This window comes from Leisingera aquaemixtae (assembly GCF_019801145.1).
GTDB lineage: Bacteria > Pseudomonadota > Alphaproteobacteria > Rhodobacterales > Rhodobacteraceae > Leisingera > Leisingera aquaemixtae_A.
Genome location: NZ_JAHVJQ010000010.1, coordinates 1 through 55302 on the forward strand (window position 1 = coordinate 1; position 55302 = coordinate 55302).

Annotated in this window: 50 protein-coding genes (1 of these 50 only partly in view); 23 read left to right on the forward strand and 27 right to left on the reverse strand. The window is 66.6% G+C overall.

The window, feature by feature from the left end; genetic code table 11:
• Positions 1 to 242 precede the first annotated feature (242 nt).
• Positions 243 to 689 carry a universal stress protein gene (locus KUW17_RS18985; protein ID WP_222481880.1) on the forward strand — a complete coding sequence of 149 codons (447 nt, stop codon included), beginning with the start codon at positions 243 to 245 and terminating at the stop codon, positions 687 to 689.
• A gap of 94 nt (positions 690 to 783) precedes the next feature.
• On the opposite strand, the gene KUW17_RS18990 is transcribed toward KUW17_RS18985, so the two are convergent.
• The gene (locus KUW17_RS18990; protein WP_222481881.1) at positions 784 to 1023 is read right to left on the reverse strand and encodes a hypothetical protein; all 240 of its coding nucleotides are present in this window, start codon (positions 1021 to 1023) and stop codon (positions 784 to 786) included.
• A gap of 922 nt (positions 1024 to 1945) precedes the next feature.
• Here KUW17_RS18990 and KUW17_RS18995 point away from each other — a divergent pair.
• The 7 genes from KUW17_RS18995 to KUW17_RS19025 all read left to right on the forward strand — a co-directional run bounded on the left by KUW17_RS18995 (position 1946) and on the right by KUW17_RS19025 (position 8734).
• Positions 1946 to 2878: a DnaJ C-terminal domain-containing protein gene (locus KUW17_RS18995; RefSeq protein WP_222481882.1), complete on the forward strand. Its 933-nt coding sequence runs from the start codon at positions 1946 to 1948 to the stop codon at positions 2876 to 2878.
• A 4-nt stretch (positions 2879 to 2882) separates the two neighbouring features.
• Complete coding sequence (locus KUW17_RS19000) at positions 2883 to 3182, forward strand: chaperone modulator CbpM (RefSeq protein ID WP_222481883.1); 300 nt, start codon at positions 2883 to 2885, stop codon at positions 3180 to 3182.
• Positions 3183 to 3215: 33 nt separating this feature from the next.
• Complete coding sequence (locus KUW17_RS19005) at positions 3216 to 3908, forward strand: DUF5765 domain-containing protein (RefSeq protein ID WP_261397286.1); 693 nt, start codon at positions 3216 to 3218, stop codon at positions 3906 to 3908.
• Positions 3909 to 3989: 81 nt separating this feature from the next.
• A complete protein-coding gene (locus KUW17_RS19010) occupies positions 3990 to 4973 on the forward strand; it encodes a zinc-dependent alcohol dehydrogenase family protein (protein WP_222481885.1) in 984 nt (327 codons plus the stop codon).
• Between the two features lie 15 nt (positions 4974 to 4988).
• A complete protein-coding gene (locus KUW17_RS19015; protein WP_222481886.1) occupies positions 4989 to 7424 on the forward strand; it encodes a Lon protease family protein in 2436 nt (811 codons plus the stop codon).
• Complete coding sequence (locus KUW17_RS19020) at positions 7414 to 8142, forward strand: hypothetical protein (RefSeq protein ID WP_222481887.1); 729 nt, start codon at positions 7414 to 7416, stop codon at positions 8140 to 8142. Before KUW17_RS19015 ends, KUW17_RS19020 begins: the two co-directional genes overlap by 11 nt.
• Before the next feature lie 145 nt (positions 8143 to 8287).
• The gene (locus tag KUW17_RS19025) at positions 8288 to 8734 is read left to right on the forward strand and encodes a hypothetical protein (protein WP_222481888.1); all 447 of its coding nucleotides are present in this window, start codon (positions 8288 to 8290) and stop codon (positions 8732 to 8734) included.
• A 61-nt stretch (positions 8735 to 8795) separates the two neighbouring features.
• On the opposite strand, the gene KUW17_RS19030 is transcribed toward KUW17_RS19025, so the two are convergent.
• Complete coding sequence (locus KUW17_RS19030; protein WP_222481889.1) at positions 8796 to 9638, reverse strand: universal stress protein; 843 nt, start codon at positions 9636 to 9638, stop codon at positions 8796 to 8798.
• Between the two features lie 255 nt (positions 9639 to 9893).
• Here KUW17_RS19030 and KUW17_RS19035 point away from each other — a divergent pair, with 255 nt between their 5' ends.
• Complete coding sequence (locus KUW17_RS19035) at positions 9894 to 10310, forward strand: CBS domain-containing protein (protein WP_222481890.1); 417 nt, start codon at positions 9894 to 9896, stop codon at positions 10308 to 10310.
• Positions 10311 to 10323: 13 nt separating this feature from the next.
• On the opposite strand, the gene KUW17_RS19040 is transcribed toward KUW17_RS19035, so the two are convergent.
• From KUW17_RS19040 to KUW17_RS19050, 3 genes are all read right to left on the reverse strand, one after another.
• Complete coding sequence (locus KUW17_RS19040) at positions 10324 to 11076, reverse strand: Crp/Fnr family transcriptional regulator (RefSeq protein WP_222481891.1); 753 nt, start codon at positions 11074 to 11076, stop codon at positions 10324 to 10326.
• Between the two features lie 176 nt (positions 11077 to 11252).
• Positions 11253 to 11876: a hypothetical protein gene (locus KUW17_RS19045; RefSeq protein ID WP_222481892.1), complete on the reverse strand. Its 624-nt coding sequence runs from the start codon at positions 11874 to 11876 to the stop codon at positions 11253 to 11255.
• Between the two features lie 91 nt (positions 11877 to 11967).
• Positions 11968 to 12816, reverse strand: coding sequence for a LysR family transcriptional regulator (locus KUW17_RS19050; RefSeq protein WP_261397287.1), 849 nt, complete (start codon positions 12814 to 12816; stop codon positions 11968 to 11970).
• Between the two features lie 246 nt (positions 12817 to 13062).
• Between KUW17_RS19050 and KUW17_RS19055 the strand changes: the two genes are divergently transcribed.
• Genes KUW17_RS19055 through KUW17_RS19070 form a run of 4 tightly spaced genes read left to right on the forward strand, consistent with a single transcriptional unit; the run spans position 13063 to position 19365 of the window.
• Positions 13063 to 15492, forward strand: coding sequence for an FAD-dependent oxidoreductase (locus KUW17_RS19055; RefSeq protein ID WP_222481894.1), 2430 nt, complete (start codon positions 13063 to 13065; stop codon positions 15490 to 15492).
• A gap of 24 nt (positions 15493 to 15516) precedes the next feature.
• Entirely contained in the window at positions 15517 to 17043 is a 1527-nt protein-coding gene (locus KUW17_RS19060) for a trimethylamine methyltransferase family protein (RefSeq protein ID WP_222481895.1), read from the forward strand.
• 55 nt (positions 17044 to 17098) lie between these two features.
• Positions 17099 to 18121, forward strand: a complete 1023-nt coding sequence (locus tag KUW17_RS19065; protein WP_222481896.1) for an Ldh family oxidoreductase — start codon at positions 17099 to 17101, stop codon at positions 18119 to 18121.
• Positions 18118 to 19365, forward strand: a complete 1248-nt coding sequence (locus KUW17_RS19070) for an NAD(P)/FAD-dependent oxidoreductase (protein ID WP_222481897.1) — start codon at positions 18118 to 18120, stop codon at positions 19363 to 19365. Before KUW17_RS19065 ends, KUW17_RS19070 begins: the two co-directional genes overlap by 4 nt.
• 79 nt (positions 19366 to 19444) lie before the next feature.
• Here KUW17_RS19070 and KUW17_RS19075 read toward each other — a convergent pair whose 3' ends face one another.
• From KUW17_RS19075 to KUW17_RS19090, 4 genes are all read right to left on the reverse strand, one after another.
• Complete coding sequence (locus tag KUW17_RS19075) at positions 19445 to 20962, reverse strand: ABC transporter permease (protein WP_222481898.1); 1518 nt, start codon at positions 20960 to 20962, stop codon at positions 19445 to 19447.
• Positions 20963 to 20973: 11 nt separating this feature from the next.
• Positions 20974 to 22023 (reverse strand): glycine betaine/L-proline ABC transporter ATP-binding protein, encoded by a 1050-nt coding sequence (locus tag KUW17_RS19080; protein ID WP_222481899.1) that lies wholly within the window; start codon positions 22021 to 22023, stop codon positions 20974 to 20976.
• Positions 22024 to 22097: 74 nt separating this feature from the next.
• Positions 22098 to 23066, reverse strand: coding sequence for a glycine betaine ABC transporter substrate-binding protein (locus KUW17_RS19085; RefSeq protein WP_222481900.1), 969 nt, complete (start codon positions 23064 to 23066; stop codon positions 22098 to 22100).
• Between the two features lie 37 nt (positions 23067 to 23103).
• Positions 23104 to 25419 carry a DUF1989 domain-containing protein gene (locus KUW17_RS19090; protein ID WP_222481901.1) on the reverse strand — a complete coding sequence of 772 codons (2316 nt, stop codon included), beginning with the start codon at positions 25417 to 25419 and terminating at the stop codon, positions 23104 to 23106.
• Positions 25420 to 25529: 110 nt separating this feature from the next.
• Here KUW17_RS19090 and KUW17_RS19095 point away from each other — a divergent pair, with 110 nt between their 5' ends.
• Positions 25530 to 26558, forward strand: coding sequence for a substrate-binding domain-containing protein (locus KUW17_RS19095; RefSeq protein WP_222481902.1), 1029 nt, complete (start codon positions 25530 to 25532; stop codon positions 26556 to 26558).
• 60 nt (positions 26559 to 26618) lie between these two features.
• On the opposite strand, the gene KUW17_RS19100 is transcribed toward KUW17_RS19095, so the two are convergent.
• Genes KUW17_RS19100 through KUW17_RS19110 form a run of 3 tightly spaced genes read right to left on the reverse strand, consistent with a single transcriptional unit; the run spans position 26619 to position 30368 of the window.
• Positions 26619 to 28151, reverse strand: coding sequence for a sensor histidine kinase (locus tag KUW17_RS19100; protein WP_222481903.1), 1533 nt, complete (start codon positions 28149 to 28151; stop codon positions 26619 to 26621).
• The gene (locus KUW17_RS19105) at positions 28136 to 28828 is read right to left on the reverse strand and encodes a response regulator transcription factor (protein ID WP_222481904.1); all 693 of its coding nucleotides are present in this window, start codon (positions 28826 to 28828) and stop codon (positions 28136 to 28138) included. Before KUW17_RS19105 ends, KUW17_RS19100 begins: the two co-directional genes overlap by 16 nt.
• A gap of 13 nt (positions 28829 to 28841) precedes the next feature.
• Positions 28842 to 30368 carry a DUF4173 domain-containing protein gene (locus KUW17_RS19110; RefSeq protein ID WP_222481905.1) on the reverse strand — a complete coding sequence of 509 codons (1527 nt, stop codon included), beginning with the start codon at positions 30366 to 30368 and terminating at the stop codon, positions 28842 to 28844.
• Between the two features lie 284 nt (positions 30369 to 30652).
• Here KUW17_RS19110 and KUW17_RS19115 point away from each other — a divergent pair, with 284 nt between their 5' ends.
• The gene (locus KUW17_RS19115; RefSeq protein WP_261397288.1) at positions 30653 to 32044 is read left to right on the forward strand and encodes a PLP-dependent aminotransferase family protein; all 1392 of its coding nucleotides are present in this window, start codon (positions 30653 to 30655) and stop codon (positions 32042 to 32044) included.
• Here the strand turns inward: KUW17_RS19115 and KUW17_RS19120 are convergent.
• On the reverse strand, positions 32041 to 32382 hold the full coding sequence (locus tag KUW17_RS19120) for a hypothetical protein (RefSeq protein WP_222481906.1): 342 nt from the start codon (positions 32380 to 32382) through the stop codon (positions 32041 to 32043). The genes KUW17_RS19115 and KUW17_RS19120 overlap by 4 nt on opposite strands.
• A gap of 153 nt (positions 32383 to 32535) precedes the next feature.
• Between KUW17_RS19120 and KUW17_RS19125 the strand changes: the two genes are divergently transcribed.
• Entirely contained in the window at positions 32536 to 33231 is a 696-nt protein-coding gene (locus KUW17_RS19125; protein ID WP_222481907.1) for a hypothetical protein, read from the forward strand.
• Here KUW17_RS19125 and KUW17_RS19130 read toward each other — a convergent pair.
• Positions 33169 to 33837, reverse strand: coding sequence for a hypothetical protein (locus KUW17_RS19130; protein ID WP_222481908.1), 669 nt, complete (start codon positions 33835 to 33837; stop codon positions 33169 to 33171). The genes KUW17_RS19125 and KUW17_RS19130 overlap by 63 nt on opposite strands.
• 326 nt (positions 33838 to 34163) lie before the next feature.
• On the opposite strand from KUW17_RS19130, the gene KUW17_RS19135 reads away from it, so the two are divergent.
• The 5 genes from KUW17_RS19135 to KUW17_RS19155 all read left to right on the forward strand — a co-directional run bounded on the left by KUW17_RS19135 (position 34164) and on the right by KUW17_RS19155 (position 38707).
• On the forward strand, positions 34164 to 35024 hold the full coding sequence (locus KUW17_RS19135) for a cytochrome c oxidase subunit II (protein WP_261397289.1): 861 nt from the start codon (positions 34164 to 34166) through the stop codon (positions 35022 to 35024).
• 111 nt (positions 35025 to 35135) lie between these two features.
• Positions 35136 to 36908 carry a cbb3-type cytochrome c oxidase subunit I gene (locus tag KUW17_RS19140; RefSeq protein ID WP_222481909.1) on the forward strand — a complete coding sequence of 591 codons (1773 nt, stop codon included), beginning with the start codon at positions 35136 to 35138 and terminating at the stop codon, positions 36906 to 36908.
• A complete protein-coding gene (locus KUW17_RS23480) occupies positions 36905 to 37603 on the forward strand; it encodes a heme-copper oxidase subunit III (protein ID WP_222481910.1) in 699 nt (232 codons plus the stop codon). Before KUW17_RS19140 ends, KUW17_RS23480 begins: the two co-directional genes overlap by 4 nt.
• A 12-nt stretch (positions 37604 to 37615) precedes the next feature.
• The gene (locus tag KUW17_RS19150) at positions 37616 to 38332 is read left to right on the forward strand and encodes a heme-copper oxidase subunit III family protein (protein ID WP_222481911.1); all 717 of its coding nucleotides are present in this window, start codon (positions 37616 to 37618) and stop codon (positions 38330 to 38332) included.
• Between the two features lie 9 nt (positions 38333 to 38341).
• The gene (locus KUW17_RS19155; RefSeq protein ID WP_222481912.1) at positions 38342 to 38707 is read left to right on the forward strand and encodes a cytochrome C oxidase subunit IV family protein; all 366 of its coding nucleotides are present in this window, start codon (positions 38342 to 38344) and stop codon (positions 38705 to 38707) included.
• A gap of 33 nt (positions 38708 to 38740) precedes the next feature.
• Here KUW17_RS19155 and KUW17_RS19160 read toward each other — a convergent pair whose 3' ends face one another.
• Both KUW17_RS19160 and KUW17_RS19165 read right to left on the reverse strand, forming a co-directional pair.
• A complete protein-coding gene (locus tag KUW17_RS19160) occupies positions 38741 to 39445 on the reverse strand; it encodes a CpXC domain-containing protein (RefSeq protein ID WP_222481913.1) in 705 nt (234 codons plus the stop codon).
• Between the two features lie 22 nt (positions 39446 to 39467).
• Complete coding sequence (locus KUW17_RS19165) at positions 39468 to 44966, reverse strand: hypothetical protein (protein WP_222481914.1); 5499 nt, start codon at positions 44964 to 44966, stop codon at positions 39468 to 39470.
• Between the two features lie 350 nt (positions 44967 to 45316).
• Here KUW17_RS19165 and KUW17_RS19170 point away from each other — a divergent pair, with 350 nt between their 5' ends.
• A complete protein-coding gene (locus tag KUW17_RS19170) occupies positions 45317 to 45667 on the forward strand; it encodes an META domain-containing protein (protein ID WP_222481915.1) in 351 nt (116 codons plus the stop codon).
• A 33-nt stretch (positions 45668 to 45700) separates the two neighbouring features.
• Here KUW17_RS19170 and KUW17_RS19175 read toward each other — a convergent pair whose 3' ends face one another.
• The 6 genes from KUW17_RS19175 to KUW17_RS19200 all read right to left on the reverse strand — a co-directional run bounded on the left by KUW17_RS19175 (position 45701) and on the right by KUW17_RS19200 (position 49572).
• Complete coding sequence (locus KUW17_RS19175; RefSeq protein WP_222481916.1) at positions 45701 to 46462, reverse strand: carbohydrate kinase family protein; 762 nt, start codon at positions 46460 to 46462, stop codon at positions 45701 to 45703.
• 113 nt (positions 46463 to 46575) lie between these two features.
• Positions 46576 to 47394: a TonB family protein gene (locus KUW17_RS19180; protein ID WP_222481917.1), complete on the reverse strand. Its 819-nt coding sequence runs from the start codon at positions 47392 to 47394 to the stop codon at positions 46576 to 46578.
• Positions 47391 to 47774 carry an ExbD/TolR family protein gene (locus tag KUW17_RS19185; RefSeq protein WP_222481918.1) on the reverse strand — a complete coding sequence of 128 codons (384 nt, stop codon included), beginning with the start codon at positions 47772 to 47774 and terminating at the stop codon, positions 47391 to 47393. The genes KUW17_RS19180 and KUW17_RS19185 overlap by 4 nt, the downstream gene beginning before the upstream one ends.
• A gap of 10 nt (positions 47775 to 47784) precedes the next feature.
• Entirely contained in the window at positions 47785 to 48162 is a 378-nt protein-coding gene (locus KUW17_RS19190) for an ExbD/TolR family protein (RefSeq protein WP_222481919.1), read from the reverse strand.
• Between the two features lie 4 nt (positions 48163 to 48166).
• Positions 48167 to 49084, reverse strand: a complete 918-nt coding sequence (locus KUW17_RS19195; protein WP_222481920.1) for a MotA/TolQ/ExbB proton channel family protein — start codon at positions 49082 to 49084, stop codon at positions 48167 to 48169.
• Between the two features lie 194 nt (positions 49085 to 49278).
• Complete coding sequence (locus KUW17_RS19200) at positions 49279 to 49572, reverse strand: DUF2218 domain-containing protein (protein WP_222481921.1); 294 nt, start codon at positions 49570 to 49572, stop codon at positions 49279 to 49281.
• Positions 49573 to 49838: 266 nt separating this feature from the next.
• Between KUW17_RS19200 and KUW17_RS19205 the strand changes: the two genes are divergently transcribed.
• Positions 49839 to 51677, forward strand: coding sequence for an ABC transporter ATP-binding protein (locus tag KUW17_RS19205; protein ID WP_222481922.1), 1839 nt, complete (start codon positions 49839 to 49841; stop codon positions 51675 to 51677).
• A gap of 3 nt (positions 51678 to 51680) precedes the next feature.
• Here the strand turns inward: KUW17_RS19205 and KUW17_RS19210 are convergent, their stop codons facing one another.
• The 5 genes from KUW17_RS19210 to KUW17_RS19230 all read right to left on the reverse strand — a co-directional run.
• Entirely contained in the window at positions 51681 to 51971 is a 291-nt protein-coding gene (locus KUW17_RS19210; protein ID WP_222481923.1) for a CcdB family protein, read from the reverse strand.
• Complete coding sequence (locus KUW17_RS19215) at positions 51959 to 52213, reverse strand: type II toxin-antitoxin system CcdA family antitoxin (RefSeq protein ID WP_222481924.1); 255 nt, start codon at positions 52211 to 52213, stop codon at positions 51959 to 51961. The genes KUW17_RS19210 and KUW17_RS19215 overlap by 13 nt, the downstream gene beginning before the upstream one ends.
• Positions 52214 to 52324: 111 nt before the next feature.
• On the reverse strand, positions 52325 to 53164 hold the full coding sequence (locus KUW17_RS19220) for a sugar phosphate isomerase/epimerase family protein (RefSeq protein WP_222481925.1): 840 nt from the start codon (positions 53162 to 53164) through the stop codon (positions 52325 to 52327).
• Positions 53161 to 54483: a DUF6005 family protein gene (locus KUW17_RS19225; protein WP_222481926.1), complete on the reverse strand. Its 1323-nt coding sequence runs from the start codon at positions 54481 to 54483 to the stop codon at positions 53161 to 53163. The genes KUW17_RS19220 and KUW17_RS19225 overlap by 4 nt, the downstream gene beginning before the upstream one ends.
• Positions 54480 to 55302, reverse strand: the 3' portion of a protein-coding gene (locus tag KUW17_RS19230) for an AMP-binding protein (protein WP_222481927.1). Its footprint extends 410 nt past the window's final position; only the last 823 of its 1233 coding nucleotides appear in the window; its start codon lies beyond the right edge, outside the window; it ends in the stop codon at positions 54480 to 54482. Before KUW17_RS19230 ends, KUW17_RS19225 begins: the two co-directional genes overlap by 4 nt.

The following is a 55302-nucleotide window of genomic DNA, read 5'->3' on the forward strand; positions in this document are numbered from 1 at the left end:
GGTGTTCGGCCCGTCGCTGGACGAGGATCAGTATGTTGCCATGGCGCTGCCAAGCGGCCAGCCGATGATGGTCCCGCGGGCCCTGGGCAATCTGATCGTCTATCTGCAATCGGTGCAAACCCAGGGGGCGGGCACGGAATGATCACCGTGCGTTTGCTGCATCTGGCAATCCGAATTCCATTCCCGCGGAGGAATGACTCCGCTTCGACGGATCAGCCGTTTACCGTTCATAGGAGGTGAAAATGTTTCAAAGAATTGTTGTTGGGCTGGATGGCTCTGAAGCGTCGGAAAACGCACTGCGAGTGGCATGTGATCTGGCTCAGAAATATAGGTCAGACGTTCACCTCGTGCACACGCCGCAACCTCAAACGGTTGCATTCGCACTGGGGGCAGTTGCGGGCTATCATGCGGCCACAACAATGCCATCCGCGGAGGACGTGCGGACCGCCGGAGAAAAGATCCTCAATGCGGGGCGCTCTGTTGCAGAATCCTGCAATCAAGCCATTGCTGAAACACATCTGGAAACCGGTGATCCCGCTGATAGTATCATCAGTTGCGCAAAGGCCTGCGGAGCTGATCTGATCGTCACCGGCCGCCGCGGATTGGGCTCGCTTGGAGCCCTCGTGCAGGGAAGCACAACCCAGCGTGTCAATCATAAGGCCGAGTGCGCCTGTCTTTCGGTGATTTAGAGTTTTCCGGCTGAATGCCAGGGACTTAACATGCAAAGCCGCCCTCCGCTTCCTTGCATGGTCACTGCTCCTTTTTTTGCGGATCGCGTGTCCTTTATGCTTCCTTGATTGCCGCCTCAACAATACTCCGCGCATCTGCTCGCAATACCGGGTCATCACTCGTCAAAAGGTCAAGTTCTCGGCGTACAACAGCAAGTGCGGCCCGCAATTTCTCGATCTCATCGGCGGCTTCGCCTGTAAGATGAGGATCGTCCAGCGGCGAGCCGCCAGCCACGTTGGTAAGAAGCGAGCGGTTTCTTAGTAATTCGACAATATCAGGTTTCGGTTCAGTCATCCTTCTCACTCCTTACATGGGCCGTCACAAGAACGTTGGCAGAGCAAGATTACGCAAATGGGGCGGCTACTCCAGCCTCAGGCATCAAGTTATGATTTTCCTCAAGCTGTGCATTTTGCGCCCGCAAAGTGGGCGCCTCCGCCTCAGGCCGGCAGACAATTGGAGCATTGTGCTCGAGATCCCATATCAGTGCCCGTGGGCGTCTGATCAATGAAACCATCCCGTTCGAAGCGTTGAAGCACTGAACTCCAACTCAACAGAACTCCGGTGCCTGTTCCAGATTTTGGCCAATCAGCCGCATCGCGCCGCTATAATGGACAGAAAAACCAGCTGCTCGATACTTCCGAGATCCCAGATTTTCCGGGGTGGGAAAGAGCGGCCTGCAGGCATGAGGTAGCCCCCCTCGGCAGGTCGCTCGCTGATGCCATTAGCCAGTTCCCATATTTGGATGCCACGTCGTTAGTCGCAGCCATCGTTCCAACCGCCTTGAACCGCATTGCTTTTGCCGGAGGCTGATTTCAGTTTGCTAAGCGGCAATGTCCTCGAGTTCCAGAGCGGCGTAAAAAACGGCCTTTGCTTCTGCCGGCGGAATGTTCCCGATAGGCTCAAGCAGACGGCGGTTGTTGAACATGATGTAATCGTGGTGCGTGTCGCTCTAGCCGGCATATTCTGATGACGAGGTGGTTGCCCAGATAGGACGGAAGAACGGGCTCTCGATGAGCGCCGGACCCAGGCATCGAACGGAGAACGACCAAGGGGCGCGTGTTCGATCGCACCGTCCAGGAAAAGCCGACAACAAACACAGCCCTCTGCCGTTAATGCAACGGACCCCGCCGAAGAAAGGACGGCATGATCCCGATCAATCCGCATCCCCGCCTGGCGTGTCACACTGTTGCGGCAATAGTTCAGGGAAAGCTGCGCCATGAAGTACAGGGACTATTACAAGATTCTCGGCATTGCTCCGACAGCAGAGGCGGAAGAGATCAAGCGGGCCTATCGCAAGCTTGCGCGTAAGTACCACCCGGATATCAATGCCACGGCAGAGGCCGAGGCGAAATTCAAGGATGTGAACGAAGCTTATGAGGTGCTGAAAGACCCGGAACGCCGCGCGGCCTATGACCAGCTGGGCAAACCGGAGGCCGGCGCGCAGGACGGATTCCGGCCGCCTCCGGGATGGGAAGGCGGTTTTGAGTTCACCGGCGGCAGCCCCGAAGACGCAGAGGTGTTCAGCGATTTCTTTGAAACCTTGTTCCGGCGCCAAGGGCAGCCCTTTGGCGCGGCAGCGGGCGCCCGGAGCGCCGACCAGCACGCGCGCCTTCAGCTCGACATCGCGGACGCCTACAGCGGTGCCGCCCGTGTCCTGACCCTTAGGATGCCGCAGGTCGGGACGGATGGCTCCATCCAGCTGCAGGAGCGCAGCATCATGGTGCAGGTTCCCAAGGGGATCACTGAGGGGCAGCACATCCGGCTGGCTGGACAGGGGATGGCGCCGCCCGGTGGCGGCCTGCCGGGGGATCTGTTCCTGGAAGTCAGCTTTGCCCCCCACCCTGTCTACCGGGCGGTTGGCCGGGATCTGTATCTCGACCTGCCGGTCGCGCCCTGGGAAGCGGCACTGGGCGGCAAGGTGATGATGCCGACGCCGGATGGCAAGGTCGCGCTGACCATCCCGGCCAATGCCCGCAGCGGCCAGAAGCTGCGCCTGAAGGGAAAGGGGCTGCCGGGAACCCCTGCCGGAGACATCTTCGCAACGCTCAGGATCGTGAACCCCAAGGTGACGACAGAGGAGGCGCGCCGGGTCTTTGAGCGGATGGCCCGGGAGGTGCCATTCAACCCGCGCGCCGGTATCGGAGGATAGACGCATGAAACCTGCAAGGGCCAAGAGCACCGTCATCGTCAGCCTGACCCTGGAGGAGCTGTGCCGGTTCTGCCACGCTGACAGGAACTGGGTTATCGAACTGGTGGAGCACGGGGTTCTGGAGCCCGAAGGAGCCTCAATCCAGAACTGGCGGTTCCATAGCATCAGCATTGCCCGCGCCAAGAAGGCGCGGCGCCTGAACCGGGATCTGGGGGTCAATGCCGCCGGGATTGCGCTGGTACTGGACCTGCTGGCGGAACGGGACGAGATGCTGCGGCGGCTGGCGTCGTTCGAAGACGTCTAGCGGATGTGCTGGAGCGCAGAAGCCTCTGCCGGGATGGCAGTTGCGGGAATGGCCGCAGCGGTGGTCTGCCGGCGCCAGGGCCAGCCCTTGGCCGTCTGGGGAGTGCTTGGCTATTTCACGGCCATGGAGGTCCTGCAGCTGGCCGGATACCTGACCGCCGATGACTGCAGTGCAGCGGCGAACAAGGGGGTCACGCTGTTGTCTTATCTGCACATCGCCTTTCAGCCCGTCCTGATCAACGCCTTTGCGCTGGAGCTGGTGCCGGCCGCCGTTCGGGCGCGCTGCAGGCGGTGGGTGCTGGGCCTCAGCTTCGGGGCGGCGGGGGTCATGCTGCTGCAGCTTCTGCCGGTGCCTGCACTGGGCAGCTGTGCGGCTGGGGCGCCGCTGTGCGCCGAGGTTCTGTGCACCGTATCGGGGACTTGGCATATCGCCTGGAATGTGCCCTACAACGGCCTGCTGGTGCCGCTGGACACTGCACTGGGGCTGCAGTCCGGCTTTCCGGCCTATATGGCGGCGGTGTTCCTGCTGCCGCTGGCCTATGGGGCGTGGCGGTTTGTGATGATGCACCTTTTTACCGGTCCAGTGCTGGCCTGGACGCTGACCAGCAACCCGAACGAGATGCCCGCTGTCTGGTGCCTGTTTTCAATCGTAATCCTGTGTATCGGCCTCAGCCCCTGGATGCGCGAAGCCTTCACCGCCAGGAGCTGGTGGGGGCTGCGGGTGTAGCGGCGGCGGCGGCCCCCTGGGTGATCAGGATCAACCCGGGGGGCGCGGGTTTGGGGTATGCTGAACCACGGGAGTCGCAAGATGCGTGCCATGGTGTTCCGCAAAGCAGGTGAGCCGCTCCGGCTGGAGCACATTGCCCGGCCGGACCCGGGGCCTTGGGACGTGCTGATCCGGGTCGAGGCCTGCGGCGTGTGCCGCACCGATCTCCATATCGCTGATGGCGACCTGACCGAGGCGGCGGTGCCGCTGATCCCGGGGCATGAGGTTGTCGGCCGCATCGTCGCGGCGGGCAGCAAGGTGGAGGGGCTGGAGACCGGCCAGCGGGTGGGCGTGCCCTGGCTGGGCGCCACCTGCCGCCGCTGCCGCTATTGCTGGAAGGCGCAGGAGAACCTCTGCGATGCGCCGGTGTTCACCGGCTATACCCGCAACGGCGGCTTTGCCGAATTCTGCCTGGCCGACGGGCGCTATGTGTTCCGGCTCGACGGGGATGCCGGCCCGGTGCAGCTGGCGCCGCTGCTGTGCGCCGGGCTGATCGGCTACCGCAGCTACCGGATGGCGGGCGAGGCTGCCAGTCTCGGCCTTTACGGCTTTGGGGCGGCGGCGCATATCCTGACCCAGCTGGCGGTCTGGCAGGGCCGCAAGGTGTTTGCGCTGACCCGGCCCGGAGACACCGCGGCGCAGGAGTTTGCCCGCAGCCTGGGCGCGGTTTGGGCGGGCGGCTCTGATGAGAGGCCGCTGGAGGCGCTGGACGCGGCCATTCTCTTTGCGCCGGTGGGCGGCCTGGTGCCTGTGGCCCTGAAGGCGGTGCGCAAGGGCGGCAGGGTGGTTTGCGGCGGCATTCACATGAGTGACATTCCGGGCTTTCCCTATGCCGACCTGTGGGGCGAGCGGCATATCCTGTCGGTGGCCAATCTGACCCGGCAGGACGGCGAAGAGTTCCTGCCGCTGGCGGCTGAGGCCGGTATTGCCACCCAGGGCCGCAGATACGCGCTGGAAGAGGCCAATCAGGCGCTTGCGGACATGCGGCAGGGCCGTTTGCAGGGCGCCGCGGTGCTGGTTCCCTGATATTGAGAGGGTAAAATGGTTGAAAAACAAAAGCTTAACGAGTTGGAACCGGCGCAGCTGCGGCCTGTGCTGCCATCTGAGGGGCTGAATTTCGCGTTGACGGACGAGTTGGACGGCGATCCCGGCTGGCTGGGGCAGGACCGGGCGGTGGATGCGATCCGGATGGGGGCGCTGGCAGGACATGAGGATTTCAATGTCTTTGTCCTGGGCCAGCCCGGCAGCGGCCGCCATGCGCTGGCCCAGTCGATCCTGGCCGAGGTCGCGCAGGACCGGCCGGTGGCCTGCGACTGGGTTTATGTCAACAACTTCGAGGTGCCGCACAAGCCGGTGGCGATCCGGCTGCCTGCCGGGTCCGCCTGCCGTCTGCGCAAGATGATGGAAACGCTGGTGGACGACCTAGCCAGCCAGATCCCGGCGCTGTTTGAATCGGAGGATTACCAGACTCGGCGCCGCACCATCGAGGAGGATTTCTCGGCCGCGCATGAAAGCGAGATGGCCGAGGTGTTTGAGGACGCCCGCACGGCGGGGGTTGCCATCATGCGCACGCCGGTCGGCTTCAGTTTTGCGGGATTGCGCGACGGCAAGGTGCTGACCCAGGAGCAGTTCGACGCGCTTGGCGAAGAGGAGCGGGCGGCGCTGGAGGCGGCGATCGAGCGTATTCAGCAGCGGATGTCGGAGGCGCTGCAGGCGGTGCCGAAGCGCGAGAAAGAGCACCGGCGGCAGGTGGAGCAGCTGAATTACCAGCTGGCCTCGCGCGGGGTCGATGAGGCGATCCGCGAAGTGCAGGAGGGGTTTGCCGGGGAGGCGGCGGTGGCGCGCTACCTGGAGGCGGTGCGCCGCGATCTGATCGAGAATGCCGAGCTGTTCCTGATCGGGGAAGGCGAGGAGGAGGCCGGGCCGTTTCCGGTCGCCACCAGCAAGCGGTTCGAGCTGCCCCAGTTCCAGCGCTACCGGGTCAACGTGATGGTTGCCAACGGCAGCAGCGGCGCGGGGGCGCCGGTGGTCAAGGAAGAGCTGCCGACGCTGGCCAATCTGATCGGGCGGATCGAATACGCCGCTGAAATGGGGGCGCTGGTCACCAATTTCACGATGATCCGGCCGGGCGCCCTGCACCGTGCCAACGGCGGCTATCTGGTGCTGGATGCGCGCCAGGTGCTGAGCGAGCCGCTGGCCTGGGATGCACTGAAGCGCTGCCTGCGGACCGGGGAGATCCCGATCTATTCGCCCGGCGAGCGGCTGAGCCTGGTGTCCACGGTGTCGCTGGAGCCGGACCCGGTGCCCTTGAGCGTGCGGGTGGTGCTGATCGGCGAGCGGATGCATTACTACCTGTTGTCGGCGCTGGACCCGGATTTCCTGCAGCTGTTCAAGCTGGAGGCGGATTTCGACGATGACCTGCGGCTGCAGGAGGGGGCGTCGGCGGACGGCTATGCGCAGATGATCGCCGGGCTGGCGCGGCGTGCGGGCGCCCGGGCGCTGGACCGGGCGGCGGTGGAGCGGATGCTGCTGGAGAGCCTGCGGATGGCCGGCGATGCGGAGCGGCTGACCTTGAACTTCAGCCGCCTGTCGGACCTGCTGCGGGAGGCGGATTTCCGGGCCGGGCGCGCGGGCGCGGCCCATATAGGCGCCGCCCATATCGAGACCGCGGCGGCGGAGAAGGAGCGCCGGGCGGGGCGGGTGCGGGAGCTGGGCCTGGAGACGATCCGGCAGGGGACGGTGCTGATCGACACCGAGGGCGCGCGCATTGGCCAGATCAACGCCCTGACGGTGCTGCAGATCGGCGATTACAGTTTCGGCAGGCCTTCGCGGCTGACGGCGCGCACCCGGCCGGGTTCCGGCAAGCTGGTGGACATCGAACGCGAAACTGAACTGGGCGGGCCGGTCCATTCCAAGGGGATGCTGATCCTGCAGGGCTACCTGGCGGCCGCCTATGCCACCAGCGCGCCGCTGTCTTTGTGGGCCAGCCTGGTGTTCGAGCAGAGCTATGGCGGGGTGGAGGGCGACAGCGCCTCGGCGGCGGAGCTGATCGCGCTGCTGTCGTCGCTGGCGGAGGTGCCGTTGGACCAGTCCTTTGCGATCACCGGATCGGTCAACCAGTTCGGCGATATCCAGGCGATCGGCGGGGTTAACCAGAAGATCGAGGGCTTCTTTGACGTCTGCGCCGGCCGCGGCCTGACCGGGCGCCAGGGGGTGCTGATCCCGGCCGCCAACCTGCGCCACCTGAACCTGCGCCAGCGGGTGGTGGACGCGGTGGCGGCGGGGCGGTTCCATGTCTGCCCGATGCGCACGGTCAGCGATGGCATCGAAGTGCTGACGGGGCTGGAGGCCGGGGTACGCGGCAGCAGCGGGCTGTTCCCGGAGGGCAGCCTGAACCGGCTGGTGGAGGACCGGCTGCAGGGCTTTGCCGACATCCGCCGGTCCTTTGGCAAAGAGGGAGGCGGCCATGCAGCGTGAGACGGGCAGGGCAGGGGGCGCGGGGCGCGCCCGGGTGATCCTGGGCGCCAGCTGCTATCCGGATGCGGAGGCGGCGCTGGTGCTGGCGATGGAGCTGGCGCGGCAGCTGGGAGCGGAGCTGCAGGCGGTGTTTGTCCGCGAAACCGCGGTCCTGGCGGCGGGCTATGCCCATTCAAGGGTGGTGTCCTATTCGGGGCAGCGGGAGACCGGGCTGACCGGGGCGGCCCTGGCCAAGGCCTTCCAGGCGGATGCGCGGCGGTTCAAGGGGCTGCTGTCGGCGCGGGCGGCGGCGGCGGCGCTGCAAAGCTCTTTCCGGGAGGCGGAGGGCCATGTGCAGGAAGAGCTGCGCCGGGTCTCGCAGGCCGGCGACATCCTGGTCCTCGGGTTCAAGCCGATCCTGCGGTCGGCGGGCTGCATTGCGGTGATCCTGGCGGAAGGCCAGGGGGTGCCGGACTATGCGCTGCGGCTGGCGCGCAAGACCGGTAAGCCGCTGGTGGCGCTGGTGGCCTGCGCCGCGGGGGCGGAGCCGCCGCCTGCGGGGCAGTGGGAGGGCGGTGTGGAGACCCGGTTCTGCGCCCTGCCGGAGGCGCTGCTGCGGCAGCTGGAGCAGATGAACCCGGCCGCGGTGATCGTTGCGGCGCCGCTTGCGGATCTGCCGCCCGCGGCCCGCCTCCAGGACGCCGCGCGCTGCCCGCTGATCCTCCAGACCGGCGGCTGAAGCCGCGGCGCCTTCAGCGGAGATCCGCCGGGCGCGGGGCCTGCTGCGGAAATCAAGTCCCGGGTTTGATTTTCATTAAGGCGGACGGGCCGCGGGGATGGCAGACTCGCGCAGAGAGGAAACCCGCTGCAAGGAGGTGCAAGAGATGGCTGGGAAAGCAACAGACAGGACCCAGGGGCTGTTTGCGGAGGCGCTGAAGCCGTTGCAGAGCGCCATGCTGTTCAACCCGGTGTTCCGGCCGCAGGTTGAGCAGTTCTGGGATGTTCAGGAGAAGCTGCTGGATGAAGCGGAGGAATTCACCCGCCACTGGTTCCAGCGGCGGCACGAGGCGGCGCGCACGGCGCTGGATGCGGCCCGGACCGCGGTGTCGGGCGACCTGATCGGGCCAACCGGGGCGATCGAGGCCTTTTCCGAGTGGCAGCGCCATTCGGCGGAGCGCATCGCCGAAGACGGCCGGGAGTGGCTGGGCATGATGTCGCGCTGCGCCAGCTATGCCAGCGAGACCGAAGCCGAGGCGGTGGAGGAAGCCGCCGGCGAAGCGGTGAAGATCACCCGGAAAGCCGTGAAACCGGCAGAGTCCGAACCGGTCTGAGCCTGCGCGAGATGGCCTGAGCCGGGCAGGGCGCCCGGCTGCGGCCCTGTTGCGGCTCTGGTCAGCCGGACATCAGCACCGGGATCCGGGCCTCGTGCAGGATGTGTTCGGAAGCATCGCCGAAGATCAGCCGGTGCAGCCGGGAATGGCCGTAGCCGCCCATGATCAGCAGGTCGCATTGCTGGCCGGCCGCCTCCATCAGCAGGCGGGTGCCGGCCGGGTGTTCGCCGTCCTGGATCTGGCGCACCTCCGCCGCCACCCCGTGGCGGGACAGCAGGCGGGCGATCTCGTGCCCCTCGGTGGAGAAGTCCGCGGCCTGCTGTGGCGGCTCCTCGATGGTGACGATCTCTGCAAATGCGGCGGTTTGCAGGAACGGCAGCCCGTCGTGCAGGGCGCGGGCGGCCTCGCGGCTGGGTTTCCAGGCGGCAAGAACGCGGGTGCCGACGGGTTTTTCGCCCCAGTCGTCCGGCAGCAGCAGCAGCGGGCGGCCGCTGTGCACCACCAGGTCCTTCTGGAAGCCGCGCTGGTCGAAGCGTTCGCGCTGCGGGTCCGGAAACAGCGCCACCGTCAGGTCGGAGCGGGTGGCGGATTCCCGCAGCTCATCCGCGGCCTCCGGCGAGCGGGCGGCCTGCGAGCGCCATTCCGCGGTGCAGCCGGCCCGGCCCGTTGCCGCCCGGAACAGCTGTTCGATCTTCTGGTCCTCCTCGCGCACCCGGCTGCTGAAATCCCCGATGGTGATCTCGTCGGCGGCGATGGCGATGCCGGAGTAAGGCACGAAAGCCTCGCGCGTGTGCAGGCCGGTCAGATGGGCGCCGAACCGCTGCGCCAGGCCGCAGGCCGCGGGCAGCAGGTGCGCTGCGGCAAACTCCGATGTCAGGCAGGCAAGAATGGTCTTGTAGCTCATGGCGGGTCTCCTCCCCGGATGCCGTTCATTTATAGCAGATTCCGCTGCGGCCGGGTTTAATACCCGTCAAGGGCCGCTGCGGGGGGCGGTGGCGGGGCGTTGATGCCGGTTAATGCGGCAGCGGCGGCGCTGTCCGAGGCTGGAAGGGTAGCGACTCAGCCGAATTCGGAGGAAGCTAGGAGAAGCCCTTGGCGCAATCAGCCGGCAGGCGGCAAGGCAGGTTCAGGCCGGGGGCGGTCCAGAAAGGAAAGGCCCATGCTTGTACAAGAGATCATGACCGTGCCTGCGCGCTGCGCCAGCCCGCAGGACAGCGCCGCCAGCGCGGTGGAGCTGATGCACAGCCTTGGCATCGGCGTGCTGCCGGTTGTCGAGGAGGAGCGGGTTGTCGGCATTCTCACCGACCGGGATTTGGTGCTGGCGCTGGCCGGGCAGGAGCGCGGGCTGAAGGAATTGCCGATTGCTGCCGTCATGACCCCCGGCGCGGTCTGCTGCCGGGCGGAGGACACCATCGAGGCCGCGGCGGCGCTGATGGGCGACCACCAGGTGCGCCGCCTGCCGGTGCTGGATGACGCGGGGCATCTAGCAGGTCTGCTGTCGGTCAGCGACATTGCGGTGCATGCGTCGGAGCAGCTTGCCGGGGAGGCGCTGGGAGAGATTGCCGAGTACCGCTAGCGGCGCGGAATCATCAATCCGCTGCCGGGGTGATCTCGGCGGCGAGGCGCTCCGGCTCGGCGCCGGCAACCTCGGCCAAGGCGCTGAGGTCGTTGATCCGGATGTCCATATGATCAGCGGTTTCCACCAGGCCGTTTCTGACAAAACGGCGCAGGGTGCGGCAGACATGCACCGCGGTGAGGCCGGTGAAATCGCCGATATGGCGCTGGGTCAGGGGCAGATGGAAGGCGCAGTTTTCCGACAGGCCCAGCGGTTTCAGCCGAAGGCATAGCTCTATCAGCGCATAGGCGATCCGGCTTTCGGCGCTGCCGCGGCCCAGCCGCAGCATCCGCTCTGACAGGCGGCTGCGCTCGGCGGCCTGGACGTGCTCATGGGCCCGCGCCAGCTGCGGAGAGGCTGCGAGCATGCTGTGCCAGGCGGGCAGGGGGATCACACAGACCTTTGCATCCGTCACCGCCTCGATGCTGAGCCCGGCGGTTTTGCCGTCGGCGGAGGTCGGATCGGCAACATCCCCCGGCAGCAGGAAGTCGATCAGCTGCACCTCGCCGCTGAGAGAGGATTTCGAGGTGGCAAGCCAGCCTTCGGCGACGACGATGATCTTGCCGCTGTCATCGCCGTCATGCAGCAGGATCCTGTTGGCCGGGACGCTTTGGAGGGCCGTGCGGAAGCTGTGCAGCGCCGGCTCGCCGGCGCCGAACTCCATGGCGCCGATGCGCAGGCTGGCGGGGCCGGCTGGCTGGCTGGGGACCGGGGTTTGCTGCGTCATCGGAACGTTTCCTGTCAGGCATGGCCGCACGGGGCGCAGGGCCGGGTCCCGTGCTGAACAAGTACCGCTGCCATGGCAGTCCGGCCTGGCAGTCCGGCATGGCGCTGCGGGGTCACGATACCGTCACGGCGCGATTCTGTCGATCCGCCGGGCGGGACGGACCCGGTGGCGCGCGGCTAGGCCGGCATCGGCGCAAGCTCCGCTGCAAGCGCCTGCAGCAGGCTGCTGACCGCCGCCCGGGCCTGATCCTGGGATTTCTTGCCGCGCAGCTTGCGGGCCAGCGCGGAGCCGCGGGCGGCGGCGTCCTGGGCCAGCAGCAGCAGGGCGATTTCGCGCAGCTGGTGCATCGCCAGATCGCCTTCGTCCTGGCCCAGCTGCGCCGCCAGCGCGGCCGGGGGCGGGCATTCGGCCAGCAGATGCTTGAGGGCGGGGCCGTGTTTGGACGCCTCGGCGCGGGCAATGCAGAGATCCGTCATCTCTGCCATTGCGGAGTGGAACGCCGCCAGCGGAAGCCGGGCGGCCTGGCTGGAGTACCCCGCCTGCCGCACTACATGCAGGTCCGGCTGCGCCGGGTCAAAGGACAGCGTCAGCCCGTCGATTGCCACATCGGACGCGGCCGGCTGCCCGAAGCGCTTGCGCAGGCTGAGCGCCTCGGCAAACAGCACCAGCTGCAGAAGGCCGGCCTGCGGCAGGTCGCAGGAAATCCGCTGGATGCCGCTGCGGCCGGCGTGCTTGTAGTTCAGCGCGAGCCGGGCACTGCCGTCTTCCCGCGCCTCCATCGAAAAAATCTTTGCAGGCATGGCGCGAGTTACAGGCAAAGCGGCCGGGCCCGCAAGCGCGGCCTGCGGCGCGGGGCCGGGCTGGGCGGCATTGCGCCCAAGGGCGGCGGCGTCAGCGCCCGGCCAGCCAGTTGAACACCAGCCTGGCCCTGTCGGACGTCTGATTGTGCAGCTTGACGTAGAAATCCAGGGGCGCTTCGACGGTCTGCGGCAGCAGCTTGACCAGCTTGCCCGCGTCGACCAGGTCCACCGTCAGCCCCTCCCAGCCCAGCACCGCGCCCATGTCGTCCTGGGCGGCCTGCAGGGCAATGACATAGTTGTTGACCCGGTGGGCGGATTTCAGCGGTCCGGAGTATCCCAGCGCCCGCGCCCAGGCGTGCCAGTCGGTCCAGCCGGTGTCGATGGCCTCCAGATGGATGAGGGGAACCGAAGCGAGGTCGGCGACGCTGCGGATCCGGTGCCGGGCGGAAAACCGCGGGCTGCCGAGCGCCATGATCCGGTCGTGGAACAGCGCCCGGCATTCGCCGCTGTCGCGGGACATGTCGCCGTAATGCAGGCTGAGGTCGCAGCCGCCGGCGTCCTTGCCGGTGTCGCTGACGATCTGGGCCACCGAGATATGCTCGTAGCTGCGCCAGAAATGCGCCAGCCGCGGGGTCAGCCACAGGGAGCTGACCGCCGTGGTCGAGCGGATCGTCACCGAGCTGCGGCCGTGCTGCGCCCTAAGCTGTTCGAACGCGTCGCTGATTCCTTCGAAGCCGCGCTGGATCGCCACCAGCAGATAGGCGCCGCTTTCGGTCAGCTCGACGCCGCGGTGGAAGCGGTGGAACAGGCTGCAGCCCAGCTCGCGCTCCAGCGCCTTGATCTGGTGGCTGACCGCAGCCGGGGTCACGTTCAGCTCCGCCGCGGCCTGTTTGAAGCTGGTGTTGCGGGCGGCGGCCTCGAAGCTGTCCAGAGAGCTCATCCGGGGCAGGTCGTAGGGGCGGCTGGGCAAAGTGGTTTGATCCTTTGGTCGGGGAATCCGCAGGCAATCCGGAGGTTTTCCGGGGCTTGGGTTAATTCAGCTAAGCCAGGATGAGAATTTTTGCAATTGCCGGATGCGGCGGGGGCGCCAGAATGCAGCCAGATTCACAGCAGGCGCCGCATGCGGGTCCCCGGGCCGGAATGCCCTGCCGCCGCCGCCTGCCAGCCCGCAAGAAGGAGTTGCGTTATGAAGTCACATGCCAAGGTGGTTGTCGTTGGCGGCGGCTGTGTCGGGGCCTCGATCCTCTATGGCCTGACCCAGCACGGCTGCAGCGACGCGGTGATGCTGGAGCGCACCACGCTGACCTCGGGTTCCACCTGGCACGCGGCGGGCCTCTTGGTGACCTTCGTGCGCTCGCACAACATCTCCAAGATGACGATGGAAACCATCCGCATCTACGGCGAGGTGGAGAAGAAGCTGGGCACCTCTGTCGGGCTGCGCCAGGTCGGCCAGCTGCGGGTGGCCAACAGCCAGAAGCGCTGGGACGAGTTCCAGTCCTATATCTCCATCGCCGAGGCCGCGGGCGTGCCCTGCCGCCTGGTGACGCCGGAGGAGATCAAGGAGATCCACCCGCTGCTGGCGCAGAGCGAGAACATCCGCGGCGGCATCCTGCATGACCAGGACGGCTATGTGAACCCGGCCGACATCACCATGGGGCTGGCCAAGCTGGCCCGCGACCAGGGCGCGACCGTCTATCAGAACACCGAGGCGCAGGGGTATGAGAAGCTGGACAACGGCCACTGGAAGGTGACCACCAGCAAGGGAGAGATCACCTGCGAGCATCTGATCTTTGCCACCGGCAACTATGCCCGCGAGAACGCCCGCCGGGTGGGGCTGGACCTGCCCTGCATCCCGATCGTGCACCAGTACTGGACCACCGAAACCGTGCCGCTGCTGAAAGAGCGCCGCGCCGCGGGCCTGCCGGAGTTCCCGATCCTGCGCGACGAGGATTACGGCGCCTACCTGCGCGAGGATGTGGGCGGCTTCCAGTTCGGCCCCTATGAGTTCGAAAAGGACCTGAAGCTGTTTGCCGAGGACCGGGTGCCGCCCGATTTCGGCGCCGACCTGCTGCCGGAGGATTTCGAGGCGGTGGAAACCCAGTGGGAGCGGGCGCTGGAGCGGGTGCCTGCCCTGGGCGAGGTGGGCATCAAGGCCAACACCCGCGGGCCGTTCCAGATGACCCCGGACGAGCTGCCGCTGTGCGGTCCGGCGCCGGGGCACGAGAACCTGTGGCTGGCCGAGGGCGTGCCGGGCGGCATCCTGTGGGGCGGCATCATGGGCGAGCGGCTGGCGCGCTGGATCGTTGACGGCCACCCGGGCATCGACATGTCCGAGATCGACCCGCGCCGGTTCGGCGACTATGCCGCCAAGCGCTGGACCATGGACAAGGTGCGCGAGACCTGGGGCACCCATATGAACGCCCATGTTCCGGGCGAGGATTTCCCCGGCGCCCGGCCGATGAAGACGATGCCGTCCTATGACCTGCTGACAGCGCAGGGCGCGGTCTGGACCACCTTCAACGGCTATGAATTCCCGCGCTGGTTTGCCAGATCGCCGGAAGAGGCGGTCCCCGAGCACAGCTTCCGCCGCACCAGCCATATGGAGCTGGTGCAGGAAGAGGTGCGCGTCACCCGCGAGGAGGCGGGCTTCATCGAGATGTCGCCGATGACCAAGTTCACCGTGCGCGGCCCGGGGGCGGCCAAATGGCTGGACGGGATCATGGCCAACAAGCTGCCCAAGGTTGGGCGGATGACGCTGGCGGTGGCGCTGAACCCGCAGGGCGGCATGGAGGGCGAATACACCATCGTCCGTTATGGCGAGAACGACTTCTACTTGGTCTCCACCCCGAACGGGCAGGTCTACAACTGGGATTACCTTTCGCGCCTCATGCCGGATGACGGTTCGGTCGTGATGGAGGATATCTCGGAAAAGCTAGGGGTGATTGCGCTGGCAGGGCCGAAATCGCGCGAGATCCTGCAGAAGCTGACCGACAATGATCTGTCGAACGAGGCTTTCCCCTGGCTGACGGCGCAGATGGGCGAAGTGGGTTATGCCAAGGGCGTTCATCTGCTGCGCGTGAGCTACACCGGCGAGCTGGGCTGGGAGCTGCATCATCCGGCCGGCTACAACCGCCATCTGGTTGATCTGCTGCTGAAAGCGGGCGTCAAACCCTTTGGCCTGGAGGCGCTGGAATCGATGCGGCTGGAGAAGTCCTACCGCGCGATCAACCGCGAGATCTGCAAGGACATGACCCCGTTCGAGGCCGGGCTGGACCGCTTCGTGGCGCTGGAGGGGCGGCAGTTCATCGGCCGCGAGGCGCTGCTGCGGCAGAAGGAGGCGGGCGGCTACAGCACGCTGGTCACCCTGAAGCTGCCGTTCTGCGACACCTCGGTGCTGGCGGATGAGGGCGTCTACAAGGACGGGACGCTCATCGGCCGGGTGACTTCGGGCGGGTTCTCCTACTACTGCAACCATGACATCGCGATGGCGCTCGTGCCGCAGGAGTTCACCGCCGAGGGCACATCGCTGCAGGTGATGGTCCACAACGAGATGCGCGAGGCCGAGGTGATCGGCATCTGCGCCGTCGACCCAACCAGCGCACGCGCCCGGGCCTGATCCCGGCACCTGAAGGAGCTGAACATGACGGAACTGAAAACACGGGCGCCGCGCGGCGCCCGGGGCGGCCGTGCTGCGCGCGTCCAGGCCCGCACCAACCCAGCCCCGGTCTACCTGCCTGCGCTGAACCGCCAGGTCGGACCGATTGATCTGCTGGGTCCGGAAGGGGTGGAGAAGATCCACAATGCGGCGATGACGATCCTGGAGACCACCGGCATCGTGTTCCGCGATCCGGTGGCGCTGGCGGACTGGAAACGGGCCGGTGCCGATGTGCAGGGCGAACGGGTCCGCATCGGGCGGGACATGCTGATGGAGCTGATCGCCTCGGTGCCGTCGGAATGGGGGTATGCCGCCCGCAACCCGGAGCGCTCGCTGCGGGTGGGCAACCGGCATTCGGTCTTTGCCAATGCCTATGGCGCGCCTTTTGTCTATGATCTGGAGGGTCGGCGGCGGCCGTCGGCGCTGGAGGATGCGCATAACTTCTTCAAGATGAGCCAGATGAGCCAGTCGATGATGGTGCCGGGCATCCTGCCGGTGGAGCCGCAGGATGTGCCGGTGCCGTTGCGCCATCTGGAGCTGGTGCACGCGGCGCTGACGCTGACCGACAAGCCGATCAAGGGCGCGGTGCAGTCGGAGCAGGCGGCGCATGACACGGTGGAGATGGTGCGCATCGTCTTTGGCGAGGAGTTCGTGGACAGCAATGCTGTTCTGGCCGCGCTTTTGAACTGCAACACGCCGCTGGTCTGGGATGAAACCATGCTGCAGTCCTTGCGGGTCTATGCATCGGCGAACCAGCCCTGCCTGCTGTCGCCCTTTGTGCTGGCGGGCGCCTCGGCCCCGGCCAGCCCGCAAGGCGGCGTGGCGCTGCTGATTGCCGAAAGCCTGGCGGGCATGGCCTACAGCCAGATCATCCGCCGCGGCGCGCCGATGGTGCTGGGGGTGGCGATCATGGGGGTGTCGATGAAGACCGGCGCGCCGATGATGGGCTCGCCCGAGCCGGGGCTGATGAACCTGCTGGTGGGGCAGATGGCGCGGTTCTACGGCGTGCCCTGGCGGACCTGCACCATGTGGACCGGGTCGAAATCGCCGGACATGCAGGCGGGTTTCGACACCGCCAACACCATGTGGCCGGTGCTTCTGGGCGGTGCCAACTATATCGTGCACTCGGCCGGTTTCCTGGAGGGCGCGCTGGGGGTCTCTTATGCGAAATGGGTGCAGGACACGCTGCAGCTGGAGAACTTCCACCGCTTCTTCAGCGGCCTGCGGGAAGAGAACCTGGATGCGCTGCTGGGCGACATCGAGGCGATCGGCCCCGGCGGCCATTTCCTGGGCACCGATCATACCCGCGAGAACCCGATGCACATGAACCCGCTGCAGAACAACGACAGTTTCGAGCAATGGGAGGCGGAAGGCGCCAAGACCGCGGAGATCACCGGCCGCGAGGCGGCGCGGCGGATGCTGGATAGCTATGTGCAGCCGCCGATGCCGGACGATCAGCGCGGTGCGCTGGATGAATTTGTTGCCAAGAAACGCGCATTGTACCAAGCCTGACACTGCGGGCGCCAAGGCGCCCCTTTGACCCGGCACAAGGACAGGATTTGACCCCATGACCACAGCTTCGACAAAAACGCTCTCACTCGCCGAAGTGCGGGCATTGGCCAAATCCGTCCTTGTGTCCGCGGGCATGGATGCGGCGGGCAGCGATCTGATCGCGGAGATCGTCACCTGCTCGGAACGCGACGGCCCGCGCAGCCACGGGCTGCGAATGCTGCCGGTATATGCGCAGAGCTTCACCTCCGGCTATGCCAATGGCGCCGCCGTCCCGAAGATCGAGAAGATCGCGCCGGGCGTGCTGCGCGGCGATGGCGGCAACGGCTATTACCAGATTGCCGCCGCCGCGGCGCGGCAGGAGCTGATCGCGCTGGCGCGGGAAAACGGCATTGCCGCCTTTACCTGCGCCAACTGCCACCACCTGGGCGGCCTGCGGTTTGACACCGAGCCGCTGGCCGAGGCCGGGCTGGTGGCGCTGGCGGTGATCAACTCTTTGTCGATGGTGGTGCCGCAGGGCGGCGTGCGCCCGGTGTTCGGCACCAACCCGATGTCCTTTGCCTGCCCGCGCGAGGGTGGGGCGCCGGTGGTCTGGGACCAGGCGGCTTCGATGGTGGCGCTGATGGATATCCGCATGGCCGCCGCCGAGGGCCACGAGCTGCCGCGGCCTGCCGGGCTGGATCCGGCGGGCAACCCCAGCACCGACCCCGAAGCGATCCTGGAAACCCGCAGCCTGCTGCCGTTTGGCGAGCACAAGGGCGCGGCGATTGCCTTCATGATCGAGGTTCTGGGCGCGGCCCTGGCGGGCGGCACGCTGTCGGTCGACAACCAGGAGCGGGAAACCTTCGGCGCGCTCAACATCAAGGGCGGCGCCACCCTGATCGCGATCGACCCGGAGCGGTTCGGCAATGCGGCATTCGGCGATTATGTCACCCGGATCTGCGCCGAGATCGAGGGCAACGGCGCGGCCCGGGTGCCGGGCGACGGGCGGCTGAAGAAACGCGCGGCGGCAGAGGCGGACGGGGTTGCGGTCAGCACCGAGCTGCTGGCGCAGCTTGACGCCTTGGCAAGTCCCGCATGAAACGGGTGGTGATTGCCGGCGGCGGCGTGGCCGGCATCTCCTGCGCGCTGGCGCTGCAGGCGGACGGGCACAGCGTCACCGTGCTGGAGCCCGGACCAGTTGGCGAGGGCGCAAGCCGGGCGTCCTGCGGCTGCATCGCGGTGGGGGAGATCGTGCCGCTGTCGCAGCCGGGCATGCTGATGAAGGTGCCGGGCTGGCTGCTGGACCCGGAGGCGCCGCTGTCGCTGCGCCCGGCCAGCGCGCCGGGGCTGCTGCCCTGGTTCGCCCGCTTTGCCGCCAACTCGCTGCCGTCGCGGATGCGGGCGATTGCTGCCGACCTGGCCCGGCTGACCTTTGCCGCCACCGCCGATGTCAAGGCGCAGCTGGCGGATGCCGGCGCCCCGGAGCTGCTGGTGGAGCGGCCGGTGATCAAGCTGTTCGATGACGAGCGCGACAAGGCGACCATGGGCGCGGCCTTTGGCCTCGCGCGGGAGCTGGGCTGCACCATCGACGAGATCAGCGGCCGGGAGGCGCAGGAGATGGAGCCCGCCATCGCCGGCGATTTCAAATATGCCGCGGTGCTGCGGGACTGGAGCTTTGTGACCGATCCCAAGCGGCTGGTGGAAAGGCTGATGCAGGTGTTTGCGCAGCGCGGCGGCACGGTGCTGCCGCTGGCCTGCGAAGGGTTTCAGCGCGACGGCGCGCGGGTCACCGCCGTCCGGGCGGCGGACGGGCGGCTGCTGCCCGCCGACGAGGTGGTGATTGCGGCAGGCACCCGGTCCAGGGGCCTGGCCCGGCAGCTGGGCATCCCGCTGCAGCTGGAAGGCCTGATCGGCTATTCGACCGGCCTGCAGGATGCGGGGGTGGATCTGAAACACACGGTGTTCTACCCAGCGGGCGGGTTCGGCATCACGCCCTATGAGAAAGAGCTGGCGGTGGCCGGCACGGTGGAGTTTGCGGGCCTTTCCGCCGCGCCCGACTGGCACCGGGCAGATGTGCTGGTCAGCCGCGCGCACAGGGTGCTGCCGGGGCTGCAGGCGGAAAAACGTGCCCGGCGCATGGGCCGCCGCCCGTTCACCCCCGACACCCGCCCGGTCATCGGAAGGACCGGCAAGCTGGCCAACGTGTCATTTGCCACCGGCCACGGCCAGCTGGGGCTGACGCTGGCCGCCACCACCGGTCGGCTGGTGGCGGATGCCATTGCCGGGCGGCCGCAGGACGCCGGCCTCAGCGTGTTCGGGCCGGACCGGTTCGGAGGTGCGTGAGAGGCGACCCTTGCCACAAAGGCGGCCAGGGTAATTCTGAACGCCGCACCCGGCGGGGAGCGGGTGCGGCGTCTTCAGGTCATCGTTTGCCTGCCACGATCCGGTCGAGGATCAGGGCGCAGAACAGGATTGCGAGACCTGCCAGGATGCCTTGGCCGGCGGCGGCATATTGCAGCGCTTCCAGCACGTCCTCGCCCAGCCCCTTGGCGCCGATCAGCGAGGCCACGACAACCATTGCCAGCGACAAGAGGATGGTCTGGTTGACGCCGGCCATGATCGTCTTGCGCGCCAGCGGCAGATCCACCCGCCACAAGAGGTAACGCGGGGTGGCGCCGAAAGCGAGCGCGGCCTCGCGCACGGTTTCCGGCACCTGCTGCAGGCCCAGGACGGTGAAGCGGATCACCGGCGGGCTGCCGAAGATCATGGTGGCGACCACGCCCGCGGGCTTGCCGGAGCCGATGAAGGCGACCACCGGGATCAGGTAGACGAAGGAGGGCATCGACTGCATGAAGTCCAAGACCGGGCGCACCACCGCAAAAACCTTGGGGCGGCGGGCGCAGTAGATGCCGAGCGGAATGCCCAGGGTGATGGAGATCAGCGCCGCGGCGCCCAGGAGGGCAATGGTGGTCATCGCCTTTTCCCAGAAGTCCAGCAGGCCCAGGTAGGCCAGCGCCGCGCCGGTGAAGATCGCCACCCGGACGCCTGCCGACAGGTAGGCCAGCATCACAATGACCAGCGCCACCACCGGCCAGGGGGTATCGACCAGCACCACCTCGATCCAGTCCAGAAGCGTGCGCATGCCCGCGGTCAGCCCGTCGAAGAAGCCGCGGCCAGAGGTCTTGGTCCAGTCGAACGCCGCCTGCACCCCGTCGCCGACGTTCAGCCGCCAGTCGCGGTTGGTGGGGAAGGCGTTCAGCAGCGAGAAGGCATCGGGCATCGCGAATTTGAGCGCCGACAGAACAACCACGGCGGCGGCCAGCACGGCGGAGACGATCAGCCGCGACAGCGACCAGCCGCTGGCGACGCGGCGGTCGGAGCGCCAGCGGGCAAACTGCCTCTCCAGCGTCCAGTTCGCCAGCGACGCCGCCAGAAACTTGACCGCCAGCAACAGCGCCGCGCCGGCAATCAGGTAGATGGTGCCGCTGGCATTGGCGGCTGCCGCAGCCTGCTGCGCGCCGGCCAGTGCCGCCTCAAGCGACTCTGCCGCGCGTTTCAGAGACTCGAGCGAGGACGCGCCCGAGGCCTCTGCCGCGGCGATCTGCTGGTGCCGCAGGTCCAGCGTCTGGGCAATCTGCTCGGCGCGCAGGCGGGAGTCCCGGCCGAGGTCGCCGAACAGCCCCATCGCGATCTGGATATAGGCCAGCGTTTCCAGCAGCAGGAAGCCCAGGAACCAGGACCACAGGCCCCGGGCGCCGAACCAGACCGGCCCCAGCAGCGCGGCGGCGCGGTTCAGGGTGAAGCGGTAGCCGGGCGCCTCCATCATGTAGCTGAAAACGCGCTGGTAATAGGCCTGCGACTGACCGGTGAACTCTGCCACCAGCGCATTCAGGCGTCCGGCGGTCTCCGGTTTGATCTGTGATTGGTCGATGTGTTGCATCACCCTTCTCCTTACGCCTGGCTGTCCTGAATGGCGCGGATCAGGCCCGCGCGGTTGATCACCCCGACGGTGGCGCCATCATCCGCCACCTTGACGATGCCGTGGCCGTCCACCGCCAGCTCCATCAGGTCGCTGAGGTCCATGTCGGGCCGCGCCTCCCTGGCGTCGGCGGGCAGGGCGCCGTGGGTGGCTTCGAACTCGGCCACCGGTTTCATCACCGAATGGGCGAAAATCATGTTGAGCTTGGAGATGCCGGCCACGAAGTCCGCCACGTAGTCATCCGCCGGGTTGAGGATGATCTCCTCCGGGGTGCCGATCTGCACGATGCGGCCGTCCTTCATGATAGCGATGCGGTGGCCGATGCGGATCGCCTCGTCCAGGTCATGGGTAATGAACATGGTGGTCTTGCCCAGCTTGCGGGAAAGCTCCATGAACTGGTCCTGCAGCTGCTTGCGGATCAGCGGGTCCAGCGCTGAAAACGGCTCGTCCATCAGCAGGATCTCAGGGTCGGAGGCGATGGCGCGGGCCAACCCGACGCGCTGCTGCATGCCGCCCGACAGCTCGTGGGCGTATTTGTCCTCCCAGCCCGAAAGCTCCACCAGCTCCAGCACCCGGTCGGCTTCCTCCCAGCGGCGGGCCTTGCCGGTGCCGCGGATTTCCAGCGGCATTGCCACGTTGTCGCGCACCGTGCGGTGCGGCATCAGGCCGAAGTTCTGGAACACCATGGCAACCCGGCGGTTGCGCAGGTCGCGCAGGCCTTCGGCGTTCAGCCCCATCACATCGTCGCCGTTGATGTAGATATGGCCGTCGGTCGGCTCCAAGAGCCGGTTCACATGGCGCACCAGCGTCGATTTTCCGGAGCCAGACAGGCCCATCACGCAGAACAGCTCGCCGCGTTCGATCTGGAAGCTGGCATCGGCGACGCCGACCACGCAGTTGAACCGCTCCAGCACCTGCGGCTTGGTCAGCCCTTCGGCGTGAATGGCCTTGAGAGCCTCGGCGGAACGTGCGCCGAAGATCTTCCAGACGCCGCGTGCGTCGATTGCAATGTCCTTTTCCATCCGGACCCCCGTCTAACTTAAGGAAGGTGCCCCGGCGGCAGGCCACCGCCGGAGCGCGCGTGTGGGAGGGCGCGTTATTTCAGGCCAAGCCAGGTATCGACGGTATCGCCATTGTCGGCGATCCAGCTGGCCACGACGGCGTCGATTTCATTGCCCTTGACCACCACCTCGTAGGTGAGTTCGGACAGGGCGTCGGCGCTCATGTCGATGCTGGACAGGAAGGAGGCGGCGGCAGGGTTGCGGTCCTTCAAGGAGCTGGAATAGGCCACGGTCACGGTCTTGACCGGCTCGCCGGTGGAGATGTGCGAGTTGTTGTACCAATCGGCATCCTGATCCGGCTGCACCATCTTGTAGGTGGCTGCGTCATGCTCCGGCTCTTCCAGGATGGTCACGTCATAGAGCGCGTGCACATAGTGCGGCGCGTAGCAGTAGAAGGCGGCGCCTTTCTCCTGGTCGACCAGATCCTTGAGGCGGGAGTAGAACACGGTTTCGTCTTCGGTGGTCGGGGTCAGGAAGGTTTCGATGCCGTAGTCGCGCACCCGCACCTTGAAGGTGTTGGTCGAGGCCCAGCCGGAGGCGCCGACCCAGACCTCGCCCATGCCGTCGCCGTCGCTGTCAAACAGTGCCTGGGCTTCGGGGGTGGCGAGGTCGAAGATCGACTTGATGCCGTGTTTTTCAACCATGTAGTTGGGCACGCAGATGCCCGCGCGGCCTTCGTAGCTGCCGGAGGACAGCGCCACGGTGCCTTTCTGGCCGACATATTCGTCGGTGAAGGAGGCCTGGTTCGGCAGCCAGACATCCGGGTGCACGTCGATGTCGCCGCGGCCGCCGTCCATCGAGGCAAAGATCACCGCGTTGGCGCCGGGGGCATAGCCGGCCTCGCTGCCGAGGCGGGTTTCGATCACCTGGCCGATGATCCGGCTCATGATCTTGGCGCCGGGCCAGCTGGGCTCGCCCACCATGACTTTCTCCTGTGCGGTGGCAGTGGTGGCACCGGCTGCACCAAGGGCGGCAATGGCAGTGGCGAAGGCAAGATGTTTCATCGTTTTTTTCTCCTGTTGGTGTGTGGGTTCAAGCGCCTCAGGCGCGCGCCCGCTTGCGCTGCGGGTCTAGGAAGGGAATGCCGGTGACGGTGGCGCCGAGGCGCTTCATCCGCCCGTCGAGCTGGCCAACCTCCAGCCGGGTGCCGTTCTCCGCGTGTTCGACGCCAAGCCGGGCGATGGCGATGGCGTGCTCCAGCGAGGGCGAGCGGGCGGCGGAGGTGACGGTGCCGACCTGCCGTTCGCCGACATAGACCGGGCTGCCGTGCAGCGGCACGTCGCTGCAGCCCAGGAGCAGGCCCTTGAGCACCCGGCGCGGTTCACGCGCGTTGCGCTCCAGCGCCGCCTTGCCGGTGAACGAAGGCTTTGCCAGGTCGACGGCAAAGCCGAGGCCCGCTTCAAACGCATCCACGCCCGGTGCGAATTCGGCGTTGGCGGCGGCCAGCCCGGCCTCGATCCGGATGATCTCCAGCGCGGCGGAGCCCATCGGGGTGATCCCGAATTCCTCGCCTGCTTCCATCACCGCGTCCCAGATTTCCAGCGCGTGGGCCTGGGAGCAGAAAATCTCATAGCCCAGCTCGCCGGTGTAACCGGAGCGGGACAGCATGAAGGGGGCGCCCTCGCGGTCGTTCAGCCGCGCCACGGTGACGCCGAACCATTTGAGCTGGTCCAGCTGCGGCACATGCGGCTGGGTAAAGGCGATCTTGCGCAGGAGGTCGCGCGACCTGGGGCCTTGGATGGCCAGGTTCGGCATTGCGCCGCGCATGTCGTGGATGCGGACCTGCAGGCCCATCTGCTGCGCCAGCGTCTCCAGCACCCGGCCGCTTTCCTCCGAGCCGCAGCACCAGCGGAACAGGTCGGGGGCGAGCCGGAACAGGGTGCCGTCGTCGATCACCGTGCCACCCTCGTCGCACATCAGCGTGTAGGAGCCGCGCCAGACCGCCAGCTTGGCTACGTTGCGGGTGGTGGCCTGCTGAAGCAGCACCTCGGCGTCGGGGCCGGCGATGTCGTATTTGCGCAGCCCGCTCATGTCCTGCACCGTCACCGCGTTGCGGCAGGCCCAGTATTCGCCGGTGGTGCCATGCGACGGGAAGCTCACCGGCGCCCAGAGATCGCGCGCGGGGGCGAAATGCTGGGTCAGCGGCTCCAGCCGCGCGTGAAAGGCGGAGTTCTGGCTGATCGACATCGGGGCGTCTTCCTTTTCGCGGTAGGCAACAGCGCGGCGCAGGGGTGTTTCGGGGCGGTAGATGCGGACATGCACATCGGTCGGGTTCCAGCCGTTGATTGGGTCGATGTCGTCCGGGCAGGCGGTGGAGACGCAGACCAGATCCTCCAGCGCCCGCATTGCGACATAGTCGCCGGGGCGGGAGTGGGATTCCTCGGTCAGGATTTGGTGCGAATGCGGGTCGACCCAGGTGTTCCAGAAGAAATTGATCGCAGGCCAGGCCGCGCGCGGCGCCACGCCGTAGGGCGCCAGCGCGTGGGACATGTTGTCGGAGCAGTTCACATGGCCGGGGAAACCGCGCTCCTCGTACCCGCGCGCGGTGCAGGCGAGGCCGAAAGTGTCATGGCGGCCGCAGGTGTCCTGGATCACGTTCAGCATCGGGTGCATGCCGGGGTCGAAGAACTTGTCCAGCAATCCCGGCCCCGGGTAGGCGCGGCGCACCATCGAGCGGGTGGCGGTGCTGTCGATCATCAGTTCCTCGCCGCGCTCCAGCCCGGCGGCGCGGAAGGCGGTGAAGTCGGAGCACTGCTGCCCCTCCACGTCGATGATCTGGATGATCTCGCCCTGCTTCACCTCATAGGCAAAGCCGGTGCCGCGGCTGACGGTAAACTCGTCGCGGGTGTCGCCCAGCAGCGGCGGCAGCAGCGGCGCGGTGCCCGGTCCGGGCTGCCAGGTGATCTCGATCCGGCCTGAAACGGTGCCGTGCACCAGGTCGTGCGGCAGTGCGGGGCGGAATATCCAGACCGTGGCCCGGGCGGCGGCTTTCAGGATCAGCGGTTCATCCGCGGCGGCAAGGGTGCAGGCGGGGATTTCGTCGGCGCTGTCGCCGCCGCGGGCGTTGATCCAGCCCAGAAGCGCGCCGGGATCGCATTCCGCCAGGTGCAGCGTGCCGTCTGCCGTCAGCCCCAGCGCATCCAAAGCCGGGCGGCCCCCAGCGCCGAAGGCGGCGATCTGGCATCCCGACCCGGTCAGCGACAGCAGATCCCCCGGTCGCATCTCCTGCATCAGGCCTTCGCGCGGGGCGAGGCGGTGCGTCACGCCCTTGCTGGGCTTGGGGAAGCCGGGGAAGGAGCGGGCGGGGGTTTTGAACCCCATGTTGTCGAAGTCGCGCAGGACTGCGTAGCGGGTCATTTTCTTGCCGAATCTGAGAATGTAACTGGTTACATGGTTGATGAAACTAGTTACATGTGTCAAGAATTTCATTAAAGACGAACCGGAACCGGCAAAGGAAGGCAGGTGGAATGCAGCGGAGCACCAACCGGAAACGCGCCAATCTACGGGATGTTGCGGCGGCGGCGGGCGTCTCAGTCGCCACTGTTTCCCGCGTCATGAACGCACCGGAAACCGTGGCTGAGGCGACCCGGAAGCGGGTGGAAGAGGCGATGAACAGCCTGCACTGGGTGCCGAGCGCCGCCGCCCGCGCGATCAACACCGGGCGCACGCGGTTTGTCGGGGCGCTGGTGCCGACGCTGGACAATGCCATCTTTGCCCGGGTGCTGGCCAGCATGGAAAGCCAGCTGGCGGAGCACCGGCTGTCGCTGGTGGTGGCGACAACCGACAATGACCCGGATCAGGAGGCGGAGAAGGCCAAGGGGCTGGTCGATATCGGGGCGGAGGGGCTGATCGTCTCCGGCGTCACCCACGCGCCGGAGTTCTACAGCCTGATCGAGCGCTGCCAGCTGCCGGCGGTGTCGACGTCGTTTTATGACCCGCACTACCGGTTGCCCACCATCGGCTATGACAATGCCGCCGCGGCGCGCACCGCGCTGGCCCATCTGACGGATCTGGGCCACCGCCAAATTGCCGTCGTGCACGGGCCAAGTGCCAGCAATGACCGGACGCGGGCGCGGATCGCCGGGCTGGAGGGGCACAGCCCGAAACCCGGCCTGAGCTTTTATGAAGTTGAGCTGTCCATTGCCGGCGGCTGCGCGGCGGGCCGCGCGATCCTGCAGGCGGAGGAGCAGCCGAGCGCCGTTCTGTGCCTGTCGGATGTGCTGGCGTCGGGCGTGCTGTTCGAGCTGCAGCGCCAGGGGGTATCGGTGCCGCGGGAGAAATCGGTGATGGGCCTCGACGACCTGGCGGGCTCGGCGCATCTGTTTCCCGAGCTGACCACTGTTCACCTGCCGGTGTCGAGGATGGGTGCGGCGGCGGCGGATGCCATCGCGTCATGGGTCGAAACCCAGCAGGTGCCGGAGCCGAGCCTTTTGGCATCGGACCTGGTGGTCCGGGCCTCAACTGCCGGGCCAGCGGGGGCGGATCCGGAGGGTTAGGCCGCGGCCTGATCCTTGGCTGCGGCGCTGGAAGATGCCGCCACCGGTAGCGCCGGGCTGTTAACCGAAGGTCAGCTGGAAACAGGCGCCGCGGTCGGCGGCGGCGACGCTGAGGGTGCCGCCGATGGCTTCGGCGGTGGCCTTGACGATGTTGAGGCCCATGCCGGTGCCGCCGCTGTCCCGGCGGGTAGTGAAGAAGGGCTGCAGGATTTTGCCGGCGTTGCCCTCGCTGATGCCGGTGCCGTCGTCCTGCACCTGCAGGACGACGGCATCGCCGTCCCGGCGGGCGGTCAGGAGAACCTCCTGCGCGCCGTGCTGCTGGGCGTTTTCCAGCAGGTGGGTCAGCAGGATGCCCAGGGTGCACGCCGCCACCGGCAGCGGCAGGCTGCCGTTTTCCACCCGGAGCGCAAGCGCCGGAAAGGCGCGCGCCATTTGCGGCGCGATGCCGTCCAGGCAGCAGCTTCCTGCCATGGCGCTCTGATCGGCAAGGCTGAAGGCGCGCATGTTGGCCAGCAGGTCCTCCATCCGTTTGCCGCCTTTGTCCACCGTGTCCAGCAGCCGGTGCCGCTGCGCCGGGGGCAGATCGTCATCGCGCAGCAGCTCTGCCGCGCCTTTCAGGGCGGTGAGCGGCGATTTCAGCTCGTGCGTCACATGGGCGGTGTAGGTTTTCAGCGCGTCCTGCTTGCTTTGCAGGCGGCCGGTCAGCGACTGGAAGCTGCGGCTCAGCTCCTCGATCTCGCGGGTGCCGAGCTGGTCCGGCGGCTCCCAGGCCTGGCCGCCGTGGCCCGCCAGCTGGCTGCGCTGGATCAGCAGTTGGATCGGCCGAGTGATGAACCGCCAGAACACGTAGCCGATCAGCGCGGTGGAGAGGGCGACAAAGGCTGCGGCCTTGGCCAGGTTGAAGCGCTCGCCATAGAGAAAGCGGAAGATGTGGTTCGGGGTGCGGCTGAGGTAGACCGCGCCGATCAGGGTCTGGTCGGCAAAGACCGGCATCGCCACAAAGACGCGCACGCGGGCGCCGTGGCTGAGGGTGTAGAGCGCGGGCGGCGCATCTTCGCGCACGCGGGTGCGGGCGACGGAGACGGTCTTGCCGGCCAGCGCGCCCTGGACCTCATCCACATGGCCCAGAAACGTGCCGGTTTCGGCGGTGCCAGCAAACACGTTGCCGCGGGCGTCAAGGAAGCGGTAGCCCGCCAGCGTCTGCGCCTGCGCGGCGTTGGCGATGCGGGTCAGCCGGGCGGCGATATTCCGGTAGGGGACGCCGGCAGGGCCGGAGAGCGGCTTGGCGTCGGGACGCGGCGGCAGCACGGTTTCGCGGTTGACCGAAAGCGACGGAAACACCGCGTGCTCGCCGGTGACCGCGCGCCCGCGGGGCGGTTCGCTTCCGGCGGCGCCTGCGTAAAGTTCTGCGTAGGCTGCCGACATCACCGCGGCCTGGGTCAAGAGGCTTTCCTCGGTCTGCTGCACCAGCTGGCTGTCGTAGAAGCGGAACAGGATCAGCCCGGCAAACGGCAGGCACAGGACCAGCGCCAGCACCAGGAGCACCACCGCCCAGAGCCGGGGCCGCCATTTGCGGGTCAGCCTGGCCTGCATGCGCCCATCCTGAGGCCGACGCCGTGGACGGTCACGATCCCCTCGGCGCAGCCGGCCTGGGCCAGCTTGGCGCGGATGTTGCGGATGTGGCTGTCGATGGTGCGGTCGGAGACATGGATGTTGTAGCCGTAAAGCGCATCCACCAGCTGCGCCCGCGACAACACGCGGTCGGGGCGGGCCATCAGGGTGGCCAGCAGCCGGAACTCCGACCCGGTCAGGGCCACCGGCGCGGCGGCGAAGCGGCACAGGTGGCGGTCCGCATCGAGCTGCAGGCTGCCCTGCGCCAGCACCGGATCGGGCTGCGCCGGGGCCGGGGCGCTGCGTTTCAGGATGGCCTTGATCCGGGCCACCAGCTCGCGCGGGGAGAAGGGTTTGGTCAGGTAGTCGTCGGCGCCAAGCTCCAGCCCGACGATGCGGTCGATCTCGTCATCGCGGGCGGTGAGGAACAGGATCGGCACATCTGAGGATTTGCGGATCTCGCGGCAGACCTCCAGCCCGTCCATTTCCGGCAGGCCGATGTCCAGCACGATCAGGTCGGGGCGTTCCTCCCGGCTGGCGCTGAGGGCGGCGAGGCCGTCGCTGGCAAAGAGGGTCTCATAACCTGCCTTTTCCACCGCGAACCCGGTCACCTGAAGGATATCGGGATCATCATCGACAACAAGAATGCGTGCAGGCATCAAATGGGGTCCTTCAATTCTGCTGCTGATAATAGGCTTGGATCCGCCACCTCCGAAAGCCCCATTCGCGCCAGTTGGTGATGGTGTTCTTGTACAGGTCATAGTGCATCGCGCTGCCGCAGACCTGCTGGCCGGTTTCCGTTTCATAGGCGTGAATGGCGGGGTAGGCCCCGGCGCCGAGGCTGCAGATATAATAGGTGTCCGGTCCCGCCAGGGTGCTGGCGCGGGTCAGGTTGTAGCTGGCGATCAGGCCGGCGAAGTTCACGAAGCCGCAGGTGTAGAGGGTGGCCAGCAGCACGGCGAAGCAGCGGCGCAGCAGCCAGGCGGTGCCGAGGCCGCGGTGGATCTGGACCACGGTCAGCAGCAGCCCCGCCAGCACCAGCGCCATCCAGATGAAGGCGGCAACCCGCAGGTAAGTCAGCGCATAGGCCCCGACGTAATGGTGCAGCCGGATCGCCGCGGTCAGCACCAGGAACATGTTCTGCGCCAGCCACAGGTAAACCAGGGCGCGCAAGGCCCGGTCGGCGCCGATCATGCTGCGGGTCGCCAGTGTGAACACGCCCGCCAGCAGCGCTGTCACCACCAGCGGATAGGCGCCGCGGTGGGCATAGGATGCATAGCTCATCCCCTTGGGCAGGGACACGCCGCCGGTCAGGATGCCGAGATCCATGACGGTTTGCACAAGGAACAGCAGGTTGAACAGCAGCAGCGAGTTGCGCACCGACACCGGGTTGATCAGAAAGGCGGCCCGGCTGGGGCCTGCCTTCTGCAGCGCGGCGGGGCGCGCGGGGCTGCCCAGCCATGCCTGGCTGAGGTTGAGGCAGGGCCACAGCAGCGCCGCCATCACGGTCCAGAACAGGATCCGAAGCCAGAATTGCAGTTCGAACAGGCGGCCCGGGTCCAGTTCCGCCAGGAGCTCCTCCAGCAGCGGATTGGCGGCGGCCAGCAGCATTAGGAAAACCGCGCCCATGAGCAGCGGCAGCGCCAGCGACGCCGCCTGGCCGCGGAGGCCGGACCCGAGGCCCGCGGCGGGCAGGGCGCGGACGGCATCGCGCAGCAGCAGCGCGGCACCGATGGTCGGCAGGCGCAGGGCGGTACGCAGCGCCAGCCGTTCGCTGGCGGCAGGCCCGTAGACCGCCCAGGCCGCGAGGCAGGCCAGGCCGCCGAGGCTGAACAGGACCGAAAGGAACTGCAGCTCGATGGCGGCGGGCAGGTTGCTGAGCACCGCAAAGCCGAGGGCCGCGGCCCATTCCCGGGCAGTTGGCCGCCGGGGTTTCATCGCCAGGATCGCGGCCGAGAGGACCAGAGCAAAGACCGCAAAGGATATGCCCGCGGGCTGGTCCCAGAACAGCCAATCGGCCAGCGCAACCAAGGCCCCGAGAAGCGGGATCGCGTGGCGCATCCGCAGCGAAGCGAAGAGCGGGCCGCCTGCCGGGCGGCGGCCCTTTTGTGCCGGGGGCGGCGTTGCCGCCGTCTCTAGCCACCATGCGTCCAGCCGGATGCTGTCGGGGACCCCGTGAATCACCAGTTCCTGCCTCATGTCCTGTCTCCTGCTTGCAATTTTTCTTGCCTGCAGTGATGCGGCCTGCGCTTGCATCTTTGGCGGGCTGTCTGCGCAGGTTCCGGGGGGCTTTGGTGCAGAATTTGTGCAGAGACCTGACGCGGAATGCCTTGGCCCTGTGGGCGCAAAAGCGCCGACCGCCTGCACCGCATCTTTGGCTGATTTGGCGGTTTGCACAGGGCGCCTGATGCAATAGACAGATCTGAGGCCATACAGTTTTGGAAAATTGTACTGGTCAAAGATGCAGAACAGCGAGGCAGCACATGGCGAGCCCTTCCCGGCGCATGCAGGTCGTCAGCGACATCCAGAGGCGGATCACCTCGCGGGCTCTGGTGGCGGGGGACAAGCTGCCCTCGATCCGCGGCTGCGCCGCCCGGCTGGGGGTGTCGCCGTCGACGGTCGCCGAGGCCTATGACCAGCTGGCCGCCGAAGGAGTGATCTTTGCGCGGCGCGGGGCGGGCTTTTACGTCGCCGACAAGCCGCAGCCGTTTGCGGTGTCGGACACCGGGCCGCAGCTGGCGCGCGAGGTGGACCCGCTTTGGGTGGCGCGCCAGTCGATCGATTCCCGCAAGGACGTGCCGATGCCCGGGTGCGGCTGGCTGCCGGATGACTGGATGCCGGTCTCTGCGTTGCGCCGGGCGATGCGGTCGCTGGCGGCGGCGCCGAGCGCGGTGCTCACCACCTATGGCAGCGCAAAAGGGGAGGCGGGGCTGCGGCGGCACATTGCCCGGCGGCTGTTCGACCAGGGGCTGGCGGCGGAGCCGGACCGCATCCTGCTGACCGGGTCAGGCTCGCAGGCGCTGGATCTCATCTGCCGGCTGCTGCTGCGGCCGGGCGATGCGGTGCTGGTGGACGATCCCTGCTACTTCAATTTCCAGGCGCTGCTGCGGGCGCATCAGATCCGCATCGTCAGCGTGCCCTATACGCCGTCGGGGCCGGAACTTGGGGCGTTCGAAGCGGCGCTGGCGGAGCACCGGCCGCGGCTGTACCTGACCAATTCGGCGCTGCACAATCCGACCGGGGCAACCATTTCCGCCGCGGTTGCGCACCGGGTGCTGGCGCTGGCTGCGGCGCATGATCTGACCATTGTCGAGGATGATATCTTTGCCGAGTTCGAGCCGGATGTTTCACCGCGGCTGGCGGCGCTTGACGGGCTGGAGCGGGTGGTGCGGATCGGCAGTTTCTCCAAGACCTTGTCGGCGTCGCTGCGCTGCGGCTACATCGCCGCCCGCGGCGACTGGATCGAGGCGCTGACCGATCTGCAGGTGGCGGTGAATTTCAGCGGTCCGAGCCCGATGGTGGCGGAGCTGCTGTGCACGGTGCTGAACGAGGGCGGTTACCGCAGGCATGTGGAGGCGCTGCGGGACCGGCTGGGCCGCTGCCGCGCAGATGCGGAAAGCCGCCTTCTGGATTTGGGGATCCGGCCCTGGGTGCGGCCGCGCGGCGGGTTCTACCTGTGGTGCGAGCTGCCGGGCGGGGCGGATGCCGCGGATATTGCCAGGTCTGCGCTGCAGGAGGGGCTGGTGCTGGCGCCGGGCAATGTGTTCAGCGCAACGCAGAGCAAGCCGTCCTTCATGCGGTTCAATGTGAGCCAGATGACGGATCCGTCCTGCTGCCGGATCCTTGGCCGCCTGCTGGGTGCGGGGGCGGGCTAGTTCAGCTGCCCGTTGCGGTGGGCAACTAGGCTGCGCAGCGCTGTCAGGAAGGTGTGCCGGTCGCGCGGGCCGATTTGCGAGAACAGGGAGACGGCTTCGCGCTGGTCCTGCTGCAGGCGGTCGCAGGTCGAGGAGAACTCCGTCGAAAGCAATTGGGCCCTCGACACCAGCAGAGCAAGCGAGGCTGCGTCGAGCCCCTTGGTCAGGTCCGTCCAGAAGCTGAGGCTTCTTCCCGATATCTTGCAGGCCTTTTGCAGACGCTCCAGCTCGCCGCTGCGGGTGTCCTGATCCCTTCCTTGGGCCCCAGCGCGGGGCAGGTGTTCATCTGTCGGTTCCACTGGAAACTTGCCTTTTGCGGAGATGTTCGCGCGCATTGATTGATGGGCGCTTGATTGACAACTGTCAACTCTTGAGAGAAAAAGTCACATATGTGAACTTTTGGGGCGCAGATGATCGCTGACCGTATTGATGCTGCCTGCAGGATTGCAGGTGTGAAGCTGAAGAAAGCCTGCACGATTTCCGGTGTTAATTACGGCACGCTGAGGAGCCAGATGCGGAACAACCGCGAAATTCCCGCCTCCTCGGTGGCGCTTCTTTCGGCGGGTTTGGGCATTCCGATCCAGTTCTTTTTCGACCTGCCCGGCGAGGCCCAGGGCTCTGCCCTGAGGCTCAACCGGTGGCGGGCGGCGGAGCAAGCCAACGCGGAGCATGCCGCCTGCTGCAGGGCCGGCTTCAACGTGACAACCGACCACATTCTGGACTGGTACCACCAGGAGGGCGGCCGGCTGAAGAACTGGGAATGGTTCGAGGACCAGGTCGATCTGTACAAGCCCATCGAGGCGACGGACCGGATCATGCATCCGCTTCAGATCGGCAAGCGCAGCCCGACCGCTGAACGGCTGATGCTGGCCGGCAACCGCGACTTCTACCGCATCGTCGGATCCTTCGAAGAGAAGATCCTGCAGCGCGCGATGCATTCGCACAGGATGCTGGATGAGGTGCCCTACCTGGTGACCGACGAGGAGCTGGACGTGGTCATCAAGGGGCTGCGGGTGAAGGGCGGCTACCGCAAAGTGACAATGAGGGTGACCGGCCCCCAGGAGGAGCCGGTCACTGCGGTTTTCTCAAAGCTGACCTGGCTCGACACTGCTGACAATGTGCGAGAAGTGGACAGCGTTGAGGCCTAGGATCATCTGATCATTCGCCAGCCCCTCCGGCACCGGATCAGCCCAGCTGATGGCGTTGCGGTACTTGCCGTTGAAGCCGTAGTCGTCGGCAAGGCGGCGGTGCTTGTAGGCGATGATCGTGTACATCCAGTCGAACTCCCAGCGCAGGGCGGCCAGCAGTTTCACGTACTGGGCGAAGTCGCCGAGCCGCCGGATGCCGCCCCGTTCGTCCGGAGCGACTTCGATGCCGCCGAAATAGATGAGCCTGCCCTGCAGTTCATCGACCAGGGGCTGCGACACGCTTGCCACGACCCCGTCGCGGCCGCCGTAGCGGGAGGCCGCGAGGCTGCGGAAGTAGTTGCCGAAGTCCTGGCTGCCCAGGTCGATGCTCTTGGCGGAGATGCAGGTGATGCATTTGCCGTCCCGCTTGAGAAACAGCCAGAAGGCACGGCCCGAGCGCAGCTCTTCGTCGCTGACCTCGGACATGGGATGTACCCGCTTCTTGCCGATCTCCTCCAGCAGGGCCGGCAGTTCTGCCGGGCTGGAGCACACGTATAGCGACAAGCCTTCCGCGCTGAAGCGGTCTGCAATGGCCTGCATGTGTGTCAGGATGTTGCTGTGTTCCATATCGTTTTTCCTTTGCCTGATGGAAAGGCGCACGCGCATCGCGGGCGCACAGCAAAGGTTTCCCCATTTTCGAACGCGGGATATGTTTTCCTGCCGGGCAGGGGGGCCGCAGGCGCTGGCTGCCGCCGGCCGATGGCTGCCGGATGGGAGTGGCTGGCTGGAGTGACGGGCCGGATTTTGCGCCTCAGGCAGCGGCCGGGAGGTGGTGCCGGCGAGGGCTCCGCCTGCAGCGCGATCAACCGGGCGGCGCGGTTCACTGGATTATTTCGCCAAAATTGACTATAGTGGATCGGCTTACCAACAGTCTTGCCGGCCGGGCATCGCCGATGTTCCGCAGCGCAGGGAAAGGGGGCGAGATGCTAATCGTGGTCGCACTCGTCTTGATCGTACTGGGGTCCATCGCATTCCATTTGCTAAGCCCATGGTGGTGGACACCGATCGCGTCGAACTGGGACTATATCGACAACACGCTGGTCATCACCTTCTGGATTACCGGGGCGGTGTTTGCTGCGGTTGTGCTGTTCACCGCTTACTGCGTGCTGAAATTCCGGCACCGGCCGGGGCACAGGGCGGTGTTCGACCCGGAAAACAAGCGCTTGGAGTGGTGGCTGACCGGGGTGACCGCTGCCGGGGTGGCGGCGATGCTGGTGCCGGGGCTGTTCGTGTGGAAGCAGTTCGTCACGGTGCCCGATGACGCCGCCGAGGTTGAGGTGTTCGGCCAGCAGTGGAGCTGGTCCTACCGGCTACCCGGCGCCGACGGGGTGCTGGGCACCGCGGATGCCGAATGGGTGAGCGGCGAAAACCCCCTGGGCATCAATCCGCATGACCGGTTCGGCAAGGACGACCTCATCATCGAGGGCGGCGAGGTCTATCTGCCGGTGGACCGGCCGGTGAAGCTGCTGCTGCGCTCAATCGACGTGCTGCATAATTTCTACGTGCCCGAGTTCCGCGCCAAGATGGACATGGTGCCGGGCATGGTCACCTACATCTGGTTCACCCCGACCCGCACCGGCGGCTTTGAGGTGCTTTGCGCCGAATACTGCGGCACCGCGCATGCCTTCATGCGCGGCTATGTGACCGTGGTGGAGGCCGAGGAATACCAGGAGTGGCTGCAGGAGCAGCTGACATTTGAAGAATACGCCAGCAATGCCGGCACCGCGCAGCCGGTGCGGCTAGCGGAGAACTGACCGGCGCATTGCCGGAAGCAATGCCTGACCGGGCCGCCCCCCTTCTGCGGCCCTGATGGTCCGGCGCGCTGAATGCCGCCGGGGATGGAGGAAGCATTCAAGGAGGAAGGCATGGTAGACCGCGGTTCTGACGATCGGATGCAATTGCCGCCGCGCGAAGTTGCAGATGTGATGCCGCCCCATGCGCACAGCTGGATCGGCAGATACGTCTTCTCGCAGGACGCCAAGTACATCGCGCTCCAGTATTCCGGCACCGCGGTGGCGATCGGACTGGTGGCGCTGGTGCTGTCCTGGCTGATGCGGCTGCAGCTGGGCTTTCCCGGCACCTTCGACTTCATCACCGCCGAGGCCTATTACCAGTTCGTCACCATGCACGGGATGATCATGGTGATCTACCTGCTGACCGCGATCTTCCTCGGCGGCTTCGGCAACTACCTGATCCCGCTGATGGTCGGAGCCCGGGACATGGTGTTCCCCTTCGTCAACATGCTGAGCTACTGGGTCTATCTGCTGGCGGTGCTGGTGCTGGTTGCCAGCTTCTTTGTCCCCGGCGGACCGACCGGCGCGGGCTGGACGCTGTACCCGCCGCAGGCGGTGCTGTCGGGCACCCCGGGCGGCGCGCAGAGCGGCATCATCCTGATGCTGGTGTCGCTCATTCTGTTCATCATCGGCTTCACCATGGGCGGGCTGAACTATGCGGTGACCGTGCTGCAGGCCCGCACCCGCGGCATGACGATGATGCGGCTGCCGCTGACGGTCTGGGGCATCTTCACCGCCACGGTGATGGCGCTGCTGGCGTTCCCGGCGCTGTTTGTCGCCTGCGTGATGATGCTGTTCGACCGGCTGCTGGGCACCTCTTTCTTCATGCCGGCGCTGGTGGAGCTGGGCGAAAAGCTGAGCTACGGCGGCGGCAGCCCGATCGCCTTCCAGCATCTGTTCTGGTTCTTCGGCCACCCCGAGGTCTATATCGTGGCGCTGCCCGCCTTCGGCATCGTTTCCGACCTGATCGCGGTGCACGCGCGCAAGAACATCTTCGGCTACCGGATGATGGTCTGGGCCATCGTCATCATCGGCGCGCTGAGCTTCATCGTCTGGGCGCACCACATGTATGTCTCCGGCATGCACCCGTGGTTCGGCTTCTTCTTTGCCACCACCACCCTGATCATCGCCATCCCGACCGCGATCAAGGTCTATAACTGGGTGCTGACCTTGTGGCAGGGCGACATCCATCTGACCCTGCCGATGCTGTTTGCGCTGGGGTTCATCGTGACCTTCGTGAACGGCGGGCTTACGGGCCTGTTCCTTGGCAATGTGGTGGTCGATGTGCCGCTTTCCGACACCATGTTCGTGGTGGCGCATTTCCACATGGTGATGGGGGTGGCGCCGATCATGGTGATTTTCGGCGCCGTCTACCACTGGTATCCCAAGATCACCGGCCGGATGCTGAACGAAGCGATGGGCCAGATCCATTTCTGGGTCACCTTCATCGGCGCCTATGCGGTGTTCTTTCCGATGCATTACGTCGGCCTGGTCGGGGTGCCGCGCCGGTATTTCGAGATCGGCGAGCCGGAGTTCCTGACCGCGCCGGTGGATGGCTTGAACGCCTTCATCTCCTCTGCCGCGCTGATTGTCGGGGCGGTGCAGGTGCTGTTCCTGTTCAACCTCTACTGGAGTCTGCGCCGCGGCCGCGAGGCGGGCGGCAACCCGTGGCGGGCGGCCTCGCTGGAGTGGCAGACGCCCGAGACCCCGCCGCGGCACGGCAATTGGGACGCGCTGCCCGATGTCTACCGCTGGGCCTATGACTACAGCGTGCCGGGCGCGCCCGAGGATTACATTGCCCAGACCGATCCCTGGGTCTCAGACGGGGAGGACAGGCGGCTGTGACGGTCATCCTTGCCTTCCTGGCGCTGGTCGCCCTGGCTGCCGGCCTGTGGCTGTCGCAGCAGCGGCTGGCCTCCAAGCCCTGGCTGGAAACCGGCATCGCGCCGCTGGCGGGCCACGGCCCGGGCCGGGCGCCCGGGTTTGTCTTTATCGTGGCCTTCCTGGCGGTGGCCGGCGGGCTGTTTGCGATGCTGGGCAGCGCCTTTGTCATGCAGATCGAGGAGACCCCCTGGGCGCTGGTGCCGCTGCCCGGCCGGGTCTGGATGAACACCGCGCTGCTGCTGCTGGCCAGCGTCTGCCTGCAGTTCGTGGTAATCGCGGCGCGGGCGGGCACCGCGCGCTGGCTGCGCGCCAGCCTGATCGCCGCCAGCATTGCCACGCTGGCCTTTCTGGCGGGCCAGGTGCAGGTGTGGGTGACGCTGGCCGCGGGCGGCTACCGGCTGGACGGCGCCCCGGCGGCGAGCTTTTTCTATCTGATCACCGGCCTGCACGGGCTGCATCTGCTGGGCGGCATCATCGCGCTGGCAGCGGTCTGCCTGCGCCATGCCGGGGCCGGGGATGCCAGGGCGCTGCTGCCGGGCGTCCGGGCCTGCGCGCTGTACTGGCACGTGCTGCTGGCGTTCTGGCTGATGCTGTTTGCGCTGCTGCAGGGCTGGGGCAACGCGTTTCTAGCGCTGTGCCGCGCTGCCGTGAGTTAGGGGGATTCAGACATGGAGAGTAAATTCCAAGGCCAGGACCAGACCCTGCTGCAGCAGGGCTACAGCGGCTTTGCCGCCGACTGGGGGTCCGATCAGCGGGTGTTCAAGCGGGTGTCCTGGGGCAAGGCGATGATGTGGATCCTGCTGCTGAGCGACACCTTTGTCTTTGCCTGTTTCCTGGTCGCCTATATGACCGCGCGCAGCTCAACCACCGCGGAGTGGCCGAACGCAAGCGAAGTGTTTGCCCTGCACATCGGCGGCCACAACTTTCCGCTGCTGCTGATTGCGATCATGACCTTTGTGCTGATCTCCTCCTCGGGCACCATGGCGATGGCGGTCAACAGCGCCTACCGCAAGGCCCGCACCCCGACCGCGCTGCTGATGCTGGCAACCGCGGCGCTGGGGGCGGGTTTTGTCGGCATGCAGGCCTTTGAATGGACCAAGCTGATTTCCGAAGGCGTCCGGCCCTGGGAGAACCCCTGGGGCGCGGAGCAGTTCGGGGCCAGTTTCTTCATGATCACCGGCTTTCACGGAACCCATGTCACGATCGGGGTCATATTCCTGGTGATTATCGCCAGGAAGGTCTGGCGCGGCGATTTCGACCGCGACCAGCGCAGCTGGCTGTCGGCCGGCAACGGCGATTATGAAGGCGTCGAGATCATGGGGCTCTACTGGCACTTCGTCGACCTGGTCTGGGTCTTCATCTTTGCCTTCTTCTATTTGTGGTAGGGGGACGGAATGGCACATTCATCACGTACCGCTGACGCGCAGGCCGGGACCGCCGTGCAGGACCATGGCGGCCAGCAGCATCCGATCAAGCTTTACCTGCTGGTGTGGGGGCTGCTGTTCGTGCTGAGCGCGGCGTCGTATTTCGTCGATTATGCCGGGCTGCAGGGGGTTCTGCGGTGGAGCCTCATTCTCATCTTCATGGTGCTGAAAGCGGGGCTGATCACCGCTGTGTTCATGCATATGGCCTGGGAGCGGCTGGCGCTGAGCTATGCGATCCTGCTGCCGCCGCTGGCGCTGATCGGCCTGCTGGTGATCCTGCTGATCGAATCCGATTACACCGCAGCCACCCGCGTCATCGAGCTTGGCGCCCGCTAGCGTTTTCCGGCCCCGCGGGCCGCGCCGGAGCGTTCAGCCCGGGTGGCGGCCTTCGCCCATGTAAAGCTTCTGCATGTCGACGAAACAGCCGTTCTCCAGGCGGTTGCGGACCGCCGCCCAGCCGTCCGGGTTGCCCTGGATGGCGCGGTACAGCTCTGTCGGGACGGTCATGTATTCGATGTATTTCTCCGACGCGGTCTCCAGCCAGGCAAAGACATAGCCGTCGGCCTCCTCATCCGTGTCGACCAGCCGCAGTTCGATGCCTTCGGCCATCGGCACCGATTCCACGCTGCGCAGGATGTGCAGCTTCATCATTTCGACGATGGCGTCATCGAGGCCCAGCTGCCTGACCAGGAGTTTCTCCCGCACCGCAGGCCAGCCGAAGGTCAGGCGCACCGCCAGGCCGCTGCCGACGTCGCGGGCCGCTGCCGGGGCCTGCGCCCCGTAGCTGGTATCGAACAGGGCCTTGGCCTCGTCCTCCAGCTCCAGGTGGTCGCGCAGGCGGCTGGCAGGCATTGCCGCGATCCACTGGCCGTGGCCGGCATCAAGGTAGTTGAACTGCGGCTGCAGCCGGAAGCTTTCGCCGCAGGCGCTGCATTCGGTGTCCTGGAACCGGTCTTCCAGGATGTCTTCGCGCAGGTCGGGGCGGCGGTCGGCGTTCACGCTGCCCACGGCCATCATGGTCACCGGCGCCTCGCAGTGCGGGCAGACCAGGTTGACGGGGTGAAATAGGGACATCGGTCAGCAGCCTTTCAATGGGTCAGAGTTTCGACAGCCAGCCAACGGCCGGGTGGTTCGGCTTCAGCTTGCCCGAGTGGTAGGCGGCATAAAGCTCCGAGAACCATTCGCCGGGCGCCCGGAACTGGTAGCCCGTGATCCCCTTGGGCCGCTCGCTGAGCAGGTAGGAGTACCAGGTCTTCGGGTAGCTTTCCTGGTAGACCACCCCGCCGATCGCCAGCTTCTTGGCGGTGGCCATGCTGGACCAGGGCTGGGCCGGTTCCGAAGCCATGTCGACAAAAGCCTCCATCTGGATGCGGCGGCTTTCCCATTCCTCGTCGGTGCAGGTTTCATCTTCCGGCCTGGGCGGCACATGGGCGCTGGTGTTATGCGCCATGTATTCGATGACATACGTCTTGTCGTAGGTGAACTTCTTGGCGATCTTTTCGGCGATGCCGGAAATTTCCATGCCGTGTTCGGTCCAGCCGCCGAATTCCTTCTTCTTGCCGTTGCTGTCCATGAACCCGTGCTTGTCGTCGACCGCATGGCCGACCTCGTGCAGGGTGTTCCAGTTGAAGAACGTGATCGGCTCTTCATTGGCTGGTTTGCATTTCTCCAGCTCGGCGCGTTCTTCCGGGGTGGCGGCATCGTCGAGGCTGCCGACCGCGTCGTCGCTGCCGAAGGCATAGTTCGGAGAGACCCCGGCGTCGCCTTCGTGCATCACGATCCGCTTTTCGTTGCCCTGGTACATCGAGCCGCCCTTGTCGGCCTCGTTGATGGCGAACTTTTGCAGCGAGTCGTTGTTCAGCGTGTGGTCCAGCGGCAGGTCCTGCATCGCCTTGTAGAAGGCGACGATGTTCGGCCCCTTCAGGTTGGCGTCCGCAATCTGCGAGGCGGGTGCCAGGTTCTCGTTGTTGAAGTTCTTGATATCGCAGCCGAAACGCGCCTTGAACGCGACCTTGACCACGGCGCGCTGCGCCTCCGGTTCCAGGTTGTCGATCATCGCGTCCAGTTCATCGGTGCCGTTGGGCCGCGACAGGATTTCCTTGATGTCCGCCTCCTTGGGTGGATTGTTGGCGCGCATCTCCGCCATCACAAAGGCGCTGGTGCCGATGGCGCGGGCCTCTTCCAGCAGCTTGATACCCTCGCCCGGCTTCTTGCCGGCCACGGCGGCTGCGGCATCGGCCAGCTTCTTGCGCATGGTGTCGATGCTGGGCTTGATGGCGTAGCGGTGCTCGTGTTTTTCCAGCACTGCCAGGCGCGGCTCGACCTCCGGCTTGGCGCGCAGCTCCTTGTACTGCTTGTGCTGCTCCGCCATTTCCAGCGCGGTCTTGGTCTGGGCGATGGCGGCTTCGATATCGGCGCTGACCTTGGCGTAGTTCTGGCCGCCCTTGGCAGCGGTTTCGGCACCGTCCAGCAGCTTTGCGGCCGCGTCCGTCTCATCCTTCACATAGGCCGCCTCAGCGTGGCCGGTGACCGGCGGCAGGGAGGCGCGGGCGCGGGCGATTTCCTGCGCGATGAAGGCATATTGCGAGATCACCTCATTGGCAGTGTTGCAGGCCTCCAGCGCTGCCTTGAGATGGCCCTTGGCGGTCTTGGCGTCCAGCCCGTCCTTCTGGCAGTTCTCAATCTCGGTATTGGCGGTGTCCAGATGGGTCTTGGCGACGTCGGCGTTCTCGCGGCTGCTTACTGCCTTGATCGACAGTTTCGCCGCCTGCACCTGCGGCCACCAGGGGGCGCTGTCCTCGTCGCCGCCGATGGCGGAGTTCACCGCTTCGAGGATACCGTGGGTATTGGCGGAGCTGATCGCCTCCTCGGCGGATTTGGTGACCTCCTCGGCCATGGTCTTGGCGGTGGCGTAGTCGCTGGGGGCCAGCTTGACCAGGTTGTCGTATTTCGCGGTCAGCCGGGTAAGCTGGGCCTGGATCGCATCGGCGTGCTTGTGGCTCCTGGCCTCGGCCAGCTTGGCCTCGGCAGCGGCGCGGGCGGGCTCGTAGTCGGACGAGCCCTTGACCGATTTCAGCAGCGCCTTGGCGTCCTCGGCGATCTTTTTCAGCAGCTTGGTCGCCTGGGTGTAGTCGTTGTCGGCCAGATCGGTCCGCGCGGCGTCGAGCTTGGCGGCAGCCAGCCGGTCGGACAGCGCCTTGATCCGGTCCTTGGTGGCATCGTTGTTTTCCGGCGCCAGCGCGTCCACCGCCGCCTGGGCATCGGTCAGCGCCGGGGTGTAGAGGGCTTCTGCCGCCAGCAGCCGCTGGCAGGCCAGCAATTTCTGATAGGCCTTCTCGAACATCGGCCGGGCGAGGGGATAGGTGTGGGCGGCCAGAACCGCCTTGTATTTGGCGAAATCCGCATCCGCCCGGGCGATCAGATGCCGGCCGGCTTCCTTGCCCGCCCCGACCAGCGGCGGGCGCAGGTTGTTGAAGAAGGGATCCTCCCAGCCCAGCACTGTCTTGACCATTTTGATGTCCGCATCGGTGGCCTTCTCCCAGCCCGCGGCGGCCTTGGCCTTGGCCGCGGCGGCCTTGAAATCGCGGGCGTTCTGCTTGGCGGTGCTTTCGTCCAGCAGCGCCTGGACTTCGGTCTTGCGGTGGGTCAGCTGGGTTTCGACATCGCCGCCTTCGGTGGTGATCTTGGTGATGATCGCGGTGGCCCTGGTGCGGTCCGCCTTGATAGCCTTGAACAGTTCGCCGTCGGCGCGGGCCTGTTCCGTGATCTTGCGGGCGGCGGCGAGCTTGGCCTCGGCGCCCTTGTAGTCATAGCCTTCCGGCTTGATCAAATCGTCGGCTTCGCCGCTCAGCTTGTTGGCGTCGTCGATATGCGGCTGCAGGCAATTGGCATCGTTCAGCGGCGCCAGCGCGGCAATCTGCGCCGCCAGCGAGGCCTTCAGCTCGCCGTAGGCGCGGTGCTGGTGGATCAGCACCATCGCCATCTTCAGGTTCGAGATGGCGCTGTCCAGATGCGCCCTTGCATCGTCGTATTTCTTGGCCGTCTTGGCTTTTTCGGCCTCTGCCGCGGGCAATTGCGCCTTGGCGATCAGCGCAGTGAAATCATTGCCGGTATCGGCCGCGACCACCTTGTCGCGGATATCGGTGAAAACCTTGAAGGCGGGCTCCCACTTCTTTTTCAGATCGTCGAGCGCCTTGGTGTCGGTCATCCCGTCGAGCTCCACCGCGGCCTCCGCCGCGGCCTTGGCGCTGTCCACCCGTTTCTCGGCGTCCGCCAGGCAGGTATTGGCGGTGGTGAAGTCCAGTTTTAGCGCGGCTGCCGCGGCCTCGGCCATCAGGGCCTTGGCATCTTCCAGCATGGTTGCCGCCTGCGGCACGTTCTTCAGCGGGTCAATTTTGCCCTGAACCGCCACGCGCTTTTCCTTGTAGGCTTTGCAGGCGTCCGCCTGGGCGGTGGCGGCGGGCCAATCGCCCTGGGTGGCGTCCAGCAGGGTCAGGGCGGTGGAGTATTTGTGCAGCACCGCTTCCGCCTTGGCCGAGGCAAGGTCGGCCTCCATCTTGAGGATGATCACCTGGATGCCGGAGGCGCCGTCGTGGTCCTTGAACTCCTTCAGCTTGGCCTCGAAAGCGGTGAGCTTGGGGCCGTACTGCTGAACAACCGGGATTTCCTTTTCGATGAAGGGCCGCACGTTCCAGAACTTGTCCAGCTTCTTGAGCGACTCGGTGTAATCCTTGGACGTGGCCACGTCTGAATCGGTGTAATAGCCGTTGGCCTCGTCCAGCTTGTCCTTGAGCAGGTTCTTGACTGCGGCGGCAAGCCCGGCCCAGCTGTCGACCCAGGTCTTGGCATTCGGGCGCTCGGTTTCATAGCGTTTGCGCCGCGCCCGCACCTTGGCGGTTTTTTCATGGACCTTGGCGATCTCGTCCAGCTTCTGGATGCCGTCCTTGAACTTCTTGGCGGCCTTGTCCTGCTGGGCAGCGTCGTAGAGCCGCTCCATCTCGCGCGCGGCGTCGTCCACCGCCGGGTCGCCGACGCTGACGCCGCGGGCGGCATCGGCCAGCGCCTTGCGGTCGGGGTCGAGCGCCATGAAATGCGCGAATTCATCGGCCAGGACTTCGGCCTTGGCAATCTCCGTCTCGGCCGCGGTCAAGTCCGCGGTGGCGGTTTTCAGGTCGTGCGCCTTGGCCTTGTCCACCGCGGCGGTGCGCAAGCCCTTGATGCGGGTGATCTCGGGCGCGATCTCGGGTGCCGCGGCCTTGGGGTGGCTGGTCAGCGGCACCATCCGCAGATCGAAGATCTCCAGCGCCTTCTGGAACGCGGTCTTGGACTGGGTGTCGGCGGCAACCGCCTTTTCCAGCGCGTCCAGCGCCTTTTCGCCGGCATCCAGCTTGGCGCCGCTGGCATCCTCGGGCTTGGCCTTGGCCTGCGCGGCCAGCGCCGCGACCTTGTCGAGCGCGGCCTTCCACTTGTCCGGGGTCTGGCTGACCGCTTCCGGCACCATGGTGTTGTAGGTCTTGACCGGCCCGTCCTTCAGCGCCTTGAGCGCGGCCTCGATCTGGGCGATCTGTTCGTCGACGGTGGCGTCCCCGGTCTCGCTGCCAGTGTCGCCGGAGGGCGGCGCGGCCTGTTCCGGTGCCTTGGCCGGGGCCTCTGGCTTGGCGGTTGTGGCGGTGTCGCCGTCGCCCGCTGCCGCCGCCGTGGCGGCTGCCGGGGCCTCCCCGCCGCCGGAGTCCGCGGCGGCCTGGCGGGCCTTGGAAATCGCCTGCGCCAGCGGGCCGACCGCCTTGAGCGCGCCCTCGTAATCCGGCGGGCTGGCGGCGACGCGGGCCTTGATCTGGGTCCAGACGGTTTCGATCTTCTGCGACTGCGCGGTCTTCAGTGCCAGCACCTCGTCGATCAGCGGCTCCAGCTTGGCCGCTGCCTGCTGCCACTTGCCTTCCAGCAGGCTCAGCCGCTTGGCGCGGGCGGCGGCGTCCTGGGCGGCGGTTTTCATCTCTTCAGAAAGCTTGGCGACATGCTCCAGCGCGGCGGCAAAGCCGCTGCCTTCGGCCTTGGCCTGGATCGCCTTCCACAGCGCCTCTGCCTTGGAGAGGTCGATGCCGGCGATGTCCCGGAGCTTGGCCATGTTGGCCTCGACCTTGGCGGCGGTGGTTTTCCACTTGGCCTCTGCCGGATCCGGTTCGGCGGAAGGGGCGGCCGGCGCCTCAGCCGGCGCTTCGGTGGCGGTGTCGCCGCTGGCGGCCGGGGCGGCCTGGGGGACGTCCTCTGCCGTTTCATCTTCGTCATCGGCCTCCGACTCGACGACATTGCCGGAGGGGTCGAGAATGAGGATCTTGTATTTGAGCCCGACCACCATGAACATCTTCTTGGCCTTGCGGGCCATGCCGGGCACGATCTTGCCCTCGACCGACATCGACAGTTCCTTGCCGTCCAGCTTCAGAGTGCCGAAGGTGAACTGCGGGGTTTCGCCATCGGATTTCGCCTGCTTGCCCAGCACCTTGGCAGCCTTGGTCTTGTGGGTGAGGAAGACCGAATTCTCGATCTTCTTGCCAAAACACAACCCAAAGGACAGCTCGCGCTTGCGGGCGATTGCCATCTGTTGCTTGATTTCTTTTGCAGCGGATCCGTCAAGAGGCATGGGGCAGCTCCCGGAACTGAAAAACTATTTAAAACCAGTGCATTAATATTGCACATCTACAAGGGTCGCATGGAAGCCGGAGTCCAGCAAGATTTTTTTCTTGTCAATCGCCGCAGGCTTGGCAGACTTGATCGCGATGTGCATCGAGGTGAGACGATGATGGTTTTCCACCCGGCCGCAGCCGCCAGATGAACGGGCCGCGCCTTGCCCGTGCCGCAGTTTTTGCGGCCGTTGCAGGGGGATGCGCCGGGCTGGCCGTGTGGTCTTTTGCCTCTGACAGCGGCACCGGACACAGCGGAGGAAGTCCCATGAGCGCAACCACTGCAGCAGACCTCGACGGCGCCTGGATCGTGCAGAAGGCCAGCGGCGCGGGGCTGGAGAAGGCCGCAGGCCTGCGGTTCGATTTCGACGGCGGCACGCTGTACGGCTCCAGCCCGTGCCGCAGCTTCACCACCACCTTCGGGCCGGGTCTGGAGAACCTGATGCTGTCGCCGTTCCAGATCGGCGGCGGGCTGTGCGACGAAGAGACGATGATCGCCGAGCGGGAGTTCCTGGAGCAGATGCGCCTGGTCAACCGCATGGAGGTGACCGGGGACGGCGAGCTGGTGATGTACAATTTCAAGGAGCCGCTGCTGTGGGCCCGGCGGCTGGAGGAATGAGGCCGCGGCCGCAGCAGCCGGTCGCGGGCGGGGTCAGCCAGGCAGTTCGCTGCGCCAGGGCGGATTGGCGCCGCTGCGCGATACGGTAACGGCCGCCGCCGCCGCGGCAAACCGCAGCGCCGAGGCCCCCTTGGCCCCCGTTGTCAGCAGCACGGCGGCAGGCCCCATCGCCTGGATCCGGGCCAGCCTGCCGCGCAGTGCGCCGCCGCCCGGCTGCAGCCAGTCGAGATCGTCCATGGAGAGTTTCACAATGTCGCTGAGCGCAAGCATGCGCTGCAGCCGGGCGCGGTAGCGGGCCTCATCGGTGATGAAGCCGGGGCGAATGTTGGGGTCGAGCATCACCAGCCGGTTGCCGCGGGCGCGCTGCAGCAGCGCCTCGTAGGCCTCTGCCGCCGGTTCGCAGGCCAGGGAAATGCCGCCGAAGAACAGCGCCGCCGTCTCCGGGCCGGGATCAGCCAGGTTCTGCGGCGCCAGCATCCTGCCGGCGGTGTTCTCGTCATAGAAGGCATAGCGCGCCTCGCCCTGGTCCAGCGTCACAAAGGCCAGTGTGGTGGGGCGGGGGCTGATGGCGCAGGGGGCGGCGCTGACGTTGCTGGCCTGCAGAGCCTGCAAGAGCTGCCGGCCGAACAGGTCGGAGGACAGGCCGGTTGCCAAGGCGCAGGGCACGCCGAGGCGGCCAAGCGCAATTGCGGTGTTGAACACCGCGCCGCCGGGGCAGGGGGCGAAACAGGCGCTGCCGTCCGCCGCTGCGGCGGGGATCATGTCGATCAGCGCTTCGCCGCAGCACAGGATCATCCGGGGCGGCCTGCGGCCTGGCGCTGTCTGCAGGATGTCTGGTTCATCGGGGCCTCCTGCCGCCATCAAACAGTCTGCGGCCTGCGGCTGCAAGAGCGCGGCAGCAGGCCCGCCTAACGGGTGAAGCTGACCGGCAGGCTGAGCCTGATCCGGCTGGCCGCAAGCTGTTTGGGGGCGGCGGGAAACCGGCCGGCCCGGGCGACGGCGGCGAGGGCGGCCTGGTCGAAGACGGTACTCCCTGAGGATTTGGCGATGCGGTGGTCCAGCAGGCGGCCGTCGCGGGCAACGGTGAGGCGCAGCACCACCCGGGCCTGGCCGCGGGCGCCGGAGGGGTAGCGCTTGCGCCGTTCGATGCGGGCGCGGATCTTGTTGCCCCAGACGTTGCGCAGCTTGGCCTCCCGGCCCGGATTGGCGGTGGCGGTCTGCGCGCCGCCGGATTGGCCCGCCTCGGCGCCGCCGCCAGCGCCTGCGGCGCGCTGGCCCGCCTGGCCTGCCGCGTTGCGGGTGGAGTTGGCCTTGGGCGGCGGTGTCTCTTGCGGTTTGGCCTGCGATTCCGGTTTCGGCTCCGGCGTGCGTTTTGGCGGCGGCGGCGGGGCGGTGTCTGCCTGCACCGGCTGGGCTGCGGCGGGCTGGGTGAGCGGCGCCAGCAGTGCGGCACGCTGCGCCCGGGCCAGCTCAAACTGGGGCAGGGCAGGGGGCTGGACCTGCGGCAAGGGGTCTGCATTCCGGGTCTCGATCTGCGGGGTCTCGGGCGGTGTCTGCCAGGCCTCGGCCATGCGGGCGACCTCGGCGCTGGCAGGCTGGAGCGAGACCAGCGCGTCGCCGCCCGCACCGCTGGATTGCGCGCCGGTTTCGGGCGCGGTGGCAAAGAGCGCGATGTGGATGAGGCCCGCGAGGCCCGCAAAGACGGTGAATTCGGCGGCACGTTTCATCGGCGTTGCACCACCAGTTCGGCGCGGGTGAGGCCCGCCTCCGCCAGCTGGCGCAGGATGCGGGCGAGGGTCTTGGCCTCCAGCCGCGTGTCGGCGCGCAGTTGCACGTTGGGGTGGCCTCTGCTGGCGGTAGCGAGGCGGGTGAGGGCGGCCTCGCCCTCGGCCCCATCGAAATGCATCCGGCCATCGGCGCTGATGTAGAGCACCGGCTGGGCCTCTGGCGCGGCCTCGGAGGCGGCCTCGGGCGGGGTCACGTCAAACGGGCCGGGCTGCGCCAGGCGCGAGGTCATCAGGAAGAAGATCAACAGCAGGAACACCACGTTGATCATCGGCACGATGGATTCGGCGCGGGGGCGGCGGGGCGGGTCGCTCAGGTCCATCGCTGCCCCCTCATTCCACCAGCACGACGTTGCTGAGGCCCGCCTGCTGCAGCAGTGCGGTCACGTCTGTGATGCGCTGCAGGCTGGTGCCGTCGCGCCCGCGCAGGATCAGCATGTCGGCGGGGGATTTCATCAAGGGGGCCAGCGCCTGGGCGAGGTTGCTGTCCGCCACCGGCACGCCGTTCACATCCAGGTTGCCGGGACCCACGCCAATGAGGCGCGGGGGACCGTCGTAGGTGCCGCCCTGCCCGGCCAGCGGCAGTTGCAGCACCGTGTCCATGCCAAAGCGGGAGGCCAGCATGAAGAACACCAAGAGCAGGAACACCACGTCGATCATCGGCGTCAGGCTGGGCTTGCGCCGGGGGCGCGGGGCGGGGGCGAGTTGCATGGGGTTACTCGGCGGCCAGCGCCAACTGGTCGGGCTGCCGTGCGACGAAGATGCGGGTGGCGCTGTCCTCCAGGTCGCGGCGGATGCGGTAGATCACGGCCTCAAACCAGGTCAGCGCGGCGGAGGCGGGGATCGCCACCGCCATGCCGGCTGCGGTGGTCAGCAGCGCCTCCCAGATGCCGCCGGCCAGCAGCGCCGGGTCGGCCTTGGAGCCTGCGGCCTGCAGCGCCTGGAAGGCGGCGATCATGCCCAGAACGGTGCCAAGGAGGCCCAAGAGGGGCGCGATGGTGGCAATCAGCTCCAGCGCGCCGAGGCCGGTGGCGGCGCTGGCCAGATGCAGTTTGGCGACCCGTGCGGTCTCTTCGCGGGCGCGGTCCTCTGGCAGGCTGGCGGTTGCGGTGAGGGCGGCAGTCACCACCTTGGAGCGCACGCCGATGCGGGTCTGCACGATGGCAAGCGCGGCGGCGCGGTCGCCGCGTTCAAAGGCGGCGACGGCATCGGCGGCCTTCCCGCGGGACCAGGCGCCGACGAGGGCCAGCCGCCAGATCTTCCACAGGATCAGCGCCAGGGTGATCACCGACAGCGCGGCAATGGCCCAGATCGAGGGGCCGCCGTCGCGCAGGAATTTCAGCGCCTTTGCGGAGGCGTCAGTGGCCACCTGCGCCAGTTCCGGCTGCGCGCCGGGCAGCTCCGTGGCGGGTTGCGGGGCAGGCGAGGCTGCAGGGTCCGCGGCCAGGGTATCTGCGTCTGACGGAAGGGCAGGGGCCGGGGTAAGAGGGGCTGAAGGCTCTGGCGCTGTTTCGGCGGCGGCAGGCGTGTCCGCGCTGATGGCGGGCACCGGCATAGCCGGGGTGTCCTGGGCCGCAGCAAAAGAGGCCATGAGCAGAAGGGCAACCGCCGCCGCGGGCAAACGAAGGGTCATGGACCGGTCTCCAGCCAGATGCGCCGCCAGGCTGCGGCTGCAGGGTTTGGGGGGATGGCTGGGCGGCCCCGGAGGGAGCGGGGTGCCTTGCTGCAGGCGTTTCAGGGAAAACGCGGGGCAACGGGTAGGAAAACCTACTCGTTTTGTCAAGAATTCGGCGCGGAATCGCAGGACAGGCGCCGGTGCGGGGAGGATCAGGCGGCGGCTGACTGCCAGTCCATCGTCTCGAACTCCTCGCGGAAAGCAAAACGGGCGAGGTGGCTGTCGATGATCCGGCGGGCTTCGGCGAGGTCTGCGGCATCGGGCGCTGTAACCTCGGCGGTCAGGACGCCATCGGTGGCGTAAAGCGTGGCGGGCCCCATTCCCAGCGCTACGGTGCCGTGGGTGGCGTCGAATTCCACCGCCACCTTGTGCGCGAAATGCATGCAGAGCTGCTGCAGGTATTTTGAAGCATTTGGAGTCTCGAAACGGCCTTGATCTGTGAGCACGGTATAATCCTTAGTATTTTTGTAAGATTGCGGCACTCTAGCGTGTCGCCGCCGCGCCGCAAGGGGGAAACAGGCGCGGCTTTTGCAGTCCGGGGGCGATTTTCGCTGCTGACAAGCAGCGCCGGGATGCCTACAAGGGCCAGGCTGCGGTGCAGGCAGGATCCGCGCCCTTGCCCAAGGACGGCCCGGATAAAGGGCCCAAGGGCGGGCGGAGACGGCGACCCACATCTCAAGCGGTTCCATGAAAATCCTTGAGAGGCCTCCAAATGTTCCGGGCTTTTGAAACCCTTGTCGATCCCTTTGCATCTGCTGTTCAGGCGCCGCCGCGGGCCACGTTGCGGGCCTATCTGGCGCAGCAGTTGGCGCCCTACCGTAAATGGCTGCCCTTGATGTTTGCCACCGGCGTCGCAACCGCGCTGATGGAGAGCGGGCTGATCTTCTATTCCGGCCGGGTCGTTGACTTGATGGCAGAGACCGGCGCGGGAGCGTTCTGGGCCCAGCATGGGACAGAGATGCTGCTGGCGCTGTTCTGCGTGCTGATTGTGCGGCCGTCGCTGGTGGGGCTCAATCACCTGCTCTTGGAGCAGACGCTGTCGTCGAACCTGCAGGAGCAGGTGCGCTGGCAGGCGCACAGGCATCTGCTGGGGCAGTCGGCGGGGTTCTTTCAGAACGATTTTGCCGGTCGGCTGAGCAACCGGGTGATGCAGATGGGGCCTGCGGTGCAGGACAGCGTGCATATGCTGTTCGAGGCGGTGCTGTTTGCCGTCACATACATGATCGGTGCGGTGGTGGTGCTGACGCAGATCGACTGGCGGCTGGCGGTGCCCCTGGTGGCCTGGGTCGGGCTTTATGGGCTTTATGTGCGGCACACCGCGCTGAATGTGGCGGCGACGGCAGAGAAATGGTCCGACGCGCGCTCTGCCGCGACCGGGCGGATTGTCGATGCTTATGGCAATATCGAGACGGTGAAGCTGTTTGCCCGCGACGGGCAGGAACAGGCCTATGCGCTGTCGGCGCTGCGGCGGCTGCGGACGCGGTATCAGCGGTTTTTGCGGATGATGACGCGGCTGGCGTTTGGCAGCATTGCCATCAACGGCGTGCTGATCCTGATTGTGGTTGCGCCTGCGATCTGGCTGTGGATGCGCGGGGCGGTCAGCGTCGGAGAGGTGGCGGCGGTCTCGGCCCTGACAATCCGGCTGAACGGGATGAGCGGCTGGATCCTGTGGGTGACGATCCGGCTGTTTGAGAACATGGGTGTGATCCGCGAGGGGCTGCGGTCCTTGTCGGCGGAACATGAGGTGACGGATGCGCCGGCGGCAACGCCCTTAGAGGTGCACCGCGCCGAGGTGCGGATCGAGGGTCTGCGGCACCATTACGGCAACACGGCTGGCGGGGTGAACGGCATTGATCTGCATATCCCGGCGGGCCAGCGGGTGGGCATTGCCGGGCCGTCGGGGGCGGGGAAATCCACCCTGATCAACCTGCTCTTGCGGTTCCGCGACCCGGAGGGCGGGCGCATCTTGATCGACGGGCAGGACATTCGCGGGGTGACGCAGGAGAGCCTGCGCAGCCGGATCGGGGTGGTGACGCAGAATACCTCGCTCATTCATCGCTCGGTGCGGGCCAATATCTTGTACGGCAACCCCGGTGCGACGGAGGCAGAGATGATTGCCGCCGCCAAACGCGCCGAGGCGCATGAGTTCATCATGGGGCTGCGCGACCACGCGGGGCGAACCGGCTATGACGCCCATGTGGGGGAACGCGGCGTGGCGCTGTCGGGCGGCCAGCGGCAGCGGATCGCAATTGCGCGGGTGGTGGTGAGGAACGCGCCGATCCTGATCCTGGACGAGGCGACCTCGGCGCTGGACAGCGCGGTGGAGGAAGCGATCCAGAAGACCTTGCTGGATGTGATGCAGGGCAAGACGGTGATTGCGATTGCTCACCGGCTGTCGACGATTGCGCAGATGGACCGGATTGTGGTGCTGCAGGAGGGCAAAGTTGCCGAGGATGGCAGCCATGCGGAGCTGCTGGCGCGGCAGGGGGTCTATGCCGGGCTGTGGCAGCGCCAGGCCGGGACGGCAGATCGGGTTGCGGAGGCGGTGTGAGGGCTAGACGCCAGCCATCAGCACATCCACTGCACGGGTGATCAGGTCGCCCTGATCCGCAACAGAGCCGGTGCGGCGCAGGCTGGCGCGGCGCACCGCCGCGATCAGCCGGGTTGCCAGGATCAGGCGCTGGGTGTTGTGCGTGATTTCCGGGTTCAGGTGCCTCACGGCGGGGTAGCTTGGCAGCAACGGGATGACAACGACGGATGGGTCGGGCGGCAGCAGATCGCTTTCGATCACGACCATGGAGATACCGTTGTATTCCGCGACATCGAAGCGGGTCAGTCCTTCCACGAGGTTGCCCCCGGCGCGGTCATGATGTCAGCCAGCGGGTGGCCGTGCTGCTCGTGCCAGTCGGATTGCGCGGCAAAGGCATCCGCGTTTTCTTTCAGCCACTGCTTGCGCCGTGCCTCGGCAACGGCCTGCACCAGCGCGGTCTCGGCCACTGCGGAGACGTTGATTCCGAGATCCTTGGCGCGGTCCAGCGCCTGAGCATCCAGCGTCAGGGAGGTCTTGCGTTTGGTGGTGGCGGTCATGGGCATATGCTCCAGTGATATACCGCCAATATATACCGCCTGATGATATTTCGCAAATTTCGGTGCGCGTGGCTGGGCGCACCGGGGGCTGCTGCAGGGCAGGGGCGCTTATCAAACCGCTTCGGCAGTCTCGGGCGCCTCTTGCCGGGATCGGGCGCGAATCTGGGAAATATCGGCTTTTAGGGTCTGGAAAACCGCATCTCCAAACCATTCCAGGGAGGCCTCGCAAGACGGGTCCCGGGCCATTTCTGCCAGCAGCGGGCCATAGTCATAGGCGCCCTGGAACAGCGGCACCATGCCGTCGCGGCTGCCTGCGGCGCTGTAGACGTTGGCGGGGGCAAAGACTTCCAGCCGGTCGCGGGCGGAGACGTTTTTCAGGTGGTAGTGTGCGATGCGGGGCAGCAGGATGCGGCGGGCCTCCACCGGGTCGTCGCCGCCTTCCCAGACGTGCAGCGCGTCGAAGTTGATGGCGAGCGCGTCGTGGTCCGTGGCGTCGATCAGGCCGCAGGTTGCGGCGAGCGTGTCGGCCAGGGTGCCGGGATGGGTTTCCACCAAGAGGCGCAGCCCGTGATCCGCGGTGATGATGCAGGCCTCGCGCAGGGCGCGGGTGGTCTGGCGGCGCTCGTCCGGGGTAGCCTCGGCACTGGACTGCTGGCCCGCGAAGGTGCGCATTTTGCCCGCGCCCCAGGTGCGGGCCTGGGCGCAGAGCGCCAGGGTGCGGCTGCGCAGCAGCTCCGGGTCATGCAGGGGCAGGTAGTCGCTGATCATCGGCACCGACAGGCCTTGCGCGGCCATCCACTGGGCATTGTGAATGGCCAGCGGCGATTGATTGCGGGCGTGCACGCCCCACAGCTCAATCCCCTGGAACCCGTTGTCGCGGGCCCAGAAGGCGATGTCCTTTAGCCCGATCAGCTGATGGCGGAAGGAAATGGTGCAAAGCGAGATTTTCATGCCGGAACCTCCAGATTTTGCGTTTGTCCCTGTGCAGGGACGGGCTGGTGGCTGGCCGGAATGCTCGACTGGGCTGGCAGGTTGATGGCGCACCAGTCCTGAAACTGGGTATGAAGCGCCGCTTTGATGGTGAATTCGAGCTGGTCCAGCGCATCCAGCGCCGCGAACAGGTCGGGGATCATGGCGCGGTCGCCTGTATGGGCGATGCGGGCGGCCAGGAAATGCAGGCTGCGGAACCCCTCGCAGAGCGCCTCCACCCGGTCGCATTCGGCGTCAAAAGGTTCAAATGGCGTGTCCAGCTCCTGCCAGAAGAAGGCAAAGGCGTGCTCATAGGCGTATTTGCGCAAGGAGAGCACCGGCATTTCCCGCACCGCGCGGCCCAAGTCCGCCAGCGCCAGCGGCCGGGCGGGGTCGCAGTGGTAGCTGAAGATCCGCCGCAGGGCGGAGGTCAGCAGGTTGTCATCAGCGCGGAAGGTTTCAGTGAAATAGGCAGCCAGATCCTGTGGCTGCGGCGCCTGTGCATTGCCGCTGTTCAGGATGTATCCGCCCGCCACCGTGGGCTGGGCCATCGCGTTCAGGATGGTTTCGCGCGGCAGGTCGCCGCGCCAGCGGTAGTCCGGGTCATAGAGGTGCCAGAGGTCCGGGTCGTCGGTCAGCTCAATGATGACGTAATGCGGGAAGGGGTTCTGGTTGTATTTGTTCTCGCGCTCCGGCAGGTGGAACATGTCGAGGAAGACCACCAGCTGCTCGTCATCGGATTTGGTTGAGAGCAGCTGTTCGAAGCGGATCAGGTTCTGCTCCTTGCTCTGGCCGTGGTCGTACCATTCGCGCACCGGGATGCTGTAGAGCCGCTCGGCCCAAGCTGCGAAATGGTCCTGGGTGATTTCCTCGCTGTGGTAGGCGAGCTGCATCGAAGGCGTCACCGCAAAGCTGCTGTCCCAAGTGCCGAAATAGAACGGGCGGAAGTTCAGATGCTCATGCCGCCTGATCGCGGCGCAGAGGCAGCTGACAAAGCAATGCACTGTGATTTCGCTGGGGGCGGGGGCGGGGGCGGTGTCTGCCTGCGGCGCGGGGTCTTCGCCCAGCAGCATCCGGATCAGCCCGTCGACGGTGGTGAAATCGCTCTTGGACAGCTCGCGCTCGGGCATCTCGATGCCATGATCGGTTTCCAGATGCAGCATCAGGTTGATCAGGATCACCGAGTCGATGTGCAGGTCGTCGTTCAGCACGGCCTGTGCACTGAAGTTCTGCATATGCGGGTTGGCAAGCGGGCCGGAGAGGGTCTGGCGGATGGCCTCGAGGATATGGTCGTAGGTCATGCGTCTGCAGTCTCCGGTGTGAATTTTGCGGCGATCTCGCGGCGGCTGATCTTGCCGTTGGCCTGGCGTGGCAGGGCGGGCAGATGCCGGATCAGGGCGGGCTGCTGGTAGCCGGCAAGCGCTGCGCGGCAGGCCTGGCGGATGCTGTCCTCGGATGCGGTGCCCGAGTAAAGCAGGCCCGCGCGGGCGCCGGAATGCGGGTTGGGCAGGCGGAAGGCGACGGCGTCGCTGACGCCGGGCAGAGCCATCACGGTTTTCTCGATGTCCTGCGGATAGACGTTGAGGCCTGCGACGTTGATCATGTCATCGGCCCGGGCGGTGAAGACCAGCATGCCGCTGTCATTGAGGCGGCCGAGGTCGCCGGTGTCGATCGTCTGCCCCGCGATGGTGATGCGGATTGCGTCCGGGGTGCCGGTCCGGCCTGCGGTCAGGCTCACATGCGGCAGCGGCTGGCCGACGTCATAGGGGTTTTGCAGGTCTTGATTGATGGCGACGCAGCCTGCCTCCGAACAGCCGTACTGCTGGAACAGATAGGTTGTGCGGGCGCGGATCAGCTGGAACCAGGCCTCTGGCAGGACGGTGCCGGAGGTATTGGCAGCGTAGAGCCTTTGCTCCGCAGGCAGGAGGCGGGCCAGCGTGTGCAGCATCGCGGGCGAGGTGTAGAGCAGCGGCTGATCCGTCTCGCGCAGGCGGCGCAGGATGTATTTCGGGTTCAGGCTGTCAAGCACCACCGGCACATGGCCCCGGTGCAGCGCCACGAACACGCCGGCAATAAGCCCGTAGGAATGGGTGACGGGGCAGGCGATCACCGGCGTCATC

Excerpts from the sequence above, each read along its gene's own strand:
- KUW17_RS19180 (WP_222481917.1), bottom strand. The coding sequence starts at position 47,394 with ATGAAACGTGCCGCCGAATTCACCGTCTTTGCGGGCCTCGCGGGCCTC.
- KUW17_RS19175 (WP_222481916.1), bottom strand. The coding sequence starts at position 46,462 with ATGATCCTGTGCTGCGGCGAAGCGCTGATCGACATGATCCCCGCCGCA.
- KUW17_RS19135 (WP_261397289.1), top strand. The coding sequence starts at position 34,164 with ATGTTCCGCAGCGCAGGGAAAGGGGGCGAGATGCTAATCGTGGTCGCA.
- KUW17_RS19110 (WP_222481905.1), bottom strand. The coding sequence starts at position 30,368 with ATGAGGCAGGAACTGGTGATTCACGGGGTCCCCGACAGCATCCGGCTG.
- KUW17_RS19185 (WP_222481918.1), bottom strand. The coding sequence starts at position 47,774 with ATGGACCTGAGCGACCCGCCCCGCCGCCCCCGCGCCGAATCCATCGTG.
- KUW17_RS19090 (WP_222481901.1), bottom strand. The coding sequence starts at position 25,419 with ATGACCCGCTACGCAGTCCTGCGCGACTTCGACAACATGGGGTTCAAA.
- KUW17_RS19030 (WP_222481889.1), bottom strand. The coding sequence starts at position 9,638 with ATGAGCTACAAGACCATTCTTGCCTGCCTGACATCGGAGTTTGCCGCA.
- KUW17_RS19040 (WP_222481891.1), bottom strand. The coding sequence starts at position 11,076 with ATGACGCAGCAAACCCCGGTCCCCAGCCAGCCAGCCGGCCCCGCCAGC.
- KUW17_RS19155 (WP_222481912.1), top strand. The coding sequence starts at position 38,342 with ATGGCACATTCATCACGTACCGCTGACGCGCAGGCCGGGACCGCCGTG.
- KUW17_RS19100 (WP_222481903.1), bottom strand. The coding sequence starts at position 28,151 with ATGCAGGCCAGGCTGACCCGCAAATGGCGGCCCCGGCTCTGGGCGGTG.
- KUW17_RS19205 (WP_222481922.1), top strand. The coding sequence starts at position 49,839 with ATGTTCCGGGCTTTTGAAACCCTTGTCGATCCCTTTGCATCTGCTGTT.
- KUW17_RS18990 (WP_222481881.1), bottom strand. The coding sequence starts at position 1,023 with ATGACTGAACCGAAACCTGATATTGTCGAATTACTAAGAAACCGCTCG.
- KUW17_RS19035 (WP_222481890.1), top strand. The coding sequence starts at position 9,894 with ATGCTTGTACAAGAGATCATGACCGTGCCTGCGCGCTGCGCCAGCCCG.
- KUW17_RS19045 (WP_222481892.1), bottom strand. The coding sequence starts at position 11,876 with ATGCCTGCAAAGATTTTTTCGATGGAGGCGCGGGAAGACGGCAGTGCC.
- KUW17_RS19055 (WP_222481894.1), top strand. The coding sequence starts at position 13,063 with ATGAAGTCACATGCCAAGGTGGTTGTCGTTGGCGGCGGCTGTGTCGGG.
- KUW17_RS19220 (WP_222481925.1), bottom strand. The coding sequence starts at position 53,164 with ATGAAAATCTCGCTTTGCACCATTTCCTTCCGCCATCAGCTGATCGGG.
- KUW17_RS19005 (WP_261397286.1), top strand. The coding sequence starts at position 3,216 with ATGGCAGTTGCGGGAATGGCCGCAGCGGTGGTCTGCCGGCGCCAGGGC.
- KUW17_RS19195 (WP_222481920.1), bottom strand. The coding sequence starts at position 49,084 with ATGACCCTTCGTTTGCCCGCGGCGGCGGTTGCCCTTCTGCTCATGGCC.
- KUW17_RS19075 (WP_222481898.1), bottom strand. The coding sequence starts at position 20,962 with ATGCAACACATCGACCAATCACAGATCAAACCGGAGACCGCCGGACGC.
- KUW17_RS19225 (WP_222481926.1), bottom strand. The coding sequence starts at position 54,483 with ATGACCTACGACCATATCCTCGAGGCCATCCGCCAGACCCTCTCCGGC.
- KUW17_RS19070 (WP_222481897.1), top strand. The coding sequence starts at position 18,118 with ATGAAACGGGTGGTGATTGCCGGCGGCGGCGTGGCCGGCATCTCCTGC.
- KUW17_RS19015 (WP_222481886.1), top strand. The coding sequence starts at position 4,989 with ATGGTTGAAAAACAAAAGCTTAACGAGTTGGAACCGGCGCAGCTGCGG.
- KUW17_RS19105 (WP_222481904.1), bottom strand. The coding sequence starts at position 28,828 with ATGCCTGCACGCATTCTTGTTGTCGATGATGATCCCGATATCCTTCAG.
- KUW17_RS18985 (WP_222481880.1), top strand. The coding sequence starts at position 243 with ATGTTTCAAAGAATTGTTGTTGGGCTGGATGGCTCTGAAGCGTCGGAA.
- KUW17_RS18995 (WP_222481882.1), top strand. The coding sequence starts at position 1,946 with ATGAAGTACAGGGACTATTACAAGATTCTCGGCATTGCTCCGACAGCA.
- KUW17_RS19095 (WP_222481902.1), top strand. The coding sequence starts at position 25,530 with ATGCAGCGGAGCACCAACCGGAAACGCGCCAATCTACGGGATGTTGCG.
- KUW17_RS19130 (WP_222481908.1), bottom strand. The coding sequence starts at position 33,837 with ATGGAACACAGCAACATCCTGACACACATGCAGGCCATTGCAGACCGC.
- KUW17_RS19170 (WP_222481915.1), top strand. The coding sequence starts at position 45,317 with ATGAGCGCAACCACTGCAGCAGACCTCGACGGCGCCTGGATCGTGCAG.
- KUW17_RS19060 (WP_222481895.1), top strand. The coding sequence starts at position 15,517 with ATGACGGAACTGAAAACACGGGCGCCGCGCGGCGCCCGGGGCGGCCGT.
- KUW17_RS19025 (WP_222481888.1), top strand. The coding sequence starts at position 8,288 with ATGGCTGGGAAAGCAACAGACAGGACCCAGGGGCTGTTTGCGGAGGCG.
- KUW17_RS19080 (WP_222481899.1), bottom strand. The coding sequence starts at position 22,023 with ATGGAAAAGGACATTGCAATCGACGCACGCGGCGTCTGGAAGATCTTC.
- KUW17_RS19140 (WP_222481909.1), top strand. The coding sequence starts at position 35,136 with ATGGTAGACCGCGGTTCTGACGATCGGATGCAATTGCCGCCGCGCGAA.
- KUW17_RS19190 (WP_222481919.1), bottom strand. The coding sequence starts at position 48,162 with ATGCAACTCGCCCCCGCCCCGCGCCCCCGGCGCAAGCCCAGCCTGACG.
- KUW17_RS19160 (WP_222481913.1), bottom strand. The coding sequence starts at position 39,445 with ATGTCCCTATTTCACCCCGTCAACCTGGTCTGCCCGCACTGCGAGGCG.
- KUW17_RS19050 (WP_261397287.1), bottom strand. The coding sequence starts at position 12,816 with ATGAGCTCTCTGGACAGCTTCGAGGCCGCCGCCCGCAACACCAGCTTC.
- KUW17_RS19115 (WP_261397288.1), top strand. The coding sequence starts at position 30,653 with ATGGCGAGCCCTTCCCGGCGCATGCAGGTCGTCAGCGACATCCAGAGG.
- KUW17_RS19020 (WP_222481887.1), top strand. The coding sequence starts at position 7,414 with ATGCAGCGTGAGACGGGCAGGGCAGGGGGCGCGGGGCGCGCCCGGGTG.
- KUW17_RS19150 (WP_222481911.1), top strand. The coding sequence starts at position 37,616 with ATGGAGAGTAAATTCCAAGGCCAGGACCAGACCCTGCTGCAGCAGGGC.
- KUW17_RS19065 (WP_222481896.1), top strand. The coding sequence starts at position 17,099 with ATGACCACAGCTTCGACAAAAACGCTCTCACTCGCCGAAGTGCGGGCA.
- KUW17_RS19215 (WP_222481924.1), bottom strand. The coding sequence starts at position 52,213 with ATGACCGCCACCACCAAACGCAAGACCTCCCTGACGCTGGATGCTCAG.
- KUW17_RS19000 (WP_222481883.1), top strand. The coding sequence starts at position 2,883 with ATGAAACCTGCAAGGGCCAAGAGCACCGTCATCGTCAGCCTGACCCTG.
- KUW17_RS19165 (WP_222481914.1), bottom strand. The coding sequence starts at position 44,966 with ATGGCAATCGCCCGCAAGCGCGAGCTGTCCTTTGGGTTGTGTTTTGGC.
- KUW17_RS19085 (WP_222481900.1), bottom strand. The coding sequence starts at position 23,066 with ATGAAACATCTTGCCTTCGCCACTGCCATTGCCGCCCTTGGTGCAGCC.
- KUW17_RS19010 (WP_222481885.1), top strand. The coding sequence starts at position 3,990 with ATGCGTGCCATGGTGTTCCGCAAAGCAGGTGAGCCGCTCCGGCTGGAG.